Source organism: Nocardia acidivorans NBRC 108247, assembly GCF_001625085.1.
Taxonomy (GTDB): domain Bacteria; phylum Actinomycetota; class Actinomycetes; order Mycobacteriales; family Mycobacteriaceae; genus Nocardia; species Nocardia acidivorans.
In genome coordinates this window covers 1-45039 of sequence record NZ_BDAW01000066.1, presented here as the reverse complement: position 1 = coordinate 45039, position 45039 = coordinate 1, and the positions used below count along the sequence as shown (strand labels likewise).

Annotated in this window: 41 protein-coding genes and 1 pseudogene; 26 read left to right on the top strand and 16 right to left on the bottom strand. The window is 67.2% G+C overall.

From position 1 onward, the window contains the following. From NA10_RS37730 to NA10_RS28305, 3 genes and pseudogenes are all read left to right on the top strand, one after another. Positions 1-270, top strand: a pseudogene (locus NA10_RS37730) (hypothetical protein); the annotation flags it as partial. Between the two features lie 128 nt (positions 271-398). After that, on the top strand, positions 399-2231 hold the full coding sequence (locus NA10_RS28310; RefSeq protein ID WP_067573339.1) for a dynamin family protein: 1833 nt from the start codon (positions 399-401) through the stop codon (positions 2229-2231). A gap of 98 nt (positions 2232-2329) precedes the next feature. Next, positions 2330-3928, top strand: coding sequence for a dynamin family protein (locus tag NA10_RS28305; protein ID WP_373862436.1), 1599 nt, complete (start codon positions 2330-2332; stop codon positions 3926-3928). Here NA10_RS28305 and NA10_RS28300 read toward each other — a convergent pair whose 3' ends face one another. Continuing rightward, positions 3929-5089: a zinc-binding dehydrogenase gene (locus NA10_RS28300; RefSeq protein WP_067573337.1), complete on the bottom strand. Its 1161-nt coding sequence runs from the start codon at positions 5087-5089 to the stop codon at positions 3929-3931. Between the two features lie 123 nt (positions 5090-5212). Further along, positions 5213-6913: an MFS transporter gene (locus NA10_RS28295; protein ID WP_245677955.1), complete on the bottom strand. Its 1701-nt coding sequence runs from the start codon at positions 6911-6913 to the stop codon at positions 5213-5215. A gap of 112 nt (positions 6914-7025) precedes the next feature. Between NA10_RS28295 and NA10_RS28290 the strand changes: the two genes are divergently transcribed. From NA10_RS28290 to NA10_RS28280, 3 genes are all read left to right on the top strand, one after another. Further along, entirely contained in the window at positions 7026-7547 is a 522-nt protein-coding gene (locus NA10_RS28290) for a MarR family winged helix-turn-helix transcriptional regulator (protein ID WP_245677954.1), read from the top strand. Between the two features lie 65 nt (positions 7548-7612). Beyond that, positions 7613-8485, top strand: a complete 873-nt coding sequence (locus NA10_RS28285; RefSeq protein ID WP_067573335.1) for a haloalkane dehalogenase — start codon at positions 7613-7615, stop codon at positions 8483-8485. Positions 8486-8587: 102 nt separating this feature from the next. Next, on the top strand, positions 8588-9463 hold the full coding sequence (locus NA10_RS28280; protein WP_067573333.1) for an RNA polymerase sigma factor: 876 nt from the start codon (positions 8588-8590) through the stop codon (positions 9461-9463). 218 nt (positions 9464-9681) lie between these two features. Here NA10_RS28280 and NA10_RS28275 read toward each other — a convergent pair whose 3' ends face one another. After that, complete coding sequence (locus NA10_RS28275) at positions 9682-10575, bottom strand: LLM class flavin-dependent oxidoreductase (RefSeq protein WP_067573331.1); 894 nt, start codon at positions 10573-10575, stop codon at positions 9682-9684. A gap of 194 nt (positions 10576-10769) precedes the next feature. On the opposite strand from NA10_RS28275, the gene NA10_RS28270 reads away from it, so the two are divergent. From NA10_RS28270 to NA10_RS28245, 6 genes are all read left to right on the top strand, one after another. After that, complete coding sequence (locus tag NA10_RS28270) at positions 10770-11534, top strand: DUF1707 SHOCT-like domain-containing protein (RefSeq protein ID WP_067573329.1); 765 nt, start codon at positions 10770-10772, stop codon at positions 11532-11534. Positions 11535-11765: 231 nt separating this feature from the next. Further along, entirely contained in the window at positions 11766-13604 is a 1839-nt protein-coding gene (dnaK, locus tag NA10_RS28265; RefSeq protein ID WP_067573327.1) for a molecular chaperone DnaK, read from the top strand. Continuing rightward, on the top strand, positions 13601-14197 hold the full coding sequence (gene grpE, locus NA10_RS28260) for a nucleotide exchange factor GrpE (protein WP_067573325.1): 597 nt from the start codon (positions 13601-13603) through the stop codon (positions 14195-14197). Before dnaK ends, grpE begins: the two co-directional genes overlap by 4 nt. Positions 14198-14257: 60 nt before the next feature. Further along, the gene (gene dnaJ, locus NA10_RS28255) at positions 14258-15433 is read left to right on the top strand and encodes a molecular chaperone DnaJ (protein WP_067573323.1); all 1176 of its coding nucleotides are present in this window, start codon (positions 14258-14260) and stop codon (positions 15431-15433) included. After that, the gene (locus tag NA10_RS28250) at positions 15433-15825 is read left to right on the top strand and encodes a heat shock protein transcriptional repressor HspR (RefSeq protein WP_067573321.1); all 393 of its coding nucleotides are present in this window, start codon (positions 15433-15435) and stop codon (positions 15823-15825) included. The genes dnaJ and NA10_RS28250 overlap by 1 nt, the downstream gene beginning before the upstream one ends. A gap of 485 nt (positions 15826-16310) precedes the next feature. After that, complete coding sequence (locus NA10_RS28245; RefSeq protein WP_067573319.1) at positions 16311-17480, top strand: globin domain-containing protein; 1170 nt, start codon at positions 16311-16313, stop codon at positions 17478-17480. Positions 17481-17561: 81 nt separating this feature from the next. Here NA10_RS28245 and NA10_RS28240 read toward each other — a convergent pair whose 3' ends face one another. The 3 genes from NA10_RS28240 to NA10_RS28230 all read right to left on the bottom strand — a co-directional run bounded on the left by NA10_RS28240 (position 17562) and on the right by NA10_RS28230 (position 20684). After that, the gene (locus tag NA10_RS28240; protein ID WP_084515334.1) at positions 17562-18347 is read right to left on the bottom strand and encodes an FAD-binding oxidoreductase; all 786 of its coding nucleotides are present in this window, start codon (positions 18345-18347) and stop codon (positions 17562-17564) included. A 64-nt stretch (positions 18348-18411) separates the two neighbouring features. After that, complete coding sequence (locus NA10_RS28235) at positions 18412-19572, bottom strand: FAD-binding oxidoreductase (protein ID WP_067573317.1); 1161 nt, start codon at positions 19570-19572, stop codon at positions 18412-18414. A gap of 134 nt (positions 19573-19706) precedes the next feature. Then, complete coding sequence (locus tag NA10_RS28230) at positions 19707-20684, bottom strand: NADP-dependent oxidoreductase (protein ID WP_067573315.1); 978 nt, start codon at positions 20682-20684, stop codon at positions 19707-19709. A gap of 246 nt (positions 20685-20930) precedes the next feature. Here NA10_RS28230 and clpB point away from each other — a divergent pair, with 246 nt between their 5' ends. The 7 genes from clpB (at position 20931) to NA10_RS28195 (ending at position 29185) form a co-directional block, all read left to right on the top strand. Beyond that, positions 20931-23486, top strand: a complete 2556-nt coding sequence (gene clpB, locus NA10_RS28225; RefSeq protein WP_067573348.1) for an ATP-dependent chaperone ClpB — start codon at positions 20931-20933, stop codon at positions 23484-23486. A gap of 217 nt (positions 23487-23703) precedes the next feature. Further along, positions 23704-24582, top strand: coding sequence for a DUF5666 domain-containing protein (locus NA10_RS28220; RefSeq protein WP_067573313.1), 879 nt, complete (start codon positions 23704-23706; stop codon positions 24580-24582). Between the two features lie 175 nt (positions 24583-24757). Further along, complete coding sequence (locus NA10_RS28215; protein WP_084515332.1) at positions 24758-25822, top strand: TtfA family protein; 1065 nt, start codon at positions 24758-24760, stop codon at positions 25820-25822. 180 nt (positions 25823-26002) lie between these two features. Continuing rightward, on the top strand, positions 26003-26800 hold the full coding sequence (locus NA10_RS28210; RefSeq protein WP_067573311.1) for an SDR family NAD(P)-dependent oxidoreductase: 798 nt from the start codon (positions 26003-26005) through the stop codon (positions 26798-26800). An 8-nt stretch (positions 26801-26808) separates the two neighbouring features. Then, entirely contained in the window at positions 26809-27354 is a 546-nt protein-coding gene (pyrE, locus tag NA10_RS28205; RefSeq protein WP_067573309.1) for an orotate phosphoribosyltransferase, read from the top strand. An 86-nt stretch (positions 27355-27440) separates the two neighbouring features. Then, positions 27441-28499, top strand: coding sequence for a beta-ketoacyl-ACP synthase III (locus NA10_RS28200; protein ID WP_067573308.1), 1059 nt, complete (start codon positions 27441-27443; stop codon positions 28497-28499). Continuing rightward, positions 28499-29185 carry a lysoplasmalogenase gene (locus tag NA10_RS28195; RefSeq protein ID WP_067573306.1) on the top strand — a complete coding sequence of 229 codons (687 nt, stop codon included), beginning with the start codon at positions 28499-28501 and terminating at the stop codon, positions 29183-29185. The genes NA10_RS28200 and NA10_RS28195 overlap by 1 nt, the downstream gene beginning before the upstream one ends. Here NA10_RS28195 and NA10_RS28190 read toward each other — a convergent pair. The 6 genes from NA10_RS28190 to NA10_RS28165 form a co-directional block, all read right to left on the bottom strand. Beyond that, positions 29182-30267, bottom strand: coding sequence for a phosphotransferase enzyme family protein (locus tag NA10_RS28190; RefSeq protein ID WP_067573304.1), 1086 nt, complete (start codon positions 30265-30267; stop codon positions 29182-29184). The two genes, NA10_RS28195 and NA10_RS28190, sit on opposite strands and share 4 nt — an antisense overlap. A 3-nt stretch (positions 30268-30270) precedes the next feature. Then, entirely contained in the window at positions 30271-31605 is a 1335-nt protein-coding gene (locus tag NA10_RS28185) for a purine-cytosine permease family protein (RefSeq protein ID WP_067573302.1), read from the bottom strand. A 64-nt stretch (positions 31606-31669) separates the two neighbouring features. Beyond that, positions 31670-32116, bottom strand: coding sequence for a hypothetical protein (locus NA10_RS28180; protein ID WP_067573300.1), 447 nt, complete (start codon positions 32114-32116; stop codon positions 31670-31672). 75 nt (positions 32117-32191) lie between these two features. After that, positions 32192-32794, bottom strand: a complete 603-nt coding sequence (locus NA10_RS28175) for a Uma2 family endonuclease (protein ID WP_067573298.1) — start codon at positions 32792-32794, stop codon at positions 32192-32194. A gap of 48 nt (positions 32795-32842) precedes the next feature. Continuing rightward, positions 32843-33517 carry a response regulator gene (locus NA10_RS28170; RefSeq protein ID WP_084515328.1) on the bottom strand — a complete coding sequence of 225 codons (675 nt, stop codon included), beginning with the start codon at positions 33515-33517 and terminating at the stop codon, positions 32843-32845. 43 nt (positions 33518-33560) lie between these two features. After that, a complete protein-coding gene (locus NA10_RS28165) occupies positions 33561-34946 on the bottom strand; it encodes a sensor histidine kinase (RefSeq protein ID WP_245677953.1) in 1386 nt (461 codons plus the stop codon). A gap of 92 nt (positions 34947-35038) precedes the next feature. On the opposite strand from NA10_RS28165, the gene NA10_RS28160 reads away from it, so the two are divergent. The 3 genes from NA10_RS28160 to NA10_RS28150 all read left to right on the top strand — a co-directional run bounded on the left by NA10_RS28160 (position 35039) and on the right by NA10_RS28150 (position 37348). Beyond that, a complete protein-coding gene (locus NA10_RS28160) occupies positions 35039-35350 on the top strand; it encodes a DUF4190 domain-containing protein (RefSeq protein ID WP_067573294.1) in 312 nt (103 codons plus the stop codon). A 32-nt stretch (positions 35351-35382) separates the two neighbouring features. After that, a complete protein-coding gene (locus NA10_RS28155) occupies positions 35383-36102 on the top strand; it encodes a TrmH family RNA methyltransferase (protein WP_067573292.1) in 720 nt (239 codons plus the stop codon). A gap of 103 nt (positions 36103-36205) precedes the next feature. Continuing rightward, entirely contained in the window at positions 36206-37348 is a 1143-nt protein-coding gene (locus tag NA10_RS28150) for a glycoside hydrolase family 76 protein (RefSeq protein WP_067573290.1), read from the top strand. Between the two features lie 6 nt (positions 37349-37354). Here NA10_RS28150 and NA10_RS28145 read toward each other — a convergent pair whose 3' ends face one another. After that, on the bottom strand, positions 37355-38065 hold the full coding sequence (locus tag NA10_RS28145) for a DedA family protein (RefSeq protein WP_067573288.1): 711 nt from the start codon (positions 38063-38065) through the stop codon (positions 37355-37357). Between the two features lie 7 nt (positions 38066-38072). Further along, a complete protein-coding gene (locus NA10_RS28140; RefSeq protein WP_067573343.1) occupies positions 38073-38765 on the bottom strand; it encodes a DedA family protein in 693 nt (230 codons plus the stop codon). A 174-nt stretch (positions 38766-38939) separates the two neighbouring features. Between NA10_RS28140 and fbaA the strand changes: the two genes are divergently transcribed. From fbaA to NA10_RS37145, 4 genes are all read left to right on the top strand, one after another. Continuing rightward, a complete protein-coding gene (gene fbaA / locus NA10_RS28135; RefSeq protein ID WP_067573287.1) occupies positions 38940-39977 on the top strand; it encodes a class II fructose-bisphosphate aldolase in 1038 nt (345 codons plus the stop codon). A 102-nt stretch (positions 39978-40079) separates the two neighbouring features. Further along, positions 40080-41198, top strand: a complete 1119-nt coding sequence (locus NA10_RS28130) for a BTAD domain-containing putative transcriptional regulator (RefSeq protein ID WP_067573285.1) — start codon at positions 40080-40082, stop codon at positions 41196-41198. Positions 41199-41324: 126 nt separating this feature from the next. Next, entirely contained in the window at positions 41325-42791 is a 1467-nt protein-coding gene (locus NA10_RS28125) for a glycoside hydrolase family 183 protein (RefSeq protein WP_067573283.1), read from the top strand. Between the two features lie 14 nt (positions 42792-42805). Beyond that, a complete protein-coding gene (locus NA10_RS37145; protein WP_157556782.1) occupies positions 42806-42961 on the top strand; it encodes a hypothetical protein in 156 nt (51 codons plus the stop codon). A gap of 123 nt (positions 42962-43084) precedes the next feature. On the opposite strand, the gene NA10_RS28120 is transcribed toward NA10_RS37145, so the two are convergent. Further along, on the bottom strand, positions 43085-44146 hold the full coding sequence (locus NA10_RS28120) for a fused (3R)-hydroxyacyl-ACP dehydratase subunits HadA/HadB (RefSeq protein WP_067573281.1): 1062 nt from the start codon (positions 44144-44146) through the stop codon (positions 43085-43087). A gap of 222 nt (positions 44147-44368) precedes the next feature. Further along, the coding region (locus NA10_RS28115; protein ID WP_218021600.1) for an Rv0361 family membrane protein at positions 44369-45039 on the bottom strand (671 nt) is incomplete at its 5' end.

Here is a 45039-nt window from a genome sequence, read left to right as displayed (position 1 = left end):
GTGCACGGCGGCTCGCAGGTCGGGGCGGGGCTCGGGACCGGGGTGGGTGGCGGGATCGACTCGTCGGTCGGCGGTGGGGCGCATGGCGGGACCGAAATCGGTGCGGCGGCGAATCCCTGGGCCGGACTGGATGTTTCGCACGCCTTCGGCGAAGGGGTGCACGGTGGGGGTGCGGATGCCGGACTGTTCGGTGATGCCGGAGCGCACGGCGGGATGGAGCTCGGGACGCATCCGGGCGGGGACATCGTCGGGGACATGCTGCACTCGTAGCCGTCGGCCGGGTCGGCTCGCGTGGTCGAGTCGGCCCGGCCCTTCGGGGCGATGCTCAGCCCGGGATGAATATCGGTGGTAGGTCGCGTCTTTCACGATGCGGTGGAGGAAGAAAGGTGAGGCCCGCGATGGCTGAGATTGTGGCGGCACAGCCGCTGTTGACGATGTTGACCGAGACCATCGCGGTCGCCCGGGATGCCGAGCGGGGGGATCTGGCCGAGCGGCTGGAGGCGGTCGCGGGCCGGGTGCGCGATCCGCGACGGCGGATCGTGGTGTGCGGGTTGGGGAATCAGGGCAAGAGCCAATTCGTCAACGCACTGGTCAATGCCGATATCTGTGCCGTCGGTGACGATGCCACCACCACGGTCACGACCATTCTCGCCCATGCCGCGCAGGCCCAGGCGACGCTGGTATTGGCCGGGGACGGTGAGGAGACGCGGGTCGCGGTGCCCTGGGACGAAATCGGGCCGGGAGTGGCACGCTCGGGGTACGCGCAGGGGCGGGCCGTGCTGCGGGCGGAACTCGGGGTGCCCAATCAGCTGTTGGCGGACGGCATCGTGATCGTCGATACGCCCGCGCTGGGCGCGCACGGGAACAGCGCGGTGGCCGGAGTGCTCGGCGTGGTGCCCACGGCCGACGCGGTCCTGGTCCTGAGCGACGCCTCCACCGAATTGACCGATCCCGAGGTGGAATTCCTGCGCCAGGTGGGGGAACTGTGCCCGGCGGTGGCGCTGCTGATCGGCAAGATCGACCTGTATCCGCATTGGCGGCAGGTGTTCGAGGCGAACCAGGAGCATGTGCGGCGCGCCGGAATCGAGGTGCCGATGCTGCCGGTCTCCTCGGTGCTGCGCACCCACGCGCTGCGCCTGCAGGATGCCCAGCTCGGGCAGGAATCGGGTTTCGGCGCGGTCTTCGGCTTCCTGCGCGACAAGGTGGTGGCGCGCGATCAGATCGCGGTGCAGCGCGCCGTCGCCCTCGATATCGGTTCGGCCGCAGAGCATTTGGCCCTCGCCCTGGGCAGTGAACTGGTGGCGCTGAAGGATCCGGAGCGCGCGGCCGCCGCCGTGCGCGAATTGCAGTCCGCCAGAACGGCCGCCGAACAACTGCATCGCCGCACTTCGGTCTGGCAGCAGACGCTGAGCGACGGTATCACCGATCTGGTCGGCGATGTCGATCACGACCTGCGCGATCGCCTGCGGGATATCTCGCGCACCGCCGAGGAGTGGATAGACGAGCACGATCCCGGACGGCATTGGGAGCGCATGGAGGAGTGGCTCACCGGCACCGTCGGGACCGCCGTCGGCGACAATCTGCTGTGGACCCGCACCCGCGCGGTGAAACTCGCCGAGCGGGTGGGCACGCACTTCACCGAATTGGGCGCGGTCGATCTGCCGGATGTGCGGGAAAGCTTGGACGGCAAAGGTTCTCGCGCCGGATCCTGCACGCTGTCGGATCTGGAACCGGATCTCGGTCTCGGCCACAAACTCCTGGTGGGCGTGCGCGGTTCCTACGGCGGCGTGGTGATGGCGGGTCTGGTCGGCACCCTCGCGGGCCTGTCGCTGATCAACCCGATCTCCCTCGGCGCGGGAGTCATCCTGGGCGGCAAGGCCTTCCGCGACGATAAACAGGCCCGCCTGGCCAAACGCCGCTCCGACGCGAAAATGGCGGTCCGCCGCTATCTCGACGATGTCGCCTTCCACACCGGTAAGGAGACCAAGGACCGCCTGCACCGCATCCACCGGCTGCTGCGCGATCATTTCACCGCCATCGCCGAACGCACCGTGCGCTCCCTCGACGAATCCCTGCGCGCCGCGCAGGAGGCCGCCTCCCTGGAGTCCACCCGCCGCGCCGAACGCACCGCCACCCTGGAGCGCCGCCTGCACATCCTGGCCGAATTGCGCCGACGCGCCACGCTCATCCTCGCCCCGGCCCCCATGCACCCGGCGCTTCCCGCACACTGACCACGGTCGTGCGCGGACCCGGATGCTAACGCGAACCGGGGCCGACGCGAAGAGTTGGCGATGCGTGGAGGTGCGATGTGGTTCGAGAGCGCGAGCCTGTGAGGTATGACCCGGGTACGGCCGGATACGGGGTGGGGGCCGAGACCCGGGGACTGTTGGCGGCGGCGCGCCGGGCATTCGTGCCGAACGCGTGGGTGCGGGCGCAGGTCGACGAATGTGCCCGCAGGTTGGATCAGCCGTTGCGGGTCGCATTGGCCGGACAGCTCAAGGCGGGTAAGTCGACCCTGCTGAACGCGCTGGTGGGGCAGGACATCGCACCCACCGACGCGACCGAGTGCACCCGCCTGGTGACCTGGTACCGCAATGGGAACGCACCCCGGGTGACCGCGTTCGCGCGGGACGGCGCGCGGGCCGATGTGGTGGTGCGGCGCGGTCGGGGCGCGGAAGGACTGCCGGGCGCGCACGGCTTGACCTTCGACCTGTCGGCGCTGCGCTGGAATGCGGGCGCGCCCGCCGAGGTCGAGCACCTCGAGGTGGAGTGGCCCTCGGCGGAGCTGGCGCAGACCACCATCATCGACACCCCGGGCATCTCCTCGCTCTCGCGCGAGGTGTCCGCCCGAACCTCACATCTGCTCGCGCCCGGCGGCGGGGCGGAGCTGCCCAATGCCGACGCCGTGGTCTACCTGCTGCGGCGACTCGATACCGCCGATGTGGACTTCCTCGAACAGATCGGTTCGGCCGCCAGTGGTGCGGGAGCCGGTGCGCGGGACGGTGGCGGCGTGGGTGGACCGCTCGGCGTGATCGGCGTGGTCTCGCGCGCGGATGAGATCGGCGCGGGTCGTATCGACGCGCTGCATTCCGCACGTGATGTGGCCGCCCGGTTCGCGGGGGAGTTGGAGCGAACGGGCCTGTGCCAGTCGGTGATTCCGGTGGCGGGACTGCTGGCGTTCGCGGCCGCCACCCTGCGGCAGCGGGAGTACCAGGCATTCGAGGTGCTGGCCGGGGTGCCCACCGACACCCTCTCCGCCGCCCTGCTGTCGGCCGATCGCTTCGCCCGCCCCGATCTGCCGCTACCGCTGGCGCCGGAGTTGCGCGCGCACCTCGCGGCCCGCTTCGGCCTATTCGGTATTCGCCTGGCGGTCACCCTGATTCGGCTCGGCGTCCGCGATTCGGCCACGCTCGCCGCGGAACTCACCCGGCGCAGCGGTCTGGACGAACTCCGCGCCGTCCTCGATATCCAATTCGCCCAGCGCGCGGAGGAATTGAAGGCGCATTCGGCGCTCACCGCCCTGGCTCGCATACTCATCGCCAATCCGGGCACCGAGGCGGACAATCTGCTACCCCGGGTGCGGACCCTGCTCGCCGACGTGCACGGTTTCACCGAACTCCGATTGCTCGGTCACCTGCGCGCCGACGAACTTCCGCTACCCGCAACGGATCTGGCCGAACTGCACCGCCTCATCGGCGGCGCAGGGGTGGCCACGCACCGCCGGCTCGGCCTCTCCTCGCATACGGACCTGGCCACACAGCGCGCGGAAGCCCTTGCGGCGGTGCAGAAATGGCGTGCCCGAGCCCGACACCCGCTGGCCGATCAGCTCACCGCGAACGCCTGCCTCACCGCGGCCCGCAGCGCGGAGGGGCTGCTGGAGATCCTGCACGAACCGCCGACGACCCCCTTCGCCCGCATCACGCCCTGATCAAGGGGCGGTGGCGGTGCCACTGGGATCGATGAGGATCTTGGCGTGCCGGTCGGGCGAGGCGAGTGCGGTGTACGCGGCGTCGATACCGTCCAGGCCGACCGTGCCGGTGATCAGCGGGCTCGGGTCGACCTTGCCGTCGGCGATCATATGCAGCGTGTCGCGGAATTCGCCCGGGTCGTAGCCGAGTACGAAGCGCAGTTCGATCTCCTTGTTGATGGCGGTGGCGGGGTGGATGCGATCGGATTCCATGCACACCCCGACCACCACGATGCGGGACATGGGCGGGGCCGCGGTCAGCAGTTGATCGAGAATGCCCGGTACGCCGACACATTCGAAGATGACCGGCCCCGCGGGACCCTTGTTCAGGGTGTGCGCGAGGCGGAAGACGTACCACCACGGGATATTCGGCAGCCGGCGCAGGCGTTCCATGGCGTCGAAGCCGAGATTGAGCACATCGGCGGCGCCGGTGATGCGGGACTTCTTCGGCGAGGCCGTCCAGGGTGAATCCACCGCCGGATCGACCACCACATCCGCACCGCAGGCGGCGGCGAGTTCGCGGCGGCGCGGGGAGAAGTCGCTGGCGATGACCAGCCGCACCCCCGACGCCTTCAACATCGAGATGACCGCGAGACCGATGGGCCCGCAACCGATGACGAAGGCCGTCTGCCCCCGGCCGACCCGCCCCCGGCGCACCGCGTGCCAGCCCACCGCCATCGGCTCGGTCAGCGCCGCATGCTCGGCGGAGAGCCCATTGGGGACCTCGAAGGTCATGGACTCCTGCACCAGGACCTGTTCGGCGTAGCCGCCGGGCGCGTGCACGGACAATCCCGTCAACTGCGGTTCGCGCCCGCTGCGCAGGATCGGCAGGGCCACCACGGGTGTGCCGGGCTTCCAGCGCCGCCGGGTGCCCGGACCGTAATCGGCCACCGCACCGGAGAATTCGTGCCCCATGACCACGCTCTGCTCCGAGCGCATGAAGTGCCGGTATCCGGTGGCCGCCGCCAGCTCGGCGAGCTCATCGCAGTGCAGGCGGGCGTGCAGATCGGAGCCGCAGATACCGCAGCGCAGCACATTCACCACCAACTGCCCCGGTCCGGGAGTCGGTTCGGGCAGCTCCCGCACCTCGAATTCGCCCTTGGTCACCGTGGCAGCGCGCATGGTTCACTCCTGTCGAAAGATGTTGACAGTCAGCGATTCTTCTCGCTTCCGGCCGCGCGGTCACGAAAACGGCCCGCGGCTCCGGCGTTTCGGCCGGACCCGCGGGCCGCGCTCACGCGTCGATCAGAGCAGAACCAATTCGTCGTCCAGATCGTCGAGTTCGTGCTGTTCGAGTGTGGTCTCCCTCGGCAGGGCCGCGAAGCCGAGGCAGACCAGCACCATCAACCCGATGCCCCAGGCCAGGGTGTAGTCGAAGGTGTGCGCGAAGTTGACCGCGTTGGCCTCCTCGCCCGCACTGCTCAGCACCTTCGCGACGGTCGTATCGCCGCCGGTGCTGCGGCAGCTCTCCGGCACCGCCGACGGATCCACCGCGGCGGACCGATCCTGAACGCACGCACGGAAATTCGCGAGAATCTCCTCCTGTGCGGGTCCGGGCAGGCCGGTGGCGGCGAGTTCGGTGCGGGTCCGCGCGGTGACCGCGTCCACGCCGCGCGCCGAATCATGGTCGAGCTGTCCGAAGAAGATGATGCCGACCAGGGCCACACCCAGCGCCATGCCCAACTGCTGACCGGTATTGAGTAGGCCCGAGGCCGCGCCCGCCTCCCGATCCGGGATCTGGCCGAGCAGCATGTCGATGGTCGGCGCGACCACGATGCCGAAGCCGGTACCGGTCACGATGAGCGGCAACACCATCTGCCAGGAGGCGAAATCGCTGCCGTAGTGCGCGGCCATCCAGCCGTACAGGCCGAATCCGGCGGCGGTGACCAGACCGCCCGCCATGAGCACCCAGCGCCCGAACCTCGGCGCCAGCACGCTCACCGAGGTGCCCGCGCCGATGCCCGCGCCGACCGCGAAGAACACCGAGGTGAGCCCGGCCCGCATGGGCGACCAGCCGAGACCGGCCTGCATGAACAGCGTCCAGATCAGGAAGAAACCGCCCATGCCGATCCAGAACAGCAGCCAGGACGCCAGGCCGACGGTGAAGGGCCGGGAGCGGAACAGGTCCAGATCGATCAGCGGTGAGCCGACCGTGCGCGCGCGCCGGCGCTCGTAGACCACGAAGGCGGCGAAGGTGACCGCGGCCGCCCCGAGCATGATGAATGTCCAAGCGGGCCAATCCTTCTGACGGCCCTCGGTGAGCGGGTAAGCCAGCAGGACGACGGCGGAGACCGCCAGCACCATGCCGACGATATCCAGCTTGGGCGCGTGCGCGGAACGCGAATCCCGCATGACGATGCTCGCGGCGATGAGCGCCGCGATACCGACCGGGATATTGACCAGGAAGATCGGCCGCCAGCCCAGATCGAACAGATTCCACTGCACCAGCAGTCCGCCCAGGGACAGCCCGACCGCGGAAGCGGAACCGCCGACGCCGCTGTAGATGGCGATCGCCTTGGCGCGCTCATGTTTGGGGAAGGTGACGCGAATGATGGCCAGGATCTGCGGCACCATCAGCCCGGCCATCGCACCCTGTACGAAGCGGGAGCCGATGAGCACGGCCGGATCCGAGGCGACGCCGCAGGCCGCCGAGGCCAGCGTGAAACCGGTCATACCGAGCAGGAACAGGCGTTTGCGGCCGTAGATATCGCCGAGTCGGCCGCCGGTGATGAGCACCGCGGCGAAGGACAGGACGTAGGCGGCGATGATCCATTCGATCTGCGAGTACTCCGCCCGCAGATCGTTCTGAATGCTGGGGACCGCGACATTGACGATGGTCACGTCGAGCAGGTCCATGAAGCCGGCGGCGAGGACGACGGCGAAGGCGATCCAGCGGCGCGGATCGAGGGTCATGGGGGTGTCCGGGGGCGCGGTGTCGGGTTCCACGGCGAGCTCTCTTCGATTCGGTGGGGATGGTGCGACCTCTCAAACTATGCACTCGAAGTGATTATCAATCAAGAGGGCAATCATGATTTGGGCCTTGATGTATTCTGGGGAGGTGAACGATGCCGAACCCCAGTACCCGCGGCTGTTCGATTCCCCCGCATTCCTGTTGGGGCAGTTGGGGTCCCACTCCGCCTACCGCTTCGGCGAACTGCTGGCGCCGCTCGGCATCAAACCCCCGCAATTCGGTACGCTGCGGATTCTCGAGGCCAATGACGGGCGCTCCCAGCAGCAGCTGTGCGAGGCGCTCGGGATCCACCGCAATGTGATGGTCGGGCTGGTCGACGACCTGGAGAAGCGCGGACTCGTCGAACGCCGCCGGCATCCGATGGACCGGCGCGCGCACGCGGTACATCTGCTCCCGGCCGCCCGCGAACTGCTCGCCGAAGCGACCGCGCTGGCCCGGGGGCTGGATGCGGAAATCCTCTCCGCGCTCGATGAACGGGAGCGGGCCGTCATGGTCCGGCTACTCCAGCGCGCCGCCGTCGGCAGCGGTCTCACCCCGGGCATCCACCCCGGTCTGACCGCCGAACCGGGTGCGGTCGCGGCGTGTGAGGTGGATCACTCCCGCCGGTAGTCACAGCGGGCCGCGGTGGGTGTCCAACCGGGTGAAGGCAATTCACCCCGGAAGGAAGACAGGCCATGCCGACCATCGACGTACTCGACTCGTTCATCAACTACAGCGACACCGGGATCGGGGATATCCCCGTGGTGTTCCTGCACGGCAATCCCACCTCGAACTACATCTGGCGCAATGTGATCCCGCATGTCAGCGGCGAAACCCGGGTATTGGCACCGGATCTCATCGGGATGGGGGCCTCCGGTAAACCCGAGAGCGACTACCGGTTCGTGGACCACGCCCGCTACCTCGACGCCTGGTTCGACGCCATGCGGCTCGAACAGGTCGTCATCGTCGGGCACGACTGGGGTGGTTCGCTCGGAATGCACTGGGCGGCACGGCATCCCGAACGCGTACGCGGTATCGCGGTGGTCGAGACCTTCCTGCGGCCCATGCGCTGGTCCGAAATGCCGCCGGCGGGCGCGGAACTCTTCCGCCGCTTCCGCTCCCCGGAGGGTGAGGACATGGTGCTGCGCAAGAATATGTTCATCGAATTCAACCTGCCCGCCTCGACGCACAGCCTCACCCCCGAGGCCCTCGATGTCTATCGCGCGCCCTACCCGACGCCGGAGTCCCGCAGGCCGATGCTGGTGTGGCCGCGCGAATTCCCGCTCGACGGTGAACCGGCCGATGTGGTCGCCATCATCGAGAACTACGGCCGGTGGATGGCGGACAGCCCGGATATCCCCAAGCTGGTGATGGCTGTGGAGAGCGGGGTCGGCCTCGGTTCGTCCGCCATGATCGAGTGGGCCGGAAAGACCTTCGCCGCCACCGAGATCGCGAACATCGGACCGGCCGGACATCACTGCCCGGAGGATCAGCCGGACCGCATCGGCGGCGCGGTCGCCGACTGGATTCATCGGCACGCCCTCATTACCGCATCGGCCGTCGCCTGAGCCCGTTGTGCCGGGGATGATCACGGGGCGCGGCAGCCGCCCGCCCCGTGATCCCCGGCGGAAATGCTTGCGGACCGTCCACATCCGCCCCAAGCTGACTGGATGGAGACCGACTCAGAGCTGTCCGCCGAGGCCGGACACGGACCGGACGCACAGGAGGTCGCGCTGGTCGCACGGGCGCTCGACGGCGATCGCGCGGCGATCTCCGAAGTGATACTCCTGCTCCAGGATCCGATCTACCGGCTGGCGCTGCGCATGGTGTGGCGGCCCGCCGACGCCGAGGACGCCACCCAGGAGATTCTGCTGCGCGTCGTCGGCAAGCTCGGCACCTGGCGAGGTGAGGCCAAATTGCTCACCTGGGCGTACCGCGTCGGGGTCAACTATCTGCTCAATCTGAAGCGCAGGACACCGCAGGAGACGACCGAGCTCAGCCTCGATTCGTACAGCGAGGGACTCAAAGACGGTCTGGCCGAGGCGGATTACCGCGGACCGGAACCCGAACTGCTCACCCATGAGACACGCCTGAACTGCACCCAGGCCATGCTGCAATGCCTGGCCCGCGAGGAGCGCATCGCCTTCGTGCTCGCCGATATCTTCGAACTGAGCTCCACCGAAGCCGCCTGGATCACCGGCACCACGCCCGCCGCGTACCGGAAACGCCTGGAGCGCGCCAAGAAACGCCTGGGCAATTTCCTGACCTCGACCTGCGGGCTGGCGAATCCGAAAGCCTTCTGCCGCTGCGCCCGCCGCGTCGACAAGGCTCTCGAGCTCGGCCGCATCGACCCGGACCGCCCCGCCTTCGCCGCCCACCGCATCACCCCCGGCGGTCGCGGTGTGGCGGCGGCGGCCCAGCAGATGTCCTCGCTGCGTGATGCCGCCGCAGTACTCGGCGCACACCCGGATTACGCTGCCCCGCAAGCGAAGATGGACGCCATAGCCGGCCTGATCACCTCCGGCCGCTTCCCCCTACTGGACTGATCCTCCGCCGTCCCGGTTGATTCCCCACCCTCCGCCTGATCTCCCACTCTCCGCCCGATCTCCCGGTCATCCGGCTGATCCGCCCCGTCATTCCGGCGCGCTTTTGGCCGGGATCCGCACCCGTGGTTCAGTCCAGATTGCCGTGTATCCCTGCCAGAAACATGCCGGGATGACGGGGTGGGGACGGGGCAGATGACGAGGGTGGGGACAAGGTGGGACTAAGCCATGCTGATCATTTCGCGCGCCAGGGGCACCACCCGCCGGGCGAAGCGCTGCACCTGATCCACGTCGAAACCGGGCGGCCAGTAGATGAAGGTGTCGAAGCGGGCATTCCTGTGCAGGGCCGCAATGATTTCCGCCCATTCCCGGGCGGAGCCGTTGACGGGGTCGTTGCCGCGTGGGCGGGGCCGCAGGGATTGGTCGCTGATCACCCCGGGCAGTGCGGCCATGCGAGTGATGGCGCTCGGGTCCCGGCCTTCGGCCCGCGCCGCCGCGTCTATGCGGTCCTGGGCGCCGCGCCATTTCTCCCAGGGCAGCCAATTCGGCAGTGGCGCAACCCATCCGTCGCCGACCCGGCCGATCAGGTCCAGTGCGCGCGGCCCCATGGCTCCGATCCAAATCCGCACATTGTGTGCGGGTGCCGGACCACCCGCGATGCCCTGCACCGTGTATTGGTCCCCCTGCACCGAAACCAGCCGCCCGGGTCTCCAGGTCGCGCGAATGATCTCGATTCCCTCTTCGAGGGCGCACAGGGCGGCGCGGCCCTTCAAATCCGGCCCGCCCATGGCGAGGATCCCGTCCTCGAAAGCCCCGGCCCCCACGCCGAGTTCGAACCGCCCGCCGCTCAGCAGATCGAAGGTCGCCGCCTGTTTGGCCAGCATCGACGGTCGCCGCAACGGCATATTGGCCACCCCGGGGTAGACGCTGATCCGGCTGGTCACCCCGAGGCAGGCCCCGAGCACCGCGAAGGTGTCCCCGAATTCCGGCGCGTACGGGTGATCCTGGATCCCCACCAGATCCAGCCCCTCCTGCTCGGCGGCCGTTGTCATATCCAGTACGTCTTCCAGCGCCGCCGCGGTAGGCGGGATCGAGATGCCGAATCGCACACCCATCGGGCCTCCTCAGCCGCAGGTTCCAGAACCTCGATCTTGACCCGCCAACCTGCGAAAACCGTTTATTTCGGGCACGGTGCGTGTCCGCGAGGTCGGGCGTGTCAGCACTGCGGCGCACCGGCGGAGCACACTGATCGCCACCCCGGCGGGCGTGATCACGCGCAGCTACCCGTTCGGGAGATGGGTACACCGACATGGCCGACTTTCGGAACCAGAGCCTGCGAGCCCGCGACGCCGATCGCGTGGATGCCTGCGCCCTGCTCGACAATGCCCTGGCCGAAGGCGAATTGACCGAGGCCGAACACACGCGGCGCACCGCCGCGGCCATGGCGGCACGCACCTTCGGCGATCTCGACGGGCTGATCGACGATCTCCAGATCCCGGCGAATCTCGTGGGCACCCCGCTGCGTCGACCGCAACGCCGAAATGATCTGCGCCGCTGGAAGATCGCGATCGCCGCGGTCTGCGTCGCCACCGTGGTGGGCGCGCTGGGCGGATGTATCGCGCGCACGACCGTGTCGAAACCGGATATGCCCGATGCCACCACCGGTGCCGGACTCGCGAGTTTCGTTGCCGCGTACCGGGATCACTACGGCGACGCCACCGTCGACGACGTATTGCTCTACCCGAAATACGTACTGCTCCATCGCCGGGCGCAGGCCGGGCGGTCCGACTACATCCGGTACGACGGCGAATTCCACAGTAACTCCGACAGCCAGGTCGGCACCGGCGTCGAGACCGTGGACCTGTCCACTCTCGATCTGCCGAAGCTGGCCGGGCTGTTCGCGGGAGCGCCGCGGTCGATCAATGTGCCCGGCGGCGCCATCACGCACGTGAGCATCGCGCACAAGACCGGCGAGGACACGCTCGTCAGCATCTACGCCGCCAGTGGCGCGCGCAGCGGTCACCTGGAGGTTTCCGCGCAGGGCGAGCCGATCACGCTGTCCGCGTCGCAGTAATCTCGATTCCGGGAAATTCTTCTCCGCTCCCTGGAATAGATGTCGCGTGTCCCCCGTTGGTGCATGTCAGACACAAGGTTGAGTGAGACGGACTCAAGTTCAAGTTGCACAGGATGGACATCCGGTGCAGGATTGAGCCGACCACGCTCAGTGTTGCTGAGGATCCTGCCCCATCCCGGGGCAAGATCCCGCCGCTAAGACACACAGGTACGTCAACCAGGAGGAATCACCATGGCTCGTGCGGTCGGTATCGACCTCGGGACCACGAACTCGGTCATCGCCGTTCTCGAAGGCGGTGAGCCGGTCGTCGTCGCCAATTCGGAGGGCTCGCGCACTACCCCGTCCATCGTCGCCTTCGCCAAGAACGGCGAAGTTCTCGTGGGCCAGCCCGCGAAGAACCAGGCGGTCACCAATGTCGATCGCACCATCCGGTCCGTCAAGCGCCATATGGGCGAGGACTGGTCCGTGGAGATCGACGGCAAGAAGTACACCCCGCAGGAGATCTCCGCGCGCACGCTGATGAAGCTGAAGCGCGACGCCGAGGCGTACCTCGGTGAGGAGATCACCGACGCGGTCATCACCGTCCCCGCCTACTTCGAGGACGCGCAGCGCCAGGCCACCAAGGAGGCCGGGCAGATCGCGGGCCTGAACGTGCTGCGCATCGTCAACGAGCCCACCGCGGCCGCACTGGCGTATGGCCTGGACAAGGGCGACAAGGAACAGACCATCCTGGTCTTCGACCTCGGCGGCGGCACCTTCGACGTGTCCCTGCTGGAGATCGGCGAGGGCGTCGTCGAGGTCCGCGCGACCTCCGGCGACAACCACCTCGGTGGTGACGACTGGGACGAGCGCGTCGTGGCGTGGCTGGTCGACAAGTTCAAGGCGTCCTCGGGCATCGACCTGACCAAGGACAAGATGGCCATGCAGCGTCTGCGCGAGGCCGCGGAGAAGGCCAAGATCGAACTGTCGTCCTCGCAGTCGACCTCGATCAACCTGCCCTACATCACGGTCGACGCGGACAAGAACCCGCTCTTCCTCGATGAGCAGCTCACGCGCGCCGAGTTCCAGAAGATCACCGCAGATCTGCTGGACCGCACCCGCAAGCCCTTCCAGTCCGTCATCAAGGACGCGGGCATCGCCGTCGGCGACATCGATCACGTTGTCCTTGTTGGTGGTTCGACCCGTATGCCCGCCGTCTCGGATCTGGTCAAGGAACTGACCGGCGGCCGTGAGCCCAACAAGGGCGTGAACCCGGACGAGGTCGTCGCGGTCGGCGCGGCGCTGCAGGCCGGTGTGCTCAAGGGCGAGGTCAAGGACGTCCTGCTGCTCGATGTCACCCCGCTGTCGCTGGGTATCGAGACCAAGGGCGGGGTGATGACCAAGCTCATCGAGCGCAACACCACCATCCCGACCAAGCGTTCGGAGACCTTCACCACGGCCGACGACAATCAGCCGTCCGTGCAGATCCAGGTCTTCCAGGGTGAGCGCGAAATCGCCTCGCACAACAAGCTGCTCGGTTCCTTCGAGCTGACCGGCATCCCGCCGGCCCCGCGCGGCGTGCCGCAGATCGAGGTCACCTTCGACATCGACGCCAACGGCATCGTGCACGTGACCGCGAAGGACAAGGGCACCGGCAAGGAGAACACGATCAAGATCCAGGACGGCTCCGGCCTGTCCAAGGAGGAGATCGATCGCATGGTCAAGGACGCCGAGGCGCACGCCTCGGAGGACAAGGCCCGTCGCGAAGAGGCCGAGACCCGCAACCAGGCCGAATCGCTGGTGCACCAGACCGAGAAGTTCATCAAGGACAACGAGGACAAGGTCCCGGCCGATATCAAGACCAAGGTCGAGGCGGCCATCGCCGAAGCCAACGAGGCGCTCAAGGGCACCGATATCGCGGTCATCAAGACCGCGGTGGAGAAGCTCGCGACCGAATCGCAGGCGCTGGGTCAGGCCATCTACGACGCGTCGGCCGCCGAGTCGGCTGCCTCGGGCAACGGCCAGGCCGCGCCCGACGCCGATGACACCGTTGTGGACGCCGAGGTTGTCGAGGAGCCGGAGAAGAAGTGACGAACCCGAACCCGGAACAGGAACCGGTCACGGGTGAGGTCGGCGAGGCCGCGGTGGAGGATTTCGCCGCGGCTTCGGCCGCCGACGTCCTGAGCGAGGATTCGCTCGCGGACGCCATCAGCGCCGAACTCGCCGAGCGCACCTCGGATCTGCAGCGGCTCACCGCCGAATACGCCAACTACCGCCGCCGCGTCGAACGGGACCGCAAGGCCACCATCGACAATGCCAAGGCCACGGTCGTCAGCGAATTGCTCGGTGTGCTCGACGATCTCGACCGCGCTCGCGCCCACGGTGACCTGGAAGGACCGCTCAAGGCGGTCGCAGACAAGCTCGCCACCGCCCTGCAGAAGCAGGGCCTCGAGGAGTTCGGTTCGGCGGGCGACCCGTTCGATCCGACGCTGCACGAGGCCGTACAGCATGAGGGTTCCGGACACGATCCGGTGATCGGCATGGTCATGCGCAAGGGGTACCGCTTCGGCGATCGCGTGCTGCGGCACGCGCTGGTCGGAGTGACCGATCGGACAGAGGATCTGAATGGCTCGGCCGCATCAGAGACGACGAACGCCGACCCCGATGCCGCTGGCACCGAGTAAGACGCCGGATGTCCCGAACGGGACAGCGGCGCTGAGCAATTCGAGAGGAGGAGATGCCCGGTGAATCGGGAGTGGCTCGAAAAGGACTTCTACAAGGAGCTGGGTATCACCTCCAGCGCCGGCCAGGACGAGATCAAGAAGGCGTACCGCAAACTCGCCCGTGACTTGCATCCGGACAAGAACCCGGGTGACGCCAAGGCCGAGGAGCGCTTCAAGCTCGTCAGCGAGGCGCACGCGGTGCTGTCCGATCCGGAGAAGCGCAAGGAATACGACGAGGCGCGAAAGCTCTTCGCGGGCGGCGGTTTCGGCCGCGGCGGCTTCACCCCCGGCGCGGGCTACGGCCAGCCCGGCGGTGGCTTCTCCGGTGATTTCAACCTGGGCGACATCTTCGGCGGCCAGCAGGCGGGCGCCGGTGACGGCGGCCTCGGCGACCTGCTCGGCGGATTGTTCAACCGGGGTGGCACCCGCACCTCCTCGCGGCCGCGGCGCGGCAGCGATGTGGAGACCGAGACGACACTGGGCTTCCGCGAGGCCGCCCAGGGCGTGACGGTGCCGCTGCGGATGACCAGCCCGGCCGCGTGCACCACCTGCCACGGCAGCGGCGCCAAGCCGGGCACGTCGCCGCGAGTCTGCCCGCACTGCAACGGTTCCGGCGTGGTCAGCCGGAATCAGGGCGCGTTCGGATTCAGTGAGCCGTGCGAGGACTGCCGGGGTACCGGATCGATCATCGACGATCCGTGCGTCGACTGCCACGGCTCGGGTATCCAGAATCGGACCCGCACCATCACCGTGCGCATCCCGCCCGGGGTGCGCGATGGTCAGCGCATCCGGTTGGCGGGGCAGGGTGAAGCGGGTCTGCGGGGCGCACCGCCCGGCGATCTCTTCGTCACCGTGCACGTCAGCCAGGACAAGGTCTTCGGCCGCAATGGCGATGACCTGACCCTGGTGCTGCCGGTGAGTTACAGCGAACTGGTTTTGGGTACAACGGTTTCCGTGCCCACTCTCGAAGGTCGCGTCGGCGTCAAGGTGCCCCCGGGTACCGCCGACGGCCGCACCCTGCGGGTGCGCGGGCGCGGTGTTCCCAAGCGCGACGGCGGCGCGGGCGATCTGCTCGTCACCGTCAAGGTCGCGATCCCGCAGAAGCTGGACGACAACGCCACCGAAGCGCTGCGGCGCTATGCGGAGGCGGAGAAGACCAGTGGCTTCGATCCGCGTGCTGGATGGGCAGGTGCGTGATGAGTTCCGATCCGAAGAAAGCCGCCGAGGCACAGTACTTCATGATCTCGGTGGCGGCGCAGCTGGCGGGCATGCACGCCCAGACGCTGCGCACCTATGACCGGCTGGGTCTGGTTTCGCCGCAACGTACTTCGGGCGGCGGGCGACGCTACTCGGACCGGGATGTACAGCTGCTGCGCGAGGTGCAGCGCCTGTCCCAGGACGAGGGCGTCAATCTGGCGGGCATCAAACGGATCATCGAACTCACCAACCAGGTCGAGGAACTACAGCAGCGGGTGTCCGAGCTGAGCAATGAGGTGGAGCGGCTGCGGGCGGGGTACCGCCCGGATCTGACTCCGCCCCAGCGCAGTACGGCACTCGTGGTCTGGCAGCCCCGGCACCGCCGCACCTGATCGGTGAAACGACAAGCAGCGCTCCGGTTTTCCGGGGCGCTGCTTTCGTTGTTGCAGGCGATGTGCTGAGTTTCTTTGTGCGAAGCAATGATTTATCGCCGCTGTTGATCATGAATTCAATACAGACCGCCCGGTTGAATTGTTTGCTGATTGCGAGTTTTGTCCTTATGTGGCAAAGGAATTCACACCCTGTCAGGGTTGCGGTAGGGTCGCTCGATATTTGAAGCTTGCAAAACGAATCCCCCAAGATCGGCGGGTCGCACCTGGTCCCGCCCGGCGTTTCCCAGTTGAACAGTCTGTTTTCGAGTGGGATTGCTTGCCATGCGCTCGTTTTCGAGGAATTACAGGCATGTTGTTGAAACGTCCCGTTCCGTTGCTGGCAAACCTCGCCTATAGTTGCTCAGCAACGGCCGCTGTCGAGTGTCCCGCAGCACTGCACTCGCCGATCTGCCTGTGTTCGAGTGCGAAATGGGGTTGTGACACACATGGATTCGCGGACCGTCGCATTGATTAGAACGACGTTCAAGTCGGTAGCTGCAGAAGACGGTGGCCCAGAAAAACTCGCTCGTTCCTTCTACGCCATCCTCTTCACCGAATACCCCCAGGTTCGCGATTTCTTCCCCGCCGCCCTGGACGCCCAGCGCGATCGGCTGGTGAAAGCCATCGCCTACGTGGTCGATCGGCTCGAAGAACCGGACAAACTGCTGCCCTTCCTGGCTCAACTCGGCCGCGACCATCGCAAATACGGTGTGGTCGCCGAACACTATGCGGCCGTGGGCAAATCGCTGAAGTCCGCACTCGAGGCGTACGCCGGCACCGAACTCTGGACCGAGGAGATCAGCCGCGCCTGGGACGAGGGCCTGGCCGTGATCGCGGGCACCATGATGGAGGCCGCGGACCAGGAGAGCACCCCGCCGGTGTGGACCGGCACCGTCATCGAACACCGCGAGGTACTGCGCAATCTCGCCATCGTGCGGCTCAAACTGGACCAGCCCATCCAATACGCGGCCGGGCAGTACATGAGTGTGCAGATCCCTTCCCGCCCGCGCATGTGGCGGTATCTGTCCCCGGCCATTCCGGCCACTCCGAGCGGTGAGATCGAATTCCATATCCGCGGCGTCACCGGCGGCTGGGTGAGCCCGGCCATGGTGGGGCACACCAAGGTCGGCGAACAGTGGCTGATCGGCTCACCGCTCGGCGGCCTCGGCGTGCCCCGCAATACCCGGCGCAAACTGCTCATGGTCGGCTGCGGCACCGGTATCGCCCCGCTGCGCGCCCAACTCATGGCCATGACCCAGCGCCGTTCCAATCCGAAGGTCGATCTCTTCGTCGGCGGCCATTACCCCTGTGATCTCTACGATTTGGAGATCCTCAGCCAACTCGCGCTGGCCAATAAGTGGCTCACCATCACCCCGGTCACCGAGAGCAATGAGGATCCGTGGTGGCAGCCCGCCAATTCCGTTGAGCCCCGGGAACATCCGGGCCTGCAACCGCGCCTGGTCGGCCAGATCGGCAAGATAGTCGCGGGTTTCGGCTCCTGGTCCGATCGTGACGTGCAGATCGTCGGCTCACCCTCGATGGTGCAGACCACCAAATTCCGCCTCATGGCGGCGGGTACGCCCACCGCGAATATCCGGCACGATCCGCTCTTCTGAGCGGTCCCACAGACCCCCGCGCCGCTGCCTGTCGCTCGGCAGCGGTGCGGGGCACCACACGATCTACTCCGCCGAGGGCCTCTAAAAGCCTTCGTAGCGAATGAGTTCCGGCGGGGTGCCGGTGGCCACCAGCATCTCGACGGTGGCGTGCACGGTGGCCGCGCCGCCGCAGACCAGAATACTCTGATGGTCCAGCGGGGTGAAGCGTGAGACCACCTCGGCCAGGGTGCCGGTGATCAATTCCTCGGGCTGGAAGCCGATATCGACGCGGCAGGACTCGTACCAGTTGTCGATCCAGTCCGGATCGTCCTCGTCCAGCACCACGGGAATAATTGTCAGCCAGGGCATTTCATTGCCCAGCAGGACGAGCATATCGGAGGCGTAGAGATCGCGGGGGTAGCGGCCGCCGACGAACAGGTGGGTGCGCGGCGGCTGCTCGCGCCGCGAGATGTCCAGCAACAGAGCGCGTAACGGGGCCAGGCCGATACCGTCGGCGATCATCACCACCTCGGTGGCGGCCTCGTCCACCGCGAGCCAGCCCGCCGGATTGCGCACCTTCCATTCGTCACCGGTGCGGGTGTCGGCCACCATCGAACCGCTGCACCAGCCGCCGGGCACGGTCCGGATATGGAATTCCAGCTTCCCGTCCAGCGACGGCGGCAGCGCGCAATACAGCCGCCGCACCATATTCGGATGCTGCGGCGTCCGCACCTCCACCGATTGACCGGGCGCGAACGGCACGAACTCGCCGATCAACCGCACCACGGTGAGGTCTTCGCGCAGTCGGTGCGCCCCGACCACCGTGGCGGGCCATTCGTTCGGCTCGCCGATCCGAATCGGTCCGGTCTGATCGGGGTCGAGGGTCACACCACACTCCTGCTCATCGAAAAATCTTGTACCGCAAAACTATTCACACCGGGCAGGGCGGGGTTCACACCGGGTCGGAGTTGATCGCCGACTCCGGGGTGCCGACCGCGAGCAGTGCGCGCCGGGTGTCCGCGATCATGCGCGCCGATCCGGCGATCTGGATCTGCCGGTCCGCCCACGCGCCGAAGCTGGCCACCACCGCGCCCAGATTACCGATCAACCGCCGATGCATGCCGAACGGCGGATCGGCGGGCGGATATGGATGCCACCACGGATTGGTTTCGTTCTCGCACACCGGAATAACCGTCAACCACGGATTACTCTGCGACAGCTGCCACATGTTCTCCACGTCGTACAGATCGCACGGATACCGCCCGCCCATGAACAGGTGCACGCGCGGATTGATCCCGCGCCGCCCCATCTCGATGAGCTGGGCGCGAATCGGCGCGATCCCGGTCCCGGAGCTGATCATGAGCACATCGCGGCGACTCTGCAGATCCACGTGCAATCCGCCCAGCGGGGACGCGATCATCCAGCGGTCGCCGACCTTGGTCTCATTGATGATGGCCGGGCTCACCCAGCCGGTGCGCACCTTGCGGACATGGAATTCGATCTCGCCGTACTGGTTCGCGGGAATCGCGGGTGAGAGATACCGCCACATCTTCGGGCGCTGCGGAATCGCCACCGGCACATACTGTCCGGCCTGATAGGGAATCGGGGTATCGGATTGCAGTCGCACGATCGCCAGATCGTCCACCACCCGCCGGTGCCCGACCACGGTCGCCTCCCAATACGGTTGTGACGTATCGGAATTCGCGCCGATGGCCATGGAGGCCGAGATCAGGATGGTGATGTCCTGCCACCCCGCCTCCAATTGCCGGCTCCAATTCCCGACCCCGTTGTAGGAGCGGAACGCCGCCAGCAGCGCACGACCGGCAATGTCGTAGTGCGCCGCCTCCACCCCGTATTTGCGGTGGTCGCGCGCGAGCTGCTCCAGGAATCGCTGCGCCCGGTCCCAATCCTCCAGATTGTCGAGTACGAACTGCACGGCCGTGACCAGCCGCTTGGGCTGCATATCCATGGCCGAGGGGAAGAGCTCCCGCAGGGCGGGGACCTCCGCGAATAGATGTCCGTAGAACGCGCTGATCAGTCGTTCCGGCCCGTGCGGGGCTTCGACGACTGTCCGGAAGTTTGCGCGGACCAGCGCTGCTGAACGCGCATCCACGACGTCGAGCTTTCCTTTCCTTGCTACTACCCCGGACTCACCTGGTTCCAGGCGGTCCTCCGCGTCAAGTATCCCTGAAAAAGCGGTGGTCGCACGGATATAGCCGGAGCCGGTGGATTCGCGTTACCCGGGGTTCAGATAACCAGCACGGTCTTACCGCGCGCACCGGACGCGCCGAGCACCTCCGCGGCCGCCTCCAGGGGCGGGGTGTTGTCGATCGGGACCACCAGATCGCCATTGCCGACATCGCGCAGCAGCTCCCGCAATTCCGGTGCGCCGCCGGTGGATTCGAAGTTCCCGCCGGTGATGCCGCGCGCCTTCAACGCCTCCTCGTCGGCGGACCAGGTGGTGGTGTACGCCGCGCCGCCGGACTTGACCACGGCGGCATTGTCGGCGAAGACCGGCGGTGGACTCACCAGATCGAAGAGCACATCGACACCGGCGGGCAGGGTGATCCGCACCGAATCGGCGACCGTCAGCGGTGAGCTCTCGGCATGGGTGGGGGAGTCGGTGACGGTGATCCGGCCGTAGTTGACCACTTCGGCCGCGCCGAGGCGGATCATCCGATCGGTGTCGTCGGGCCGGGCGGTGGCGATCACATGCGCGCCTGCCAGCGCCGCGAGCTGGACCAGATAGGACCCGACGCCGCCGGAAGCGCCCACGATCAGCACATTCTGGCCCGCGGCCACCTTGGCGGCGTGCAGGAGATCGAGTGCGGTGATGCCCGCGGTGGGCAGTGCGGCGGCCTGGATCGCGGTCACCTCGTCCGGGATCCGGGCGATGATCGAGGTCGCGGGCACCACGATGTATTCGGCGAAGGTGCCGTGCCCGAGCGGCGGATTGAGGAATTTGCCGACCACGCGTTCGCCGTACTCCACATCGGTGACGTCGGCGCCGATGCCGACCACCCTTCCGGCCCCGTCCACGCCCGGAATGAGCGGAAAGTCGTGTGGCAGCTTGCCGTCCAGGAAGCCGTCGACAATGCGCTGATCGAAGGGATTGACGCCCGCGGCCTCGAGCTCGATCTTCAACATGCCGGGTCCGGCCTCGGGGGTGGGCATATCGGCGGCCTCCGGTGTGCCCCCGAATTCGCGAACCACGATCGCGCGCATTGCTGCTCCATTCGTCCGGGATATCCGAGCTTGGGATGAGCGGGTGATGCGTCAACGAACCCGCCCCATCGTAGGCGGGACCGCCCCGGAACCGGTGTGATTGAGGCCATTCGGTTTTGTTCGTGGCGAGTAGCCTTACAGGGACCTTCGGCACTGGTGGTCGCACCGGAAATTCGTCAGACTTGAGCGGAACAGACTCAACTCTTCTCGCGTTGGAACGAACAAGCGACTAGTAGGAAGGTGAATGTGGACTCGTTCAATCCCACCACCAAGACCCAGGCGGCCCTCACGGCCGCACTCCAGGCGGCCTCCGCCGCCGGAAACCCGGAGATCCGTCCGGCGCACTTGCTGGTGGCGTTGCTGGATCAGACCGACGGCATCGCCGCACCCCTGTTGAAGGCCGTCGCCACCGATCCCGCGACGGTTCGGCGTGAGGCGCAGGACATTGTCGACCGACTGCCCCGCGCCACCGGAGCGACCACCCAGCCGCAACTGGGACGCGAGGCGCTCGCCGCCATCACCGCATCCCAGCGACTGGCCACCGAAATGGGGGACGAATACGTCTCCACCGAACACCTCATGGTCGGCCTGGCCGCGGGGGACTCCGATGTCTCGCAACTGTTGCTCGAGTACGGCGCGAACGCCGACGCCCTGCGCGAGGCGTTCACCGCCGTGCGCGGCAATACCCGCGTCACCAATCCCGATCCCGAGGGCAGTTATCAGGCGCTGGAGAAGTACTCCACCGATCTGACCGCCGCCGCCCGCGACGGCAAACTGGATCCGGTCATCGGGCGCGACACCGAGATTCGGCGCGTGGTGCAGGTGCTGTCCCGGCGCACCAAGAACAATCCGGTGCTCATCGGCGAACCCGGCGTCGGCAAGACCGCCATCGTCGAGGGGCTGGCCCAGCGGATCATCGAGGGCGATGTGCCGGAGTCGTTGCGCGGCAAGAAACTCGTCTCGCTCGACCTCGGCGCCATGGTCGCCGGCGCCAAGTACCGCGGTGAGTTCGAGGAGCGGCTCAAGGCCGTACTGGAGGAGATCAAATCCAGTGCGGGACAGATCATCACCTTCATCGACGAACTGCACACCATCGTCGGTGCGGGCGCGACCGGTGAATCCGCCATGGACGCCGGGAACATGATCAAGCCCATGCTGGCCCGCGGTGAACTGCGCCTGGTCGGCGCGACCACCCTGGACGAGTACCGCCAGCACATCGAGAAGGATCCGGCGCTGGAGCGCCGCTTCCAGCAGGTGCTGGTCGGCGAACCCTCCGTCGAGGACACCGTCGGCATTCTGCGCGGGCTCAAGGAGCGCTACGAGAACCACCATCACGTGCGCATCACCGATTCGGCGCTGGTCGCCGCGGCTACGCTCTCGGACCGCTACATCACCTCCCGGTTCCTGCCGGACAAGGCCATCGACCTGGTCGACGAGGCGTCGTCCCGGCTGCGCATGGAAATCGATTCCCGCCCCGTGGAAATCGACCAGGTGGAGCGGGCCGTGCGCCGACTCGAGATCGAGGAGGTCGCCCTCGCCAAGGAGACCGACGAGGCATCCAAGGCCCGGCTGGAGAAGTTGCGCTCCGAACTCGCCGACGACCGCGAACAGCTCAACCAATTGATGACCCGCTGGCAGAACGAGAAGCAGGCCATCGATTCGGTGAGCGCGCTCAAGGAACAGTTGGAGAGCCTGCGCGGGGAATCCGAGCGGGCCGAGCGCGATGGCGATCTGGGCAAGGCCGCCGAACTCCGGTACGGGCGAATCCCCAAGCTGGAGAAGGAACTCGCCGAGGCCGAGGCCAAGGCCAAGGGCGCGGCCGACGGTGACGTCATGCTCAAGGAGGAAGTCGGCCCGGACGATATCGCCGAGGTCGTCTCCGCGTGGACCGGTGTTCCGGTCGGCCGCATGATGGAGGGCGAGACCCAGAAACTGCTCCGCATGGAGGATGAACTGGGCAATCGCGTCGTCGGTCAGAAGGCGGCCGTCCAGGCGGTCTCCGATGCGGTTCGGCGCGCCCGCGCGGGCGTGGCCGATCCGAATCGGCCCACCGGTTCGTTCATGTTCGTCGGACCCACCGGCGTGGGTAAGACCGAATTGGCGAAGGCGTTGGCGGACTTCCTGTTCGACGATGAGCGCGCCATGGTCCGCATCGATATGAGCGAGTACAGCGAGAAGCATTCGGTGGCTCGCCTGGTGGGTGCGCCCCCCGGCTATGTCGGATATGACCAGGGCGGTCAGCTCACCGAGGCGGTGCGCAGGCGGCCGTACACGGTGGTGCTCTTCGACGAGATCGAGAAGGCGCATCCGGATGTGTTCGACATCCTGTTGCAGGTACTCGACGAAGGCCGGCTCACCGACAGTCAGGGCCGTACGGTCGACTTCCGCAACACCATCCTGATTCTCACCTCGAATCTGGGTGCGGGCGGTTCGAACGAGATGGTCATGAACGCGGTACGGGTGGCCTTCAAACCCGAGTTCCTGAACCGGCTCGACGATGTGGTCATGTTCCACCCGCTCGACGAGGAGCAGTTGGAGTCGATCGTCGACATCCAGCTGAACCAGTTGCAGAAGCGGCTCGCCCAGCGCCGCCTGAAGCTGGACGTCTCCGATTCGGCACGGTTCTGGCTCGCGGTGCGTGGCTACGATCCGGCGTACGGCGCCCGTCCGCTGCGCAGGCTCATCCAGCAGGCCATCGGCGACGCCCTCGCCAAGGAACTGCTCGCCGGTGAGGTGCAGGACGGCGACACCGTGAAGGTGAATGTCACCCCCGGCGGTGATTCGCTCATCGTCGGCCGCTAGCCCGTTCGAAGTACAGCTCAGGCCCCCGGAGACAACTTTCCGGGGGCCTGACTGCGAAGGGGCTGACCTGTGTGATCGCGGCCCGCCCCGGGCCTGGACCGACGGAGCGGGGGAGCGAAGCCCAGGAGCGGAGGAGGGAAGAGCCGGGGTTACGAGGGCCGCGAACCGCCGGAGCGAAGCGGAGGCAAAATATTCCCGGCAGCCTAGGCTGGAGGTCATGACTAATCCGAGCGATCCGTGGTCGCGGCGGCCCGAACCGGAGCCGGGGGAGGAGCCGACCGAACAGGTCGCGCACCCCACCGAGCAGGTCGGGTACCCCTCGGAAGTCGCCGATCCGCACGGTGCGGCCCCCACCATCTCGCCCACCGAATACTTCGCGCAGCAGCAGGGGCCCGAGGCCACCCGGGTACTGCCGCCCTATGACGCCAGCTGGGGCGGGTACGAGAGCGGCGGCGGGTACGCACCGCCCACCGCGAGTTATCCCCAGGGGTATGCCCCGAGCGGAGCGACCGGATACGGGCAGATGTCCGGACCCGAGAGCGGCCTGAGTTACGGGCAGACCGGCGGGCCGGGCGGATATCAGCCCGCGGGCTTCCCGCGGCAGCCCGGCCCACCGCCGCCGCGCAAGACCGGTCTGTGGATCGGCATCGGCATCGCCGCCTTCGTCCTGGTCGCGGTCGCCGGTGTGCTGGCGGGAGTGCTACTGGCGAACAAGGATTCGTCCGGCACCTCCGCTGCGGGCAGCAGCACCCGCACCACCGGACTGGTCTTCCCGGGCCTGCCCGGAAACACCTCGTCACAGCCGCTCCCGAGCGGCATTCCGGAGATCCCGGGCCTGGGCGATATCGACTCTCTCGGTGCGAATATGGGCACGCTCGCGAGCAATGACGGCACCACCTTGACCATGACCACCCTGTCCGGCACTACGGTGACCGTGCACACCGACGAACGGACACAGGTGATTTCGCTGGGCAGCACCAAGGTGGCGGACCTGCCGGTGGGCGAAATGGTGATGGTCCAAGGCGATAAATCCGCCGACGGGTCGATCCAGGCCAAGCTCATCATCAGTACCGCCCTACCCGGCGGGACCAGGTGAGCGAAGTCCGATGAGCGACAACCGCTCTCCGGCTCGCGGCCCGTCTCACTTCTGGACTGAGTGGAGCGGAGGAGCGCAGCGGGGGAGCGGAGGGAGGGAAGAAGTGAGACTCTGGGGCCGCGAGCCCGCCCGGAGCGCAGCGGAGGGCAAATTGGACACAGTAGGGTAGGCGGCGATGACGGCTATATGGTTCGGGTTGGCGGCGATCGCGCTGGTGGGTGCGATCGTGCTGCTCTATTTCGATCGGTTGCAGCGGCAGCGCACCGGGCATGTGCGCCAGGTCTGGGCGAAATCCCAGGGGTACACCTATGTTTCGGTGGAACCGGCGCTGGCCTCCACCTGGCGGCGCGGTGCGCTGGCCAAGCTCGGGTACCTGTCCGCGGTGGATGTGGTCTCGGGTAATCGCAAGGGCGAGAAGTTCGTTCTCTTCGATCTCGAGGATGCCGCGACGCTGGTCGCGGTGCGCCGGCAGATCGGTTCGGACATCGATATCGATCTCCGGATGAAGACCGCAGCGCCGCCCAAGGACCACGATCTGGAAATGCTTGGGGCCATTGGTGATCGGGTGGTCTTCGCGACCAATCCCGATATCGCCCGGCACGCGGTGGACCAGCGAATGGTGGCCTTCATCGAATCGCTGCCCGATACCGTGCAGCAGCTGTGGAGTGAAGGCAACTGGACGCTCGGCATGCTGCACGTCGGCTCGGTCGCCAAGGATTGGGAGATGGCGATCGACGCGGTCCTGCGCCTGTCCGGACTGCTGCACGTGCTGCCGCCGGTGATCAATTCCGAGCGCGGCCGCGATGAACTGCCCGAACCCGGTCGCTCGCACCCGATTCCGGAGGACGACGACTACGACGGCTACGACGAGGACGGCGACTTCGAGCCCGAACGGGCCCGCACCCGCCCCACGCCGGACGACGAGGACGAGTACAGCCCGGTGCTCGGCGACATCGCCGGAGCCGAGGGCGAGGGCGAGCCCGAGAACTGGCGTCCCGCACTGAAAGTCGTGCCCGATCCGCGAAATCGCCCGCGCCGCAACTGGCCGCCTGCCGACGAGGATCCCGACGAGGACGATCCGCGTCGCCCCGCGCCCGAGGACGACTGGCAGGACGAACCGGCGGACGTCCGCGCCGAGGAACCCGAACAGGGCTGGCGCAAGGATCAGGGCCGCAGCGCCCCGCCCGGCGGCCCCTTCCATCCGGGCTTTCGCCCCTATCAGGGCCCGACCCCCAGATGAGCCCGACGCCCCGGCACCGAGATCTCGAACGCACCCGCAGCGGAGATTCCCGGGCCGGGGCGTTTCGGTCCGCGCCGTCGCGCGTGTATTCGGCGCGTGTCGCCCCGCGAGGGTCCAGAATGGTGGCGCAGCCCCGGTCATCGCCGACCGATTCCCAGTCGTGCGAGTGATGGGTAGTCGATGAGCGTTCGTATGCCCGGTGCCACCCGCCCGGTGGCCCTGGTCACCGGTCCCACCTCCGGTATCGGCCGGGCGTACGCGACCCGGCTCGCGGCCCTCGGGTACGACCTGGTGCTGGTGGCCCGCGACCGGGAACGGCTCGGCGCGCTGGCACACGATTTCGAGGTGCGTTTCGGGGCGCGCGCACAGGTGCTGCCCGCCGATCTGGCGCTCGCCCCCGATCGCGAACGAGTCGCCGCGCGGCTGGCCGAGGGCGTCGAATTCCTGGTCAACAACGCGGGATTCGGGCTCGCGGGCGAGTTCTGGGAAGCGGATCCGGAGCGGCTGCGCGACCAGCTCGAGGTGAACGTCTCCGCCGTCGTGCGATTGACCCGCGCGGCCGTGCCGCCCATGCTGCACGCCGCCAATGGGACGGTGGTGAATATCGCCAGTATGGCCGGGCTGATACCCGGGAGGGGCTCGACCTATTCGGCCTCCAAGGCGTACGTCGTATCCTTCTCGCAAGGGCTGGCGAGCGGGCTGGCCGGGACCGGCGTCCGGGTGCAGGCATTGTGCCCGGGATTGGTCCACACCGAATTCCACGAGCGGGCCGGTCTGCCGACCGAATCGCTGCCCAGGCCGTTCTGGCTGAACGTGGATCAGGTGGTCGCCTGCTCACTGGCGGATCTGGAGAAGAACCGGGTGATCAGCGTGCCCGGCATGCAGTACAAAGCGATCGCCGCGGTCGCCGGACTGATCCCGCGGTCCCTGGTGACCCGCCTGAATCGGGGCCTTTTCAACGCACGCGGAAGGACATAGACACAGCAATGCAGGTAACGACGACCGACCGGGACAGACTGGCCGAACTGGTGCGCCAACTCGCTGTCGTGCACGGCAAGGTCACCCTGTCCTCGGGCAAGGAAGCCGACTACTACGTGGACCTGCGCCGGGCCACCCTGCACCACGAGGCGGCGCCGCTCATCGGCAAACTGCTGCGTGAACTGGTGGCGGACTGGGACTTCGAATCCGTCGGCGGGCTCACCATGGGCGCCGATCCGGTGGCCGCCGCGGTCATGCACGCGCCGGGGCGGCCCATCAACGCGTTCGTGGTCCGCAAAGCCGCCAAGACGCACGGTATGCAGCGTCAGATCGAGGGCCCGGACATCGTGGGCAAGCGCGTACTGGTGGTGGAGGACACCACCACGACCGGTAACTCGCCGGTCACCGCGGTGCGCGCACTGCGCGAGGCCGGGGCCATCGTGGTGGGTGTGGCGACCGTGGTGGATCGCGAAACCGGTGCTGACGGGGTGATCGCGGCCGAAGGTCTGGAGTACCGGTCGATTCTGGGGCTGAAGGATCTGGCGCTGGGCTGAGGAAGTGCCCTGGGTTAGCCTGGGTGCTGGTCTTCTGTCCGACAACGTTGTCGAACTGCTGTTGTGAAGGGTCGTGTGAGTCACCTGTGGTGAGCATTGCAATCAACAAGGGTCCCCAGAATGTTGCGATGCTCGGCATCGGCGCTTACCGGCCCGAGCGCATCGTCAGCAATGCCGAGGTGTGCGAGGTACTCGACTCCACTCCCGAGTGGATCTTCGATCGCACCGGTATCAACAACCGGCGCTGGATCAGCGGCGACGAGACGATTCGATCGATGTCGGTGGCGGCGGGCGAACGCGCGCTGAAGAACACCGGCATCGATCGGTCCAAGATCGGCGCACTGGTGCTGTGCACCTCCAGCTGGCTCAAGCTCACCCCGCACGGCGCCCCGTCCATCGCCTCGGACCTGGGTATGAACGGCATTCCGGCGTTCGACCTGGTGTCGGGCTGCGGCGGCTTCTGCTACGGCCTCGGTGTGGCCACCGATATGATTCGCGCCGGTTCGGCCGAGTACATCCTGGTCATCGGCGCCGAAACCATGACAGTCGGCCTGGACCCGACCGATCGCGGCACCGCCATGATCTTCGGTGACGGTGCGGGGGCGGTCGTGATCGGCCCCGCCGAGGAGAACGGCATCTCCCCGACGGTCTGGGGCAGCGATGGCGAGAACGCCGAGGCCATCGCCCAGGACGTCGACTTCCTGGCGTACATGAACAAGGCGCAGGCCATGCAGGGCACCGATCCCGAGGTCGATCCGATCGGCCGGATGTCCCTGCGTATGGAGGGCCCCAAGGTCTTCCGCTGGGCCGCGGTCACGCTGCCGCGCGCGCTGTCGAGCGCCATCGAGCTCTCCGGCGTGGCCAAGGAGGACATCGAGGTGTTCGTCCCGCACCAGGCCAATGCGCGCATCAACGAACTCATGAAGAAGAATCTCGGCCTGCCCGAGGATCTGCCCATGGCCAATGACATCGAGAACACCGGCAACACCTCGGCGGCGTCGATTCCGCTGGCCATCGAGGAGATGCTGGTCACCGGTAAGGCCAAGGGCGGTCAGCTGGCGCTGCTGCTCGGCTTCGGCGCGGGCCTGTCCTATGCCGGTCAGGTCGCGGTGCTGCCGCCCGCGCCCGCCGAACCCTCCTTCTGATGGCGCGGCCCTTTCGCGCCGCGTTCGTCGGCGCGGCGGCCGTGACGGTGTTCGGCGCTGTCACCGGGCGCGACGCAATACAGTGGGCCGCAAAGCCTTTGCTCATGCCGCTGCTGGCCGCGGATGTGGCCACCAATGACGACGGTCTCGAATCCGCCGATCGCGCCGTGCTGCTCGGTGCGCTGGCGGCCGCGACGGTCGGCGATATCCTGCTCATCGCACCGGACGACGATCGCCGATTGATCGCGGGCGCATCGTCTTTCGCCGTCATGCAGACCGGATACTCCTGGCTGTGGTGGCGGCGCGGTGGACGGCCCCGGCCCGCCATCGCCGGACAGCGCCTGGTCGCCTGGATGGGTGCGGCGGCCCTGATGCGGGCGAAGGCTCCCGCGGTGGCCTTACCGCTCACCGCGTACGGTGCGACGCTGGGCGCCGCCGCCACCCTGGCCTCGGATCCCGAAATCGCACCGGGCGCGAAAAGCATTGCGGGCCTGAATATTCCGGGCCGTGATCCGCGTAGCCGCCTCGGTCTGGGCGCACTGCTGTTCACCGTCTCCGACGGACTCATCGTGCTGCGCAAGATCTTCGCCCGTACCGAGCGTTCGCGCCGGGTCACCGAAGGCGTCATTCTCGGCACCTACACCGCCGCGCAGTACCTGCTGGCGGATCCCCGCGCGCACCGCTAGCGCAGGGCGGTCAGTAGGGCCTGCCCCTCGCCCGCCCACCAGGCGGTGTGGCCGAGAAAGTAGTGGCGGTAGGCGATTTCGGCATTCTCGGGATTGCCGCCGGGCACCACGCCGAGGAAGTAGTCGATCTCCGAGAGCTCGTATTCGGCGTGCACCAGCGGGAGCAATCGCGGGAGTGCGCGCGATTCGGCCGTCGTGAGCGGGCGAATCGATCGGTAGCCGTCGAGCAGCGCCCGCACCTGATCGAACTGGATGCGGGCGGGGCCGCCGTCGCGCAGTGAGATCCAGTCCACGGCGCAGCGTTCGATGGCGATGGCCAGATCGTGAATGGCGGTGGTGCGATCGCACAGCCCGAAATCGATGACAGTGGAAGGGGTTTCGTGTGTCCACAGCAGGTTGGTGCCGTGCCAGTCGTTATGCGTCCAGCGTGGGGACAACTCGCTCAGCAGCGGATGAAGCCGGGTGTGGAAGGGCAGGTGCAGGCGTTCCATCTCGGTCTGCCAGCGGTGGGCGGCGAGGAAATCCGCGAGGGCCGGGCGGCCGGTTGCCAACTTCTGCACCGCGGCGATCGGATCGGGGGAGGAGAAGACGGTGAAGCTCGCCAGCAGCGGACGGGGCGGCCGGGGCGGAGCGTCGTATCCGATTGCGGCCAGGTGCAATTGGGCCAGCATGCGCCCGGCCGCGGCGGCCTGCGCCCGGGATTGATACGGCGACCAGGAGAAGGTGCCGCGATACAGATCGTCCCCGATACCGAGTTCCTGTACCTCGTAGGTGAATTCGCCGTGCTCGAGAGTGAGCAGCACCTCCGGGATCGGAATTCCGTTTCCGCGCAGGTGATTCATGAACCCGTGCTCCTCGCCGAGCGCCGCCGCGTCGCGCAGGGTGAGGGGGAGGCGTTTGACGATCACCGGGGTGCCGTCGGCGGTGCGCACTTGCGCGGTGGCGGAAAGCGGCCGGGGACTGCGCCATTCGATCCGCGCGTCCGGGCCGAGCAGGTCCGCGATCTCCGGAGCGGTCAGGGGTGGCCAGTCGGGGGCGACGAGCGGGTCCGAACCCATTCCGAAGACGCGGTCCCGCTCCATCGATCAGGCCCTCTCGCGCTGTAGCGCCACCAGTACGGCGGTGACGAAAGCCGCTGCCAGCCAGGAGAAGAGCGAGGCCGACGACCACCAGCCGGGGTGGAATCCGATGGCGTCCTGCACCCTGGTCCAGAAGTTCACCCACCGGTCGATGGAGCCGGGATTGCAGAGCTGGTACACCACGAATCCGATCGCCCACGGCAGCAGCATGAGCGGGCGAGCGGGCGCGTTCTGCGCGAGATTCCAGCCGTGCCTGCCGCTTCCGAAGAAGTAGTCGACGATCAGCACCGCGCTCAACGGCACGAAGACCGAGCCGATCAAGACCAGGAAATTGCCGTAGCTGGTGAAATCGTGCACCGGCAGCGCCAGCAGGGTGACCAGTACGCCGATGCCCAGTGCCAGCAGACGGCGATCCACGCGCGGCAGCAGATTCTGGATCGACATGGCGGTCGAGTAGACGTTCGCGAAGGATTGATCGGTTTCGCGCAGCACGAGCACCGCGAAGAACGCCCAGCCCGCCGTGACCCCGAGGAAGGTGTCGAAGATGTGGTCGCTGCTGCCGCCCGCCCGCAGAATCGCCAGAATGCCGAGCAGGTAGCACCAGAACTGTGCCACCGAATAGCCCAGGACGGCCGCTCCGGACGCGGACCGGGCCGAGCGCGAGTGCCGGGTGTAGTCCGCGGCCAAGGGCACGAAGGACACCGATACCGCGAGGGCGCTGTCGACGGCGGGGAAGAATCCACTCCAGCTGGTGTTCGGAAGCTCGGTGACCGGTTGCCGCAGCAGCTGAACGGTGAAGTAGATCAGCGCGATGCCCACCGCGCCCGACACGTACTTGCGCAGAATGTGCAGGACCCGCAGCGGCCAGATCGCCATCACCGTGGACAGCGCGCCCGCCGCCACGATCACCAGGGCGTGCGGAATGTGATCGTGGGTCAGCGCCTGCACGCCGAGGGCGATGACGGTGAGCTCGAAAACACCCCATCCGACGCACTGCACGATATTCGCGACCGTCGGCAGGTAGGAGAGTTTGGTCCCGAAGAGCCCGCGCAGCACCGCCATCGCGGGTGCGCCGGTGAGTGTGCCGACGGCCCCGGACCCCGCGACCATGGCGATACCGGCGACCGTGCCGAGCAGGGTCGCCAGCAACGCGCCCGCGATCGGCAGGGGACGATCCTGTCCCAGCGGCAGCAGGACGACGGCCGCGCCGCTGAATCCGAGCAGGCTGACGCCGAGATTCAGCCAGAAGGCCGCCTGATCGCCGAAGCTCAGCGTGCGCGGCGGCTCGGTATCCAGCAGCAGCGGCGCTTCCTGGCGGTCCGGCGGTGTGGCGGTGGTCATGACCAGTGATGCTACGGGGCAGGCCGGGCAAATCGGGCAGGCCGCCTGCGGTGCGGACCGACCGCTACAGGCACACCATGATGCGATCGCGGTTCGCCGGATCGACGCGGATCGAAAGTACGCCGCCCACAGTGATTCTCGGGCGGATCAGCGGCTCCACATCGAAGACGATGCTGCCGTGATAGGTCTCCGAGCCCGGCACCACCAGCTCCAGATCGAGTTCGGTGAGTTCGGTGTAGTGGTCGGTGGGAGTGAGCGGATGCACGCCCTCGATGGTGGCCCAGCCCTCCAGGCCGTGCCGCCGCAGTCGCCGATCACTGTGTGAGGGCTGTTGGGCGAGCAGCATGCCGACGCCGAGGAAGGTGCCGAACATGCCGACCAGCACGATCACCTGCAAGGGCACCGTGCCCGGCGGGGTGAGCGGCACCAGCCAGGCCAGCCAGACGCAGAGAGTGAGCAGGTACGCGGCGGTCACGCCGAGCACGGTGCGAAATACACGCGCGTGGTCCATGAAGACCCTCCAACCACGGCTTACGGAACTCCAGGATAGTCCCGAATTTCCGTCCGGGTGGCGGATCCGGCGAGGTCAGGCCGTTGTGCGCAGGGCGGTAAGAGCATCGAGGTCGAGCGGGAGCACCATACCGTCGAGTTCGAGGGTGACGTGCCCGGTGTAGTCGCCGGTGCGTTCGTAGCGGCCGTCGCGTAATCCGAAGGTGGTCAACCGCACCGACCCGTCGGTCTCCAGCAGCCAGTAGTGCTCGATGCCGGCTTCGGCGTACTCGGCGAACTTCATGACGCGATCGGTGCGCCGCGAACCGGGCGAGACGATCTCGATGGCCGCCAGGACATCCGGCGGTCGCACCCGGGTGGCATGCGATGCGCCCGCCGCACCGCCCACCACCAGCACATCCGGCACCCGGACGGTCGGCGGATGGGTCTCCTCGATCACCAATTCGACGCGGGCCAGCGCCGCCACCCGGCGCGGCAGCGCGGGCTCGAGCTGAGCGGCCAAGCGCCACACCGCCAATTGATGCCGCGGCGGCTGCGGGGCCACCAGCAGCACGCCGTCCACCAGTTCGCGGCAGGAGCCGCGTTCATTGGGCAGTGCCGACCATTCCGCCAGCGTCAATAGGTGATCAGGCCAGGACGCAACGGCTTTCACGGTTTCCGCGGGAGTCGACCGAACCATGGAACCAGTGTTCCACGCCCGGCAACCGCACAGCGACGTTTCAACCCTTCAGCCCCTCAGCCGGAGAACCGCCAGCACTCGCCGATGATGCAGATCCGAGGGCGGCAACTCCAATTTGGTGAAGATATTGCCGATATGCTTCTCCACCGCCCGTTCGGTCACCGTGAGCGCCTGCGCCAGCGCCGAATTCGACAGGCCCTGCGCCATCAATTCCAGTACCTCGCGCTCGCGCGGGGTGAGCCGGGCCAGCGAATCCTGTTGCCGGGCCGCGCCCATGAGCTGACTCACCACCTCCGGATCCAGGGCGGTGCCGCCGGTCGCGACCCGCCGCAGCGCATCGGTGAAATCGCCGATATCGGCCACCCGATCCTTGAGCAGATAGCCCACCCCGCCCGCGCCCGCCGCGAGAAGTTCGGTGGCATAGCGGGTTTCGATCCACTGCGAGAAGACCAGCACGCCGGTCCGCGGATGCGAACGGCGCAGTGCGAGCGCCGCCAGCAAACCCTCGTCGGTGAAGCTCGGCGGCATGCGCACATCCACCACCGCCACATCGGGGGCGTGCGCGGCCACCGCCGCCGCCAGCCCGTCCGCCTCGCCCACCGCCGCGACCACCTCGTAGCCGCGTTCGGTGAGCAGTGCGGTCAGGCCGTCACGCAGGATCGCGTTGTCCTCCGCGATCACCACGCGCAGTGGATCGGGTGTGCGCTCGGTATCGCCGCTCATCACTTCCTCGGGGCCGGGGTCGCCGCGCCGTCGCCGACCGTCATCAGGGTCCCGTCACCGGGAGCGACATGGTGATCACGGTCGGGCCGCCGACCGGACTGTCCACGTGCAGCGTGCCGTCCACCGAGCGGGCGCGCGCCGCCAGGCCCGAAAGTCCGCCCGCCACAGTCGTTTCACCGGGTCGCTCGGCCGGTTGGAGCGCACCGCCCTGACCGTTGTCGCGCACGGTCACCAGCAGCGTATTCGGTCCGCTGGGCAGCACCGCCACCCAGATCCGGTTCGCACCAGCGTGTTTCACCACATTGGTGAGCAGTTCGGCGACCGAGAAATAGGCGATGGCCTCGATGGCCGGGCTCGGCCGCACCGGCAGCAGCACCCGCAGTTCGACCGGGACGGCGCAGCGCGCGGCCAGCGTCTCCAACGCCGGTTCCAGCCCCAATTCCAAAGCGGGCGGGTGGATTCCGCGCACCAGTTCCCGGAGTTCGGTGAGCGCTTCCTTCGAGCCGGTGCGCGCCTGGGCGATCAATTCATCGGCGTCACCGCCCGCGGCCAGACGCTCCTCGGCGCGGCCCAGCATCATGGCGATGCTGACCAGGCGCGCCTGGGTGCCATCGTGCAGATCGCGTTCCAGGCGGCGCAGGGTGGCGGTGGAATCCTCCACCGCGGCGCGCCGGCTTGCCTGGAGTTCGGCCATGCGGCGGTCGCGTTCGGTGGGGGTGAGCAGCCACAACGCCAGCAGTCGATGCAGGTGGCAGACCGCGCGAATCAGCCACGGCAGCAGGAAGCAACCGGTGATGCCGACCACGCTCACGGCCAGCGTGCGCGGCCAGGTATCGATGTAGAAGTCGCCGAATTGCAGCATCGAGTGATGTTCGACGCCGTTCTCGTCGACATTGGTGGTGTTGCCGAACGCCCACGGAATCGGGGACAGCGCCAGGAATCCCGTCATGGCCACGACGACGAGCGTGAGATAGCCGATCACCATGCCGTGCACCGATTGGATCAGCAGGAAAAGCAGTGCGCGCCATGAGGTTCGATCGGTGAACGCGCCGCGCAGCCAGCCCCAGATACCCGGGCGGAAGGTGAACTGCGGCGGCTCCGGCAGCGGGGAGCCCAGCAGCACCGAGCACAGCACCCGATAGATCCGGCCCCACACCCGGCCGCCGAGGATCACCACGGCCAGTATCGGAATTCCGATCAGCACGATGGACGCGTACAGACCGCCGCCGAAACCGAGGAGCAGGTACGCCACCGCGATACCGCCGAGCCCGAGGGCGATGACCAGATAGGTGAGTTCCTTCCAGACGCGCGCCCGGAACGGTTCGGTCAGGACCGTGCGCAGCACTCCGCCCGCGGCGGGACGCGGTGGGGCGGGCTCCGGGTCGGGCATGTCGAGCACGATAGTGGGCAGGGCGGACGTATCGCTCATACCCTTCATGGTGGTCGGGAGCGGATCCGCGCACGAGGGAGCAGACCCGAAAATACGGGGTGGTGCCAGCACGAAGACCTAGCATCATGTGCATGAGCTATCAACCGCCGCCACCGGCGCCCGGGTATTACGGCGCACCGCCACCGGATCATCCACAGGCCACCACGGTGCTGATCCTCGGCATTCTGAGTCTGGTGCTGTGCCAGTTCCTCGGACCGGTGGCCTGGGTGATGGGCAGGCGGGCGCGCGATGAGATCGACGGCTCACAGGGCGCCATCGGCGGCCGCGGCCTGGTGAACGCGGGCTATATCTGCGGCATCGTCGCCACCTGCCTGCTGATTCTGGGTCTGCTGTTCCTGGTGCTCGGCATCGTGGTCGGCTTGGTGGGCAGTTCCGGCAACTAGCCCGATCGGGGCTCCGCTGACCTGCCATTACGATGGCCCGGGTGAGTTCCGCCCGCGCCTGCGACGACCCGCCCGCCCCCGATGCTCCCGAACTCCTCGATCCCGCCGGTCCCACCGAATGGGGCGAACATCCGCACGGCGTCGGCCCGTGGATCGAGGAGTTCGGGACCGAACCCCCGGACGATCCGCGCCTGGACCCGGAGTTGCTCGCGCACGGCGATCGCCGCAATGTGGTCGATGCCTACCGCTATTGGACCCGCGAGGCGATCGTCGCCGATATCGACCGCCGCCGGCACCCTTTCCACGTGGCCATCGAGAACTTCGGGCACGATGCCAATATCGGCACGGTGGTCCGCACAGCGAATGCCTTCGGCGCGGCCGCGGTCCATATTGTCGGGCGCAAGCGCTGGAATCGCCGCGGCGCCATGGTCACCGACCGCTATCAGCACATCCACCACCACCCCGATACCGCGGAGCTGCTGAGATTCGCGGTGGCCAATGGCCTCACGGTGGTCGCGGTCGACAATGTCCCCGGTTCGGTCCCACTGGAAACCGCCGAGCTGCCCCGCGATTGCCTGCTGCTCTTCGGACAGGAGGGTCCGGGCGTCACCGACGCCGCGAAAGAGGCCGCGCTGCTGACGGTTTCGATCGCCCAGTTCGGCTCCACCCGCAGCATCAACGCGGGCGTCGCGGCGGGAATCGCCATGCACGCGTGGATTCGTCAACACGCCGATCTCGCCGACGCCTGGTGAATCCTCACTCGAACCCCTCGTCATCAGGCAGGGGGGTGCGAGAGCTGGACAGTGGTAACAAATCAGCCACGAAGTTGGGCGTTCGGCTGGCAGTATTTGTCCTATGACTTCGCGGACCGGGCGCAATATCGAGCCGACCGCTGCGCTCTGGTCGGAGCGCGCCGATCTGGCGGAGTCTGCGATCGTGTCACGGCACCTGCGGGCGCTGTGGGGTATGCCGGGGACGGCACTCGGGGTGGTGGGCTGGCCCGCCACCAAACGCGAGCGCGGCTTCGCGAATTGGCATTACTGGTGGCAGGCGCATCTGGTGGACTGCGCGGTCGACGCGGCGAATCGATCGCCGACCCCGGTGCGACAGAAGCGAATCTGGTCGATCGCGCATGCCATGCGACTGCGCAATATCTCCGGCTGGACCAATAACTACTACGACGATATGGCTTGGCTGACAATCTCTTTGGAGCGCGCCGAGCGCACGCAGGGCGTCGCGGAGGTGCGCGGTGCGCTGCTCGCGCTGGACAAGGAGCTGTATACCGGGTTCGAACCGCAGTTCGGGGCGGTGCCCTGGCGTAAGGGTTCGGATTTCTTCAATGCCCCGGCGAACGGTCCGGTCGGTATCGCCATGGCCCGGCTCGGCCGCTATCCGCGCGCCCAGGAGATCTCCGACTGGCTCGACGCCACCCTGCGCGACAAGGACTCCGGGCTCATCTTCGACGGCATCCACCTGCCCTCGGGGGAGGTGGAGCGCCCCACCTACAGCTACTGCCAGGGCGTGGTGCTCGGCCTGGAGACCGAACTCGCGGTGCACACCGGCGATCCCCGGCATGTGGAGCGCGCGGTCCGCATGATCGCCGCCATCGACGAGCATATGGTCGGCGGCGGGGTGGTCATCGGCGGCGGGGGCGGGGACGGCGGGCTCTTCAACGGCATTCTCATCCGCTATCTGGCGCTGGCCGCGATCATGCTCCCCGGTGATGAGACCGCGCAGGTGAACGCTCGCCGCATCGCCGCCGCCATCGTCCGCAATTCGGCGACGGCCGCCTGGGGGAACCGCCTCGAGGTCGAGGGGGAACCGCTCTTCGGCCCGGATTGGCGACTTCCGGCCCGACTACCCGGCATTTCCGGTGCGGGCCGCCTGGAGGGTGGTTCGGTCTCGGCCTCGCGTACCCCCGAACGCGATCTCTCCGTGCAGCTTTCGGGCTGGAAACTCATGGAAGCCGCGCATACGGTGACCGCCGCGGGGCTCTGACATCGCTCAGCCGTTGATCCGGCGCACGTCCAGCGGCACCGTCTCGCACTCCGAATCGAGGTCGAAATCCTCTGCGGGCCGCGACATTTCCGCCCGGTACTGCCGCACGCCCACGATCGTCCCCAGGATCAGTCCGACCACCAGCGTGCCGATCACCGCGGGCATCAGCCAGGAGACGCTCTCCAGGAAACCGCCCGCGTAGTACCCGATCAGCAGCAGCACCGGAGCCCAGATAATGGCGCCGACGGTCGAGGCGATGGTGTACTTGCGATGATCCATCCCGGCCGCACCCGCGACCAGCGGGCAGAGGGTGCGCACCCACGGAATCCACCGTGCCACCAGCACTGCCAGGAATCCGTGCCGATGCAGCAGCTCGGCCACCCGGCCCAGATTCCGGGTGTTGATGTATTTGCCGTTCTTGCGCGCCACCAGGTGATGCCCGGTGCGCTGGCCGATCACATAGCCGACCTGATTACCGGCGACGGCCGCGATCATGGTGCCGATCGCCAGCGCCCAGATGTGCATCTGGCCGGTGGCCTGCGAGGCGAGTACGACTCCCGCGGTGATGAGCATCGAATCCCCGGGTAGGAAAAGCCCGATGATGAGCGCGCACTCCAGGAAGACGAAGGTCAGGACCACGGTCCAGACGAGCACCGGCCCGGCCGTCTCGAGCGGCCCGAAGGCGCTCAGGGCGGAGGTTAGTGGGGTGGTCGACACCGATGGCTCAGCGGTTCGGCTCGTTCGACGTGGCGGCCAGGTCCTGCTCGACGGCGCCTCGGCCACGCAGGTTCTTCACCACGGTGACGATGCCCGGCAGGATCGAGACGAACACGATGAGCAGGAAGATCGCCTCGACATTCTTGCGGATGAACTCCACATTGCCGAGGAAGTAGCCGAGCACGGTGACGCCGCCGCCCCAGAGGACGGCGCCGACGATGTCGAAGGTGACGAACTTGCGGTAGTCCATCTTGGAGACGCCCGCCAGCACCGGCATGAAGGTGCGCACGATGGGCACGAAGCGGGCCAGGATGATGGTCTTGGGGCCGTGCTTCTCGAAGAATTCGTGCGTCTCGGTGACATACCGCTTCTTGAAGAAGCGGCTGTCCTCTTTCTGGAACAGCGCCGGCCCGATGGCCCGGCCGATCCAATATCCGGACTGATCGCCCAGGAACGCGATGAGAATGACCGCGGGCAACAGCACCCAGATGGAGACCGGCGGGTTCGATTGGGCGCTCAGCAGACCGCCAGTGAACAGCAGTGAATCGCCGGGAAGAATCGGGAACAGCAGCCCCGTCTCGATGAAGACAATCACCAAGATCGCTGGGAGCACCGCGTTCTTCAACCATGTCTCGGTGAGGAGGTGCATGGGATCGAGAATCGCGGGGAGCGCGACGTTGGTCGTCACGGCGTCGGACACGGCCAGCAAGGTCACGGGCACCACCCTACCGGTGAATGCCGCGCATCACAGAATGTCTCACAGCGTCCGCTCAGGATGTTCGGTCCGAGGCCACCGAGTGCGGTGAAACCACACTGCCTTAGGGTGTCGCCTGACAGAATTTGTTGTACACAGCACACCACTACGGAGGTCATTGTGCCCATCGCGACTCCGGAGATCTACGCCGAGATGATTGCTCGGGCCAAGGAGAACTCCTTCGCGTTCCCCGCGATCAACTGCACGTCGTCCGAGACGATCAACGCCGCGATCAAGGGTTTCGCCGACGCGGGCAGTGACGGCATCATCCAGTTCTCCACCGGCGGAGCCGAATTCGGCTCGGGCCTGGGTGTGAAGAGCATGGTTACCGGCGCGGTCGCGCTCGCCGAGTTCGCGCATGTGGTGGCCGCCGAGTACGACATCACCATCGCGCTGCACACCGATCACTGCCCGAAGGACAAGCTGGACACCTTCGTTCGCCCGCTGATCGCCATTTCGGCCGAGCGCGTGAAGTCCGGTCTGAACCCGCTGTTCCAGTCGCACATGTGGGACGGCTCCGCCATTCCGATCGACGAGAACCTGGAGATCGCCAAGGAACTGCTCAAGCAGTGCCATGCCGCGAACATCATTCTCGAGGTCGAGATCGGCGTCGTCGGCGGTGAAGAGGACGGGGTCGAGGCCGAGATCAACGACAAGCTGTACACCTCGCCCGAGGACTTCCAGAAGACCATCGACGCGCTCGGCGCGGGCGAGAACGGCAAGTACCTGCTGGCCGCCACCTTCGGCAATGTGCACGGTGTGTACAAGCCGGGCAATGTGGTGCTCAAGCCCGAGGTGCTGGCCGAGGGGCAGCGCGTGGCCGCCGCCAAGCTGGGCCTGGGCGCGGACGCGCAGCCGTTCGACTTCGTCTTCCACGGCGGGTCGGGTTCGCTCAAGTCCGAGATCGAGGATTCGCTGCGCTTCGGCGTGGTGAAGATGAACGTCGACACCGACACCCAGTACGCCTTCACCCGCCCGGTCGCCGGTCATATGTTCGCCAACTACGACGGCGTGCTGAAGATCGACGGCGAGGTCGGCAACAAGAAGGTCTACGACCCGCGCAGCTACCTGAAGAAGGCCGAAACCTCCATGGCCGCACGCGTGCTCGAGGCGTGCAACGACCTGAAGTCGGCTGGTCGCTCCATCAGCGCCAAGTAAGGTAGCTCCGAGGCCGGGAAAATTCCGGCCCAGTGAGCAGAGCCCGCCGCGGTGGCCAGGTGCTGCCGCGGCGGTTCGCTTTTCTATACGAGGTGCAGAGCGATGACTCTCGATGTGCGGGTCCTCGGGCCTGTGCAAGTGCTGGTCGGCGGCCGTCCAGTACTGGTCGGCGGCCCCAAGCCGCGCGCACTGCTGGCCGCGTTGACCGTGAACCGGCGGCGTGCGGTCTCTTCGCAGGCGCTGGCGGATATCGTCTGGAATGACGAGCCGCCGGATTCCTATCAGGCCAGTCTGCAGGTGTTCGTCTCCAATATTCGCAAGACGCTGCGCAATGCCGGCGTCGATCCGGCCACGGTGCTGCGGACCGAGTCGTCGGGGTATCGACTCGAAATCTCCGATGAGCACTGTGATCTGGGGCGCTTCGAGACCATTCGCCGCTCCGGCACCGAGGCCGCCAATCTGGGCGATCACGAAAGTGCCGCGCGCCGGTACGCGGATGCCTTGGCGCAGTGGACCGGTCGCGCCCTGGACGATCTCTCCGGACTGTCTTTCGCCGAAAGCTTCGCCACCGCAATGGATGAGGAGCGACTACTGGTCGCCTCCGCGCGCATCGACGCCGAGATCGCCTGCGGCCGTGCCTCATCGGTGGTCGGCGAGCTGGTGTCCATGACCAATGCGCATCCGCTGCGAGAACCGTTGTGGGCGCAGCTGATCACCGCGCTCTACCTCTCGGGGCGGCAGGCCGATGCGCTGGAGGCGTGCCGCCGGGTGCGCGGGGTGCTCTCCGATGAGCTCGGCATCGATCCCGGTCCGGCGCTGATCGCGCTGGAACAGCAGGTGCTGCGGCAGGAGCCGCTGCAGACCGGTCAGATCGCCGAGGTCGAGCGGCTGGCCAAGGCCATGACCGAGACCGTCACCGAAATGCCGCGCGCGGTGCGGGCCGGGCAGTTGCTCACCGCGCAGGGCCGGGTCGTTCCGATCGCGGTGGGCGGCATGAAGATCGGGCGCATGACCGATAACGATCTGGTCCTGGACGATCCCAAGGCCAGCCGGTATCACGCGCAGATCACCCCGAGCCGGGCCGGACTGCTCATCAAGGATCTGGGCTCGGCCAACGGGGTCTACATCAATGAGCAGGCCATCGAGAGCGCCGCGGTGCTCGCCGACGGTGACGCCATTCGAATCGGCGCGACCATCTTCGTTTTTCAGGCCGTGCGCTGACCCGCTGCCGGACTGGGCTATCGATTCGATTGATCTTGGGCGAGTGCCCGCGGATTGCCGGGGGTCGCGGGTAGGGTCTGCTGCCGGATGTGTCCGGAGAGCCCGATTGTCGAGAGGTTTTGACGCATGGCCGAACGGCTGCTGGCCGCGGTGGGAGCGATGGTGTTCGGCGCGGGGGTACTCGTCGCCGCCAACCCCACGATCGCCACGGCAACACCGTCGGAACCCGGTGCGGTGGAGTCGATTCCAGGTGCCGGACCGTGCCGGTCCGATCCGAAACCGGTGCACGAATCCCTGGTCCCCAAGACCGTGGAGGTGCCGATCACCTATCCGGCCGTGACCGTGGATCCGGGTCCGCCGCCGGAGAACACCAAACGCGTCAAGATGGAGCTGCCCACCGATCCGTGCATCAACCCGTGCCCGGATCTGACGGATCTGCCCGCGCCGCCGCCCAGTATCGATGAGCAACTGGGCATTCCGCGGCTCATCCTGCATCCGCAGGCGTTCAATTTCGCCTTCCCCAACCCGAACCCGCCCGCGGTGCCGCCCGGCCCGGAACCGGCGCATCCGGGCGTGGAGGCCGCACCGCAGTCACCGGTCCGGCCCACCCCACAGGTCTCCGCCGTGCGCGAGGTCGCCAAACTGACCGGGGCCAACTCGGTCAACCGCACCGATAAGCGCTGGCAGGTCCAGGGCACCGACCTGGGCATCATGTGGGAGAGCGCGCCCGGTGAGGTCGCGATCGCGTTCGGCGACACCGTGGGCCGCGATTTCCATCCGCCGGGCGGTATGGGCGAGGACTGGCGCAGCAATCTGCTCGCCTTCAGCAGCGACAGGGACCTGACCGACGGCGTCACCTTCGACCGTATGGTCACCGATGCGCGCTGCCACGCCAGCGAACTGCTCACCAGCAAGAAGCTCGACAATATCGAGATCACCACCATCCCGACCTCGGGCTTCGCACTGGGCGATCGGCAGTACATGAGCTACATGTCGATTCGCACCTGGAACAGCATTCCGGGTACCTGGTACACCAACTACGGCGGTATCGCCTACTCCGACGATCACGGCGAAACCTGGACCAAGGACCCGCACGCCAAGTGGGACAACATCTTCGGCGTCTCCAACTTCCAGGTCGCCGCCATGGTGCCGCAGGGTGACTGGGTGTACATGTTCGGCACCCCCAATACCCGCCTCGGATCGGTCGGGCTGGCCCGCGTGCCCAAGGATCAGGTCCTGAACACCACCGCGTACCAGTACTGGCGGAACGGCGAATGGACCCCGGTGGGCGGCTACACCTCGGCCTCCCAGATCGTCGAGGCCCCCGCGGCGGAGCTGTCGGTGCGCTACGACGCCGACCGCAAGGTCTGGCAGATGAGCTATCTCGATACCGCCAAGGCCGCTCTCGTTGTGCGGGAATCGGATTCGCCCCAGGGTGTGTGGTCGGCGAGCGCTCCCACCGTCAGCGCGCTGCAATTCCCGGAGCTCTACGGCGGTTTCATCCACCCCTGGTCCAGCGGTGCGGACCTGTATTTCACCATGTCCACCTGGAGCGATTACAACGTCTATCTGATGCATGTGACGCTGAACTGACGCGCCTGGCGCACGTGAGCAGGTTCATCCGCCCCGGTGCCCAGCGGATCGGCGCGGCCATCCCGAGCGCCTGTGCGACCACGCCGGTCTCCGGCCGCACCTGCGGCCTTGAGGGCGTCGCCTTCGAGAATCCCGAGGGCAGGCGCGCCCTGGTGCCGCACCGCCAATGACGGTGCGGCACAGACCTTCACGCTCACCGAAGCCGGAGGCAGGTGGCCTACATCTTGCAGAACGGCGCCACCGCGACCTTCGTATGGAACGAATCGCGATGACGCCGTAGCTGTTTCAGCGGATCAGGAGAGCCGGACCTCGGCGACCGCGCGGCCGAAGAGCTTCTTGCCCTCCGAGGTCGCACCGAGAACGACGGTGGCGGAGCCGTTCTCGGCATCCACCGACTTCACCTTGCCGGTGAACTCGACGAAGGTCGCGGCGGTGGGCCACACCGGCACGAAGCCGGAGAAGCGCACGCTGAACTTGCCGAGCGCGGCCGGATCGCCCAGCCAGGAGACCAGATAGCTCGCGGTCAGACCCATGGTGAGCATGCCGTGCGCCACCACGGTCGGCAGGCCGACCAGCTGGGCGGCGGTATCGCTGAAGTGGATCGGGTTCGGATCACCCGAGACGCCCGCGTAATTCACCAGATCGCCGCGGGTGACCGGCATCCGCCCGGCGGGCAGTTCGGTCCCGGCGGTCAGGGTCGCGGCGGTCGGGACGGTGCGCACCGGCGGGGCCGGGGCGGGATCGCGGAAGGCGGGGACGTCCTCGGGGGCGAGCAGGATGAGTCCCGACGGGTCCGAGGCGCTCGACGCGCTGTCCGCGACATGGCCGTGCATGACAACGCTCGCCATGGTCTCGGCGCTGGCCGCGTCGATCTCCACGCCCACGCGGGCCACGATGGTGGTGGTCGAGACCAGCACCGGCAGTGCGTCCGCGTCGGTGAAGGTCACCTTGACGGTCATGAAGTCATTGCCGCCGTAGGAGCGGATCTGCTCGATCACCACATCCACCGACAGCAGATCGTCGGCGAGGATGGGGCGGTGGTACTCGAAGATCTGATCGGTCTGCATGACCTGCGAGACGTCGTACTCGGTGAGCACGGTGCCGATCAGGGAACGCGTGGTGGCCGCGCCGATCACCGATGCGAAGGTCGGTGAGGCGAGCAGCGCGCCGAAGCCGAGTTCGGCCGCGTCCTGTTCGTTGTAGTGGGCGGGGTGGTCATTGCGTACCGCGCGCGCGAACTCGCGGACCTTTTCCCGGCCCACGTTGTAGTGATCCCGTACTCGGAAATGCCGACCGACCAGATCGGTGGCGGTGGCGGTGGCGCTGGCGGCGGTCGCCTCGGCCGTCTCCGTCATGGTGTTCAGCTCCCTGCACAATCGAAACCTGGTGGGTCCAAGCCCGATCGGAGTCGGCACAGCACTACGGCGCAGAGCCGCGGAGGCGCCGACACCCCATCGTGGCTGGCCCAGACAATCCGGGCCATGCTACCGGCGAGTCGGACTGGTGACCAGGTTTTTGTGATGTTCGTCGCGGGCCGCGGCGCGAATGCGACACCGCCCGCTCGGAACATCTGCAGGTCAGTGCTGACCGTTAGTCGGATCGCAGACTTTCCAGCCGTCCGAGGTGCGCTGGAGGTCGAACGTGCGCGCCGAGGCCTTGCTCGGATCGGCCTCGGTGTAGACCGTCGCCTGCGCGAGCGCGGTATCCCCGGTGATCCGGATGGCATCCACACTCTTCACCACGGGAATGCTCTTCTGCTCCTTGGACGTTCGGTACACACCGGCGAACTGATCGGCCGAAATATTCTGGTAGAAATCGTGCTGCGCACCGCAGGTGACACCGCGCAACTTCTCCAGATCGCCGGTCGCCAGCCCATCGGTATAGCTGGTGATAGCGCTCTTGACCTGCGCCTCGGGCGAACTGCCCGAGGAATTCGCGACGAGCGCGACTACCGCGACCACCACCGCGATCACCGCGAGGACCGCCGCACCGGCCAGAATCAGCACCCGATTCTTCTTGGCCCCAACGGGTTTCGCGGATCCATCGACATTCTCACCGGGCGCGGGCACCCGCTGCGGCGTCGCGATCGGCCGCCCGCCGACCCCGTCGGCAACCGGCCCATCCTGCGGCCGCATCTGTCCACCACCCTGAACGCCACCGACCGCCCCGCCGCCCGGCCCCTGCGGGCCACCCGACTTGGAAATCTGCACATTCGGCCCCTGCGGTACCCCCGGCCCACCGGGTCCCT

Excerpts from the sequence above, each read along its gene's own strand:
- NA10_RS28310 (WP_067573339.1), top strand. The coding sequence starts at position 399 with ATGGCTGAGATTGTGGCGGCACAGCCGCTGTTGACGATGTTGACCGAG.
- NA10_RS28300 (WP_067573337.1), bottom strand. The coding sequence starts at position 5,089 with ATGCGCGCTGCCACGGTGACCAAGGGCGAATTCGAGGTGCGGGAGCTG.
- NA10_RS28285 (WP_067573335.1), top strand. The coding sequence starts at position 7,613 with ATGCCGACCATCGACGTACTCGACTCGTTCATCAACTACAGCGACACC.
- NA10_RS28280 (WP_067573333.1), top strand. The coding sequence starts at position 8,588 with ATGGAGACCGACTCAGAGCTGTCCGCCGAGGCCGGACACGGACCGGAC.
- NA10_RS28275 (WP_067573331.1), bottom strand. The coding sequence starts at position 10,575 with ATGGGTGTGCGATTCGGCATCTCGATCCCGCCTACCGCGGCGGCGCTG.
- NA10_RS28270 (WP_067573329.1), top strand. The coding sequence starts at position 10,770 with ATGGCCGACTTTCGGAACCAGAGCCTGCGAGCCCGCGACGCCGATCGC.
- dnaK (WP_067573327.1), top strand. The coding sequence starts at position 11,766 with ATGGCTCGTGCGGTCGGTATCGACCTCGGGACCACGAACTCGGTCATC.
- NA10_RS28250 (WP_067573321.1), top strand. The coding sequence starts at position 15,433 with ATGAGTTCCGATCCGAAGAAAGCCGCCGAGGCACAGTACTTCATGATC.
- NA10_RS28245 (WP_067573319.1), top strand. The coding sequence starts at position 16,311 with ATGGATTCGCGGACCGTCGCATTGATTAGAACGACGTTCAAGTCGGTA.
- NA10_RS28230 (WP_067573315.1), bottom strand. The coding sequence starts at position 20,684 with ATGCGCGCGATCGTGGTTCGCGAATTCGGGGGCACACCGGAGGCCGCC.
- NA10_RS28220 (WP_067573313.1), top strand. The coding sequence starts at position 23,704 with ATGACTAATCCGAGCGATCCGTGGTCGCGGCGGCCCGAACCGGAGCCG.
- NA10_RS28215 (WP_084515332.1), top strand. The coding sequence starts at position 24,758 with ATGACGGCTATATGGTTCGGGTTGGCGGCGATCGCGCTGGTGGGTGCG.
- NA10_RS28210 (WP_067573311.1), top strand. The coding sequence starts at position 26,003 with ATGAGCGTTCGTATGCCCGGTGCCACCCGCCCGGTGGCCCTGGTCACC.
- pyrE (WP_067573309.1), top strand. The coding sequence starts at position 26,809 with ATGCAGGTAACGACGACCGACCGGGACAGACTGGCCGAACTGGTGCGC.
- NA10_RS28195 (WP_067573306.1), top strand. The coding sequence starts at position 28,499 with ATGGCGCGGCCCTTTCGCGCCGCGTTCGTCGGCGCGGCGGCCGTGACG.
- NA10_RS28190 (WP_067573304.1), bottom strand. The coding sequence starts at position 30,267 with ATGGAGCGGGACCGCGTCTTCGGAATGGGTTCGGACCCGCTCGTCGCC.
- NA10_RS28185 (WP_067573302.1), bottom strand. The coding sequence starts at position 31,605 with ATGACCACCGCCACACCGCCGGACCGCCAGGAAGCGCCGCTGCTGCTG.
- NA10_RS28180 (WP_067573300.1), bottom strand. The coding sequence starts at position 32,116 with ATGGACCACGCGCGTGTATTTCGCACCGTGCTCGGCGTGACCGCCGCG.
- NA10_RS28175 (WP_067573298.1), bottom strand. The coding sequence starts at position 32,794 with ATGGTTCGGTCGACTCCCGCGGAAACCGTGAAAGCCGTTGCGTCCTGG.
- NA10_RS28170 (WP_084515328.1), bottom strand. The coding sequence starts at position 33,517 with ATGAGCGGCGATACCGAGCGCACACCCGATCCACTGCGCGTGGTGATC.
- NA10_RS28165 (WP_245677953.1), bottom strand. The coding sequence starts at position 34,946 with ATGAGCGATACGTCCGCCCTGCCCACTATCGTGCTCGACATGCCCGAC.
- NA10_RS28160 (WP_067573294.1), top strand. The coding sequence starts at position 35,039 with ATGAGCTATCAACCGCCGCCACCGGCGCCCGGGTATTACGGCGCACCG.
- NA10_RS28155 (WP_067573292.1), top strand. The coding sequence starts at position 35,383 with ATGGCCCGGGTGAGTTCCGCCCGCGCCTGCGACGACCCGCCCGCCCCC.
- NA10_RS28150 (WP_067573290.1), top strand. The coding sequence starts at position 36,206 with ATGACTTCGCGGACCGGGCGCAATATCGAGCCGACCGCTGCGCTCTGG.
- NA10_RS28130 (WP_067573285.1), top strand. The coding sequence starts at position 40,080 with ATGACTCTCGATGTGCGGGTCCTCGGGCCTGTGCAAGTGCTGGTCGGC.
- NA10_RS28125 (WP_067573283.1), top strand. The coding sequence starts at position 41,325 with ATGGCCGAACGGCTGCTGGCCGCGGTGGGAGCGATGGTGTTCGGCGCG.
- NA10_RS28120 (WP_067573281.1), bottom strand. The coding sequence starts at position 44,146 with ATGACGGAGACGGCCGAGGCGACCGCCGCCAGCGCCACCGCCACCGCC.